General features: G+C 60.7%; 49 protein-coding genes (1 of these 49 running past the window's edge). 26 read left to right on the forward strand and 23 right to left on the reverse strand.

What is annotated here, in order from left to right; translation table 11 throughout:
- Positions 1-482 precede the first annotated feature (482 nt).
- The gene (locus NF685_RS11870) at positions 483-686 is read left to right on the forward strand and encodes a hypothetical protein (RefSeq protein ID WP_252849771.1); all 204 of its coding nucleotides are present in this window, start codon (positions 483-485) and stop codon (positions 684-686) included.
- A 302-nt stretch (positions 687-988) separates the two neighbouring features.
- Here the strand turns inward: NF685_RS11870 and NF685_RS11875 are convergent, their stop codons facing one another.
- From NF685_RS11875 to dapF, 6 genes are all read right to left on the reverse strand, one after another.
- Positions 989-2,728 (reverse strand): ShlB/FhaC/HecB family hemolysin secretion/activation protein, encoded by a 1,740-nt coding sequence (locus tag NF685_RS11875; protein WP_252849772.1) that lies wholly within the window; start codon positions 2,726-2,728, stop codon positions 989-991.
- A complete protein-coding gene (locus NF685_RS11880; RefSeq protein WP_252849773.1) occupies positions 2,725-3,540 on the reverse strand; it encodes a hypothetical protein in 816 nt (271 codons plus the stop codon). The genes NF685_RS11875 and NF685_RS11880 overlap by 4 nt, the downstream gene beginning before the upstream one ends.
- A 223-nt stretch (positions 3,541-3,763) precedes the next feature.
- Complete coding sequence (locus NF685_RS11885) at positions 3,764-6,493, reverse strand: TonB-dependent receptor domain-containing protein (RefSeq protein WP_408868366.1); 2,730 nt, start codon at positions 6,491-6,493, stop codon at positions 3,764-3,766.
- A gap of 519 nt (positions 6,494-7,012) precedes the next feature.
- Positions 7,013-7,960, reverse strand: a complete 948-nt coding sequence (gene ftsY / locus NF685_RS11890) for a signal recognition particle-docking protein FtsY (protein ID WP_222548331.1) — start codon at positions 7,958-7,960, stop codon at positions 7,013-7,015.
- 1 nt (position 7,961) lies between these two features.
- On the reverse strand, positions 7,962-9,206 hold the full coding sequence (gene mtaB, locus NF685_RS11895; RefSeq protein ID WP_252849775.1) for a tRNA (N(6)-L-threonylcarbamoyladenosine(37)-C(2))-methylthiotransferase MtaB: 1,245 nt from the start codon (positions 9,204-9,206) through the stop codon (positions 7,962-7,964).
- Positions 9,203-10,003 (reverse strand): diaminopimelate epimerase, encoded by an 801-nt coding sequence (dapF, locus tag NF685_RS11900; RefSeq protein ID WP_222548333.1) that lies wholly within the window; start codon positions 10,001-10,003, stop codon positions 9,203-9,205. The genes mtaB and dapF overlap by 4 nt, the downstream gene beginning before the upstream one ends.
- 109 nt (positions 10,004-10,112) lie before the next feature.
- On the opposite strand from dapF, the gene NF685_RS11905 reads away from it, so the two are divergent.
- Positions 10,113-10,739: a hypothetical protein gene (locus NF685_RS11905; RefSeq protein WP_252849776.1), complete on the forward strand. Its 627-nt coding sequence runs from the start codon at positions 10,113-10,115 to the stop codon at positions 10,737-10,739.
- Positions 10,740-10,871: 132 nt separating this feature from the next.
- Positions 10,872-11,519: a class I SAM-dependent methyltransferase gene (locus NF685_RS11910; protein WP_222548335.1), complete on the forward strand. Its 648-nt coding sequence runs from the start codon at positions 10,872-10,874 to the stop codon at positions 11,517-11,519.
- Between the two features lie 146 nt (positions 11,520-11,665).
- On the opposite strand, the gene NF685_RS11915 is transcribed toward NF685_RS11910, so the two are convergent.
- Positions 11,666-12,625: a sugar phosphate isomerase/epimerase family protein gene (locus NF685_RS11915; RefSeq protein WP_252849777.1), complete on the reverse strand. Its 960-nt coding sequence runs from the start codon at positions 12,623-12,625 to the stop codon at positions 11,666-11,668.
- Between the two features lie 206 nt (positions 12,626-12,831).
- Complete coding sequence (locus tag NF685_RS11920; RefSeq protein WP_222548337.1) at positions 12,832-14,991, reverse strand: FUSC family protein; 2,160 nt, start codon at positions 14,989-14,991, stop codon at positions 12,832-12,834.
- A gap of 257 nt (positions 14,992-15,248) precedes the next feature.
- On the opposite strand from NF685_RS11920, the gene NF685_RS11925 reads away from it, so the two are divergent.
- Both NF685_RS11925 and bfr read left to right on the forward strand, forming a co-directional pair.
- Positions 15,249-17,078 carry a DEAD/DEAH box helicase gene (locus NF685_RS11925; RefSeq protein ID WP_252849852.1) on the forward strand — a complete coding sequence of 610 codons (1,830 nt, stop codon included), beginning with the start codon at positions 15,249-15,251 and terminating at the stop codon, positions 17,076-17,078.
- 328 nt (positions 17,079-17,406) lie between these two features.
- Positions 17,407-17,898 carry a bacterioferritin gene (gene bfr / locus NF685_RS11930; RefSeq protein WP_252849778.1) on the forward strand — a complete coding sequence of 164 codons (492 nt, stop codon included), beginning with the start codon at positions 17,407-17,409 and terminating at the stop codon, positions 17,896-17,898.
- 221 nt (positions 17,899-18,119) lie between these two features.
- Here bfr and NF685_RS11935 read toward each other — a convergent pair whose 3' ends face one another.
- Together NF685_RS11935 and hrcA are read right to left on the reverse strand one after the other, a co-directional pair.
- Positions 18,120-18,350 (reverse strand): (2Fe-2S)-binding protein, encoded by a 231-nt coding sequence (locus NF685_RS11935; RefSeq protein ID WP_222548339.1) that lies wholly within the window; start codon positions 18,348-18,350, stop codon positions 18,120-18,122.
- A gap of 121 nt (positions 18,351-18,471) precedes the next feature.
- A complete protein-coding gene (gene hrcA / locus NF685_RS11940) occupies positions 18,472-19,518 on the reverse strand; it encodes a heat-inducible transcriptional repressor HrcA (RefSeq protein ID WP_252849779.1) in 1,047 nt (348 codons plus the stop codon).
- Between the two features lie 198 nt (positions 19,519-19,716).
- Here hrcA and NF685_RS11945 point away from each other — a divergent pair, with 198 nt between their 5' ends.
- The 4 genes from NF685_RS11945 to NF685_RS11960 all read left to right on the forward strand — a co-directional run bounded on the left by NF685_RS11945 (position 19,717) and on the right by NF685_RS11960 (position 22,817).
- Positions 19,717-20,505, forward strand: a complete 789-nt coding sequence (locus tag NF685_RS11945) for an MOSC domain-containing protein (protein WP_252849780.1) — start codon at positions 19,717-19,719, stop codon at positions 20,503-20,505.
- Positions 20,506-20,641: 136 nt separating this feature from the next.
- Positions 20,642-21,400, forward strand: a complete 759-nt coding sequence (gene rph / locus NF685_RS11950; protein ID WP_252849781.1) for a ribonuclease PH — start codon at positions 20,642-20,644, stop codon at positions 21,398-21,400.
- Positions 21,397-22,029, forward strand: a complete 633-nt coding sequence (gene rdgB / locus NF685_RS11955) for an RdgB/HAM1 family non-canonical purine NTP pyrophosphatase (protein ID WP_252849782.1) — start codon at positions 21,397-21,399, stop codon at positions 22,027-22,029. Before rph ends, rdgB begins: the two co-directional genes overlap by 4 nt.
- A gap of 41 nt (positions 22,030-22,070) precedes the next feature.
- Positions 22,071-22,817 carry a hypothetical protein gene (locus tag NF685_RS11960; protein ID WP_252849783.1) on the forward strand — a complete coding sequence of 249 codons (747 nt, stop codon included), beginning with the start codon at positions 22,071-22,073 and terminating at the stop codon, positions 22,815-22,817.
- On the opposite strand, the gene NF685_RS11965 is transcribed toward NF685_RS11960, so the two are convergent.
- Together NF685_RS11965 and NF685_RS11970 are read right to left on the reverse strand one after the other, a co-directional pair.
- A complete protein-coding gene (locus NF685_RS11965; protein ID WP_222548344.1) occupies positions 22,800-23,429 on the reverse strand; it encodes a LysE family translocator in 630 nt (209 codons plus the stop codon). The genes NF685_RS11960 and NF685_RS11965 overlap by 18 nt on opposite strands.
- 256 nt (positions 23,430-23,685) lie before the next feature.
- On the reverse strand, positions 23,686-25,500 hold the full coding sequence (locus tag NF685_RS11970; RefSeq protein ID WP_252849784.1) for an ABC transporter ATP-binding protein: 1,815 nt from the start codon (positions 25,498-25,500) through the stop codon (positions 23,686-23,688).
- Positions 25,501-25,615: 115 nt separating this feature from the next.
- Here NF685_RS11970 and nth point away from each other — a divergent pair, with 115 nt between their 5' ends.
- The 3 genes from nth (at position 25,616) to NF685_RS11985 (ending at position 28,213) form a co-directional block, all read left to right on the forward strand.
- On the forward strand, positions 25,616-26,302 hold the full coding sequence (nth, locus tag NF685_RS11975) for an endonuclease III (RefSeq protein ID WP_252849785.1): 687 nt from the start codon (positions 25,616-25,618) through the stop codon (positions 26,300-26,302).
- Positions 26,299-26,586 (forward strand): DUF1330 domain-containing protein, encoded by a 288-nt coding sequence (locus tag NF685_RS11980; RefSeq protein WP_252849786.1) that lies wholly within the window; start codon positions 26,299-26,301, stop codon positions 26,584-26,586. Before nth ends, NF685_RS11980 begins: the two co-directional genes overlap by 4 nt.
- 370 nt (positions 26,587-26,956) lie before the next feature.
- Complete coding sequence (locus tag NF685_RS11985) at positions 26,957-28,213, forward strand: cation:proton antiporter (RefSeq protein ID WP_252849787.1); 1,257 nt, start codon at positions 26,957-26,959, stop codon at positions 28,211-28,213.
- Positions 28,214-28,221: 8 nt separating this feature from the next.
- Here NF685_RS11985 and NF685_RS11990 read toward each other — a convergent pair whose 3' ends face one another.
- Both NF685_RS11990 and NF685_RS11995 read right to left on the reverse strand, forming a co-directional pair.
- Positions 28,222-30,336 (reverse strand): ComEC/Rec2 family competence protein, encoded by a 2,115-nt coding sequence (locus NF685_RS11990; protein WP_252849788.1) that lies wholly within the window; start codon positions 30,334-30,336, stop codon positions 28,222-28,224.
- Between the two features lie 63 nt (positions 30,337-30,399).
- Entirely contained in the window at positions 30,400-31,470 is a 1,071-nt protein-coding gene (locus NF685_RS11995; RefSeq protein WP_252849789.1) for a purine-nucleoside phosphorylase, read from the reverse strand.
- 324 nt (positions 31,471-31,794) lie between these two features.
- Between NF685_RS11995 and gltX the strand changes: the two genes are divergently transcribed.
- From gltX to NF685_RS12040, 9 genes are all read left to right on the forward strand, one after another.
- A complete protein-coding gene (gene gltX / locus NF685_RS12000; RefSeq protein ID WP_252849790.1) occupies positions 31,795-33,201 on the forward strand; it encodes a glutamate--tRNA ligase in 1,407 nt (468 codons plus the stop codon).
- Positions 33,194-34,135: an aspartate carbamoyltransferase catalytic subunit gene (locus tag NF685_RS12005; RefSeq protein WP_252849791.1), complete on the forward strand. Its 942-nt coding sequence runs from the start codon at positions 33,194-33,196 to the stop codon at positions 34,133-34,135. The genes gltX and NF685_RS12005 overlap by 8 nt, the downstream gene beginning before the upstream one ends.
- Positions 34,132-35,424: a dihydroorotase gene (locus NF685_RS12010; protein ID WP_252849792.1), complete on the forward strand. Its 1,293-nt coding sequence runs from the start codon at positions 34,132-34,134 to the stop codon at positions 35,422-35,424. Before NF685_RS12005 ends, NF685_RS12010 begins: the two co-directional genes overlap by 4 nt.
- Positions 35,421-36,071, forward strand: coding sequence for a glycerol-3-phosphate 1-O-acyltransferase PlsY (plsY, locus tag NF685_RS12015; protein WP_222548352.1), 651 nt, complete (start codon positions 35,421-35,423; stop codon positions 36,069-36,071). The genes NF685_RS12010 and plsY overlap by 4 nt, the downstream gene beginning before the upstream one ends.
- A 13-nt stretch (positions 36,072-36,084) precedes the next feature.
- Entirely contained in the window at positions 36,085-37,212 is a 1,128-nt protein-coding gene (dprA, locus tag NF685_RS12020; protein WP_252849793.1) for a DNA-processing protein DprA, read from the forward strand.
- 41 nt (positions 37,213-37,253) lie between these two features.
- The gene (gene topA / locus NF685_RS12025) at positions 37,254-39,995 is read left to right on the forward strand and encodes a type I DNA topoisomerase (RefSeq protein WP_252849794.1); all 2,742 of its coding nucleotides are present in this window, start codon (positions 37,254-37,256) and stop codon (positions 39,993-39,995) included.
- A 179-nt stretch (positions 39,996-40,174) separates the two neighbouring features.
- Entirely contained in the window at positions 40,175-41,725 is a 1,551-nt protein-coding gene (locus NF685_RS12030) for a S41 family peptidase (RefSeq protein ID WP_252849795.1), read from the forward strand.
- A 13-nt stretch (positions 41,726-41,738) separates the two neighbouring features.
- A complete protein-coding gene (locus tag NF685_RS12035; protein WP_252849796.1) occupies positions 41,739-42,071 on the forward strand; it encodes a DUF1491 family protein in 333 nt (110 codons plus the stop codon).
- Positions 42,072-42,391: 320 nt separating this feature from the next.
- Entirely contained in the window at positions 42,392-43,504 is a 1,113-nt protein-coding gene (locus NF685_RS12040; RefSeq protein ID WP_252849853.1) for an OmpA family protein, read from the forward strand.
- An 80-nt stretch (positions 43,505-43,584) separates the two neighbouring features.
- Here NF685_RS12040 and cysK read toward each other — a convergent pair whose 3' ends face one another.
- Positions 43,585-44,586 (reverse strand): cysteine synthase A, encoded by a 1,002-nt coding sequence (gene cysK, locus NF685_RS12045; protein ID WP_289847461.1) that lies wholly within the window; start codon positions 44,584-44,586, stop codon positions 43,585-43,587.
- A gap of 114 nt (positions 44,587-44,700) precedes the next feature.
- On the opposite strand from cysK, the gene NF685_RS12050 reads away from it, so the two are divergent.
- Positions 44,701-45,150 (forward strand): RrF2 family transcriptional regulator, encoded by a 450-nt coding sequence (locus tag NF685_RS12050; protein ID WP_222548357.1) that lies wholly within the window; start codon positions 44,701-44,703, stop codon positions 45,148-45,150.
- A 114-nt stretch (positions 45,151-45,264) separates the two neighbouring features.
- Here NF685_RS12050 and NF685_RS12055 read toward each other — a convergent pair whose 3' ends face one another.
- Positions 45,265-45,801 (reverse strand): hypothetical protein, encoded by a 537-nt coding sequence (locus tag NF685_RS12055; protein ID WP_222548358.1) that lies wholly within the window; start codon positions 45,799-45,801, stop codon positions 45,265-45,267.
- Between the two features lie 348 nt (positions 45,802-46,149).
- Here NF685_RS12055 and NF685_RS12060 point away from each other — a divergent pair, with 348 nt between their 5' ends.
- The 4 genes from NF685_RS12060 (at position 46,150) to NF685_RS12075 (ending at position 50,578) form a co-directional block, all read left to right on the forward strand.
- Positions 46,150-46,707, forward strand: coding sequence for a hypothetical protein (locus NF685_RS12060; protein ID WP_252849797.1), 558 nt, complete (start codon positions 46,150-46,152; stop codon positions 46,705-46,707).
- A 63-nt stretch (positions 46,708-46,770) separates the two neighbouring features.
- Entirely contained in the window at positions 46,771-48,789 is a 2,019-nt protein-coding gene (parE, locus tag NF685_RS12065) for a DNA topoisomerase IV subunit B (RefSeq protein ID WP_252849798.1), read from the forward strand.
- Positions 48,789-49,694, forward strand: coding sequence for an EamA family transporter (locus NF685_RS12070; protein ID WP_252849799.1), 906 nt, complete (start codon positions 48,789-48,791; stop codon positions 49,692-49,694). The genes parE and NF685_RS12070 overlap by 1 nt, the downstream gene beginning before the upstream one ends.
- A gap of 173 nt (positions 49,695-49,867) precedes the next feature.
- Positions 49,868-50,578 carry a YfdX family protein gene (locus NF685_RS12075; protein ID WP_222548362.1) on the forward strand — a complete coding sequence of 237 codons (711 nt, stop codon included), beginning with the start codon at positions 49,868-49,870 and terminating at the stop codon, positions 50,576-50,578.
- 102 nt (positions 50,579-50,680) lie between these two features.
- Here the strand turns inward: NF685_RS12075 and mutL are convergent, their stop codons facing one another.
- The 7 genes from mutL to NF685_RS12110 all read right to left on the reverse strand — a co-directional run.
- Positions 50,681-52,525: a DNA mismatch repair endonuclease MutL gene (gene mutL / locus NF685_RS12080; RefSeq protein WP_252849800.1), complete on the reverse strand. Its 1,845-nt coding sequence runs from the start codon at positions 52,523-52,525 to the stop codon at positions 50,681-50,683.
- A 9-nt stretch (positions 52,526-52,534) separates the two neighbouring features.
- Entirely contained in the window at positions 52,535-53,071 is a 537-nt protein-coding gene (locus tag NF685_RS12085) for a DUF3035 domain-containing protein (protein WP_252849801.1), read from the reverse strand.
- 43 nt (positions 53,072-53,114) lie between these two features.
- On the reverse strand, positions 53,115-53,678 hold the full coding sequence (gene lspA, locus NF685_RS12090) for a signal peptidase II (protein WP_373317782.1): 564 nt from the start codon (positions 53,676-53,678) through the stop codon (positions 53,115-53,117).
- Positions 53,675-56,563: an isoleucine--tRNA ligase gene (gene ileS / locus NF685_RS12095; RefSeq protein WP_252849802.1), complete on the reverse strand. Its 2,889-nt coding sequence runs from the start codon at positions 56,561-56,563 to the stop codon at positions 53,675-53,677. Before ileS ends, lspA begins: the two co-directional genes overlap by 4 nt.
- Positions 56,564-56,765: 202 nt before the next feature.
- The gene (locus NF685_RS12100) at positions 56,766-56,975 is read right to left on the reverse strand and encodes a hypothetical protein (protein ID WP_222548366.1); all 210 of its coding nucleotides are present in this window, start codon (positions 56,973-56,975) and stop codon (positions 56,766-56,768) included.
- 121 nt (positions 56,976-57,096) lie between these two features.
- The gene (locus tag NF685_RS12105; RefSeq protein WP_252849856.1) at positions 57,097-57,510 is read right to left on the reverse strand and encodes a VOC family protein; all 414 of its coding nucleotides are present in this window, start codon (positions 57,508-57,510) and stop codon (positions 57,097-57,099) included.
- 44 nt (positions 57,511-57,554) lie between these two features.
- On the reverse strand, positions 57,555-57,671 hold the 3' end of the coding sequence (locus NF685_RS12110; protein WP_252849803.1) for a bifunctional riboflavin kinase/FAD synthetase. 843 nt of this gene lie beyond the right edge of the window; the window shows 117 of its 960 coding nt (coding positions 844-960); its start codon lies beyond the right edge, outside the window — the gene reads right to left on this strand; its stop codon occupies positions 57,555-57,557.

A 57,671-nucleotide genomic window follows, 5' to 3' on the forward strand; every position in this document is an offset into this window, starting at 1 on the left:
TAGGTCTCCGCGATCCATGGCTGCCCCATAAAAAGCAGCCTTGAATCAGAATGCAGCCCCTCTGGATACCCCTTTTGTCAACACGACCTAGCCTGCCTCACACTTTTCAAACAGATATCCCCCGTTTTATCGACCTATGACGGGTGCCATCGGTATGACCCTCGTGAGGTCGCACAGCTTCCTGCATTCCTTCCCCTATCGGGATTCGGGAACGATGCTACCGGATCCGGGATGAGTGTCCGATTTCCCACTTCGCCAGTTACATGACCGGCATTGACACTCCGTGCCAGCCCCGACTGGCCTGCTCGTGCCTTTCAGACACCGGTGTACGGTGAACGTGCAACAGGTCCCGACAGATCATGTCCGAAATGTATATCGAAAATACGGACAGCACTGCTTATGATGCTGTCAGGACAGGCGTACTGGCCAAATACAGGCACGGACGCATCAGAAAAAATCCAGTAAACGACAGGGAAACAACCGTGAAGCTTACAGCTGAAGAACGCGACGCATTGCCGGACTCTGCCTTCGCACTTCCAGGTCGCCGATATCCTATCCCCGATGCCTCACACGCACGCGCAGCACTCTCACGCGCCGCTGAAATGCATAACAGGGGCGACCTTACCGATGAGGAATTCGGCATAATCCAGCGCAAGGCCCATACTGTTCTGGGTGAGGATATGTGAAGCAAAGGGTATTGTTCCGACACCTCCACGGACGCATCGATCTCCTGCTGCGTCAGGCAGAACAGGTCGAAGGCGTGCGACCATAAAGGCAAGGTTTTCATTCCGCGATTTCAGCCTGCCGATCAGCCTCATACTTGCCCGTTGATCGCGTAGCCCCGGCACGTGATGAAACCGGCACGTCATGAAAAAAGAATACCCTCGCCCGATCGAAGGGCAGAATAATGGCTTTTGTCATACGCAGGTTAGGGATGGGCGCATTCAGTGTCGCCCGCCGCGAACCGAGAGCACTCCTGCCTTCTCGCTCAGAACCCTGCTACAATGTTGAAATCGCAGAAGACGCCCCGGCTGCCCTGACTGGCTGCGCGTCTCAGACGCCAGCCCGCATCGAGTGTCACATTCAGATGGCGGTTGATCTTGCTGTTGAGATCGGCGCCGATGCTTGAAAGCGTCACGACACGCGGACCGATACCGGCGGGATGCACCTGCGAATTATCGCCCCAGTCCCAGAAGGCCCCAAGCGTATTCGTGTCCTCAAGCGCGCTAAGGCCCGTCCATTTACCAAGCGAAAAGCCGGGTGTGTTGATTTCTTCGCTGATATTGACGCCACGGCTGCCAAAAGATGTATTGACGTAATAGCCGCGTACCGTACCCATACCGCCGATCATCAGCTGCTCGCTATAGAGCAGGTTATGCGTTGCACCCTGCCATGTCGCACTGGTATTGGCTTTCAGCCCCCAGAACAGAGACAGGGCCCGTTTGAGAGTCAGACGATCATAGGTATAATTGGGCTTCGCATTGGGGAAGATCGTTTCGTACCAGCCGCGCTTGTTATAGGCGGAAATACCGGGTGGCCCGTAGACGATCTGGTTGTTGATTTCGGTCTTGCCCCAGGGATCCTGCAGCGACCCGATAAAGCCCAGAGAGAACTGGTTCGTTTCTGCATTGGCGAGGATGAGCGGTACGGCCTCACTGAACTGATCAGAAATGGTCGATTTCCAGTCGAACCCGGCCTGTATCGTGCCATCCAGCCCAAAACGTGCACCGAATGCAAAATGGGGCAGCATGTGCAGCCAGCGCAGGGATGCCTGACCGGATATGCCTTTATTGGTCAAAGGCTGATCGGCCACGGGATAGGAAACCGAATAGCTGCCAAAGAGCAGCAGTGCGTCGCGCGAACTGAGCGGTATTTCCCAGCTGGCATTATGCCCCGTGAAGCGCCCGGAAACGCTGCGCTGAAGCTGATAGGTCAGGATATGCCCGAGATTGAACGCATTGCCCCATGAAATGCCAATATCCCAGTTCAACCGCCCCAGCGTCGGATCGAGCTGGTTATTATAGGCGCCATAAACGTAAAGAGGCAGACGATCCGCCACCCTCAGGTCGACATCGGTCAGGCCCGTTGTGGCACCGGGACGATAGACCATATCGACGGTACGGAACGGGTTGGTGTTGATCCAGCGCAGATCGGTCTGCAGTTCGTCAAGCGAGAGCGTCTGCCCTCTGCCGAGCCCGCTCTGTGTCCGTATGGTCCGGTCTGAAAACCAGTGGTTACCCACAACGCGTATCGTGCCGATGCGGTATTCGAGCACATCGAGATGCAGAATACCCTCATGCACCTTTTGCGGCGGCACACTCACCGTCACGAAGGCATGTCCCTTCATGCGGTAATAACCGACCACGTTATCCACGAGCGTTTGCATCTGGCCGAATGTCAGGGGATGGCCGGTAAATGGCAGGACAAGCCGCATGAAATCGGCTGTCTGGAGCAGAGGCAGAGACGTGACCGTCAGAGCAGCATCGCCTGCTTGCGGCGATACGGTCCCCGCAGGCTGGAACACGATGCCCCGCAACAACGGGAGCGCAGGCGCAGAGGACTGCGAGGCAGTCGGCACCGGCGCCTGCCCGCTGACGGCCGGTCCCGTCATCTGTGGGAGACGTGACGCCCCGTGTCCTGCCTCGGAAGAGAAAATGCTCCCCGATCGCGCAGCGCCTGGCATGAAAACGGCCACGGCCAGCAAAAGGATCGACAGATATCGGGTCATCGTGCTGCGTGCCCCGCCTCGTCAGTCTGCTCCTGGGCAGGTGTAAGCCGAGGCTCCGCATGATCGGGACGGTCGGTGGCAAGAACAACGTCGCCATCGGGCTCTAGCGTAGCGCGATTGGCCTGACGCACGCCTGTGCGATTGCCCGCCAGCGCGAAGGCGTTTCCTCCTGCCGAAGCCAGAGAGGCTGCGGCATCCATGATCATGGCGTGTTTATCCGGGCCGGTATTGCGACATGGATTGGGCAGAACATAAACGCCAGACGGGCCGAAAGAGGCATTCATGGTGGCATAAGGCTTCAGAGTACCGGGCCTTGATGCTTTCTGTCCGCTTGCCGCTGTAGCCTGATCGGTCACCCCAATCATGACAGCCTCGTCCTTTTTTCCCCCGGTTCCGACTCCTGCACTCCCCCGCAGGGCCGGCTCTGCCGGTGCACCGCCTGCCACGAACTGACCCGATGCCACAGTGTCGGGGGCCGGACAGCCTCCAGCTACGGCGTGGCCATCAGGCCCGATCAGGGTTCCGGCGGGTGTCACTTTGAAGGTCATGCCACCCAGACCGACTTCCTTGCTTACCGGTGAGGGTCTGTTGCCCACCACGCTGTCGAGCGTGGCATTGGCCGATGCGGAAGCACGTGCGCCCGGCGCAAATCCCCCGGCAGATTGCGCGCTTTCAGCTTTCTGGGCGTAGCAGGGTGGGGCGAGCAGTGCGCCAGACGCAACCAGCCCGGCAAGAGCGAAAAAGCCGCCCCTGCCTTCAGATCGAAGCGATAGACATGGACCTTTTTGAGACAGACGACGCACAGAAAACACGAACCGATCCGGAAAAATGAGACAGGGCAAAACCCTATATCACCATTCCGTGAGTTTTGCGTGTCGTTCCGTTGACCTTGTGCATCGACTGCAAGAAATTGCCCAGTAAGGCGCATGTCCTTATCGTTTTTTATGACAATAACTGCGCAGAATGGGCGCATCGTGCCTGTGCGACAGGCACGAATTACGGGAGGGAGCCTATTCCCCCTCCCGTTATGCAAGATCAGAAGCTGATACCGGCCTGAAGAAATGCGAAGCGACCGACAATCAGACTGCCATATTGCAGGTTGTTCGTATTGGTCGAGGCATCCATGACGAAGGGCGGCTTCTTGTCGAAAAGATTGCTGACACCTGCCTGGAAATTCCAGCGATTGAGGCGGTAACCAAGCGTGATGTCATGCGTGAAGATGCCCGGTGTCTTGTATTGACCGCCCGTCTTGGGGGTGACATCGGTAACACCGTTATTCCACACCATGCCCCCGATATAGCGCATCATATAGGTAAAGCTGAAATCGTCATGCTGCCATGTTGCCTGGGCATAATCGCTCACGCGCGGCTGACCGCTTCCCCCGTTATAGAACAGACGTCCGGTATAGTTGTACCATTGGCCATTGGGCACGTTCTGCTGCAGGAAGATGATCAGCTGCTGCATGTTATTGGTCAGGTTCAGGCTGTCCCGCGACGTCAGGCGCACGTGGTAATCCAGGTCGAAGTCGATACCGCTGGTTCGGATCCCGCCCAGATTCTGATAGAGCGCATTGACCGAGGTAAGCTGCTGCGAGGTGGAACGTGCAGCGATGGCACTGCACTGGCTGGTATCGGCCCCCGTATAGCACTGGTCGAGAATATACTGTGTGCTCAACGTGCTGATCGTGTTGTTCAAGGAATAATGCCAATAGGTCACCGACCCCGAAAGACCCGGGATCCAGCGCGGCGTTACGACCGTACCGATCGTGTAGGTACGCCCTGATTCAGGACGAAGCGCTCCGTTGCCGCCTGAAATGGTCGGCACCTGCCCGGTATTCTGCGGCACGAAGCTGGCGGTATTGATCCCTTCTCCCGCACAGCGTGCCTGAACGGCAGCGGATTGCGCCCCATAGCTGGCAACGCGGCTGCAGGGATCGTAAGCCGAAGGATAGCCCAGATTCTGGCCGCCATAGAGCTCATAGACATTGGGCTGACGATAGGACGTGCCAAGCGTGGCACGAAAGCGTATGTCGCGCACGGGTGCCCAGTTGATCGACACTTTCCAGTTCTTGGTCGATCCGAAAGTATTGTAGTCGGACCAGCGACCCTGCCCGTCGATCGTCAGATCCCTGGCCAGAAACGCATTCTGCAGAAGCGGAATCTGCCCTTCGGCATAAACCTCGTTCACGTTGAAGCCGCCGCCGCTATAGCTTGTGGCATTGCCTGTGGAATCGCCGCTGACGACAATCGGATCGGGCTTGTTGCTGAGCTGCTCGCTGCGATGCTCCATACCGAACGCGATGCCGACATTGCCGCCATGCTGGTAGGGCATCTTGACCACTTCGCTGTTGTTGATGCGCAGATTGAAATCACGCAACTGATATTCGGCATGATCGTGCTGCGTGAATTTGCCATAGGCTGCAGCTTCAGGCGAAAGCGGCGCCAGAGGATTCGAGAGAACACAGCCCGGCTGACTGGTGCAGACAGTCGGGTCGTACACGATTGCACTACTCGGGCTGGTGGGGTCGAGCTGACGCACGCCTGTCATCTGAAGCAGGTGACGGTAATTGCCCATATTCTGGGTATTGGCCGTGTAGCGGCTTTGCCCATAGGTCATGGAGGCATCATATTCCCAGCCGCGCCAGATCTTGCCCTTGGCACCACCGATCACGGTCCAGGTATCGGTGGCATAATCCATTTTACGCGGACCAAGATCGTTCATGCGTCGTGACATGACCGCGTCCTTGCCCCAGATGTTATAGGGACTGCCCGCCGGAATGGTCCAGGAAGAGAGAAGCGGCGAAGGCTTGATGCCCCCCGAAACAGGAGATGCCGCCATCTGACGTGCCGTGGTCGTGTGGCTGTAGCGCACATTGGCATAGGGCTTGAAATGACTGTCGAGGTCATAATGCGCATCGCCTGACAGGGCCGAATTCTGGTTGTAATTCTGCACCATCGTGTCTTTGGCAAAATTATACCGGTCGGCATTGGTGTAACGATGGAATGTGCCGTCGCCGTTCGAGACCAGATTGGCCCCTGTGCGCGGATCCGTCACACGTCCTTCGGGAATAACGGACGACCCGTAAAGTGGTGTGCCGGTGACAGGATTGCTCTGCTGCGGATTGGCTGCCCAGGCACGATCCTGGCTCATGATCCCGCCGGAGGTGTTATATTGACCGAACAGGGTGACGTTGCCGCGCCCATGATCGAAATTGAAGCCCTTCATGGCGGAAAGCAGGCCGGTCTTGGCATCGCCATATTGCGAAATGCCGCCACGCATGGTGATGCTCGCCTTGGTCACATCGTGACGCATCTTGATATTGAGCACACCCGAAACGGCATCGGCTCCGTAAAGCTCGGACCCGCCATCCTTGAGCATTTCCACACTGGCGATCTGCTCGATCGGGATCGTATTCAGATCCACGCAGGCTGACGATGCGTTGATGGCTGTACGCTTGCCGTCGATCAGCACAAGAACGCGCTTCTGCCCGAAATTGCGTATATCGGTGCAACTGACGCCCGAGCCGCCATTTGTGACCTGATTGGTCGTTCCCGAAGACCCGACAGAAGGCAGACGCTGAAGATAATCCCCAAGCGAGATGGCCGATGTCTGCTGGATCTGCTTGGCCGTGACGATCTGAACCGGATTGGCAGAGCTGTTGTTCGAGCTGCGCAGATACGACCCGGTTACCATGATGGTTTCGGATTTGGCAGAAGTCTGGCCGGTTTTGGAAAGAGCTTTCTTTTTCGTGGCTGTTTCGTCCATCGGGACGCTGGCGGCAAAGGCATCGGAAGCAGAGAGTCCCGCGACCGCGGTAAAAGTCAGAAGAAAGGATCTGCGCAGGCTCAACGCCATCGGTCAAACGCTCCATACGTAACGACAATCAATCGAAACGTAACGCTTGCACAACAACTGGCGCGGGAGTGCGACTAAACATTTCTGTTTTGTATCGAAATTTAAAATGGCGTTTAAACGATGCGGTATCGTTATAATATGATTAATTTCCCCTCCGGCTTATTGATTATCGTTGCGATAATGACACGTTGTTGAGCCATCCCTCGCATTACCGGTCGATCGGCACATATATCAGGAGAAGGAATCGCACGCAGTTTTTGCGGAAAAGCAGCCCTGCGACCGCACCGGGTCTTTCGCAGAGGGCCGGTGCGCACCGGAAAAGAGGAGAGGACGCGGAAAACGTATCCGCTGCCGTCATGCAGAGGCGGGAGAGCGCCCAGAGAGGGAGAGAGAGCGAACGGGAATGAACACCCCTCTCCGACGCAGTGTTCAGTCCTGCGATTCGTCGATCAGATGGCTGGTCAGGTCCGCTCCCGTACCGCCCACCAGACCACGGGCATAGTCCTGCGCCGAGAATGGACGCAGATCCTCAACCTGTTCGCCCACGCCAACCAGATGGACAGGCAGTTTGAAGGCATCCGCCAGAGCCACAACAATGCCGCCGCGGGCAGAGCCGTCGAGCTTGGTGACGATCAGTCCCGTCACATTCACCAGCTCACGGAATACGCGCACCTGCTCCATGGCATTCTGCCCGGTCGTGGCATCGAGTACCAGCAGGACAGAGTGGGGGGCCGTCTCGTCGAATTTCTTCATAACGCGGATGATCTTGGCCAGCTCCTCCATGAGTGCGCCCTTGTTATGCAGCCGCCCAGCCGTGTCGATAAACAGGAGATCCGTGCCCGATTCACGGGCCTGTTTGATGCCCTCATAGGCCAGACCTGCCGCATCCCCGCCCGGCTTGCCAGCAATCACCGGCGCGCCCGTACGCTCACCCCAGACCTGAAGCTGCTCGACGGCGGCCGCGCGGAAGGTATCACCCGCCACCATCATGACCGAGCGTCCCTGATCGCGGAACCATTTGGCCATCTTGCCAATGGTCGTGGTCTTTCCAACGCCGTTGACGCCCACGACCAGCACGACATGGGGTTTATGCTCGGCTTTCAGTTCGAAAGGCTGGGCAACGGGTTCGAGTACGCGGGCAATCTCGGTGGCCAGCGCCTCCTGGATTTCCTCGGTCGTGACATTGCGACCGAAACGCGAGGTACGGAATTCCTCGATCACGCGTCCTGCCACGGCAGGACCGAGATCGGCGGCAATCAGCTCGTCCTCGAGTTCCTCCAGCGCCGTCTCGTCGAGATAGCGATGGGTAAGAGCAGCATTCAGCTTCTGCGTCGAGCGCGTCAGCCCCTGTTTCAGACGTGAGAAAAATCCGGCCATGTCAGTTGATCTCGGCTACCAGCCCCGCTTCGTCAAGAGTTTGGGCCACAAGGGTGAGGCGTGACCCTCTTGCAGCCTGCCCCAAAGAGAGTCGCACCGGCACGAAATGAGCCGAGTGCCCTTTTGTCGGCCCCTCCATGAGAACATCCATCGTCTGCCCGATCATGCTGCGCCAATAGGCCTGGCGATTGATTTCGCCTGCTTCGCGCAACGCTGCCGCGCGGGCCTGTCTTTTCGCGTTGGGCACGCTGGGCATGCGTGCGGCTGGCGTGCCGGGCCGCTCGCTATAGGGAAAGACGTGAAGATAGGGCAGCGCGTGCGCCTTGACGAAATCGAGCGTTTCCTGAGCCTGATCATCCGTTTCCGTTGGGAAACCCGCAATCAGATCGGCCCCAACCGCGATACCCGGACGAAGGGCGCGCGCACGCGCGATGAGATCGGCCGCGTCACGCACGGAGTGACGGCGCTTCATGCGCTTGAGCACGAGATCGCTTGCAGCCTGAAGCGAGAGATGCAGATGAGGCAAAAAGCGCGGCTCTTCTGCCAGCAGATACCATAGATCGGAATCGACCGATGCCGGATCGAGCGAAGAGAGGCGCAGTCTTGGCAGTTCCGGCACGGCAGACAATACGGCGCGGCAAAGCGCACCCAGAGCGGGCGTGCCATCGAGATCGCGCCCCCATGACGCGATATCGACCCCGGTCAGCACGATCTCATGATGGCCAGCCTCGACCAGCCTGCGCGCACGGTCGATCACTTCGGACACGGGGACGGAGCGCGAGCGCCCACGCCCGTAAGGAATGATGCAGAAGGTGCAACGATGATCGCATCCCTGCTGAACCTGAAGCAGGGCACGCACATGGCTCCCCGTCTCGACCACGGGGGCTGCGGGCACTGGCACGGCTGCCATGATATCGGCAACGGCACCGGGCTTTGAGAGTGCGGTCTCGGTCCAGCTTTCGGCTTCGAGTTTTTCGGCATTGCCCATGACCTGCGCAACACCGGGGAGCTGCGCCCAGTCCTGCGGTGCGATCTGCGCGGCACAACCCGTAACGACAATGCGCTTGCCTGGGTCGTCGCGATGGGCGCGGCGTATGGCCTGACGGGCCTGACGCTCGGCGCTGGTCGTGACCGCACAGGTATTGACCACCACCACATCGTCCAGATGCCCTGTCAGGGTCTGCATGCGCTCGCTTTCATGCAGGTTGAGACGACAGCCGAAGGTGAGAAGCCTCGCGCCGCTCATCCAGCCTGTCCATCGACGGGATAGAGCCCCTCGAACACATGGGTTGCAGGACCGATCATCAGGACATGATCGTCTTCCTCGCGCCAGTGGATCGTGAGTGCACCCCCATCCATCTCGACACGACAGACACGATCGAGAAGCCCGCGACGCACGCCATTGACTACGGCCGCGCAGGCGCCCGAACCGCAGGCCAGCGTCAGACCGGCACCGCGCTCCCAGACGCGAAGCCTTATGACATCGCGCGATACGATTTCAGCACAGCCGATATTGGCGCGCTCGGGGAAAAGAGGGTCGCGCTCAAGTACGGCGCCGTCACGCCCTGCACGGTCCATACCGTCGAAGAATGTGGCATGGGGGTTGCCCATGGAACACGCTGCGGGACCACCCGGCAGAGGCAGCTCAAGCGTTGCAATATCGTGCGAAAGGGGAACCTGGTGCCATTCGAGCGCAGGACGCCCCATGTCCACGCCGATCTCACCCTGGGGCGTGATGAAACTGGGCAGGAGGCCGGCGCTTGTCTGGAGCACAGGTGCATTGCCTATGAGGGCTGCCACACAGCGTGAGGCATTGCCGCAGGCCCCTGCTTCAGACCCATCAGGATTGAAAAAGCGCACGCGTATGTCCGCGCCGTCACGATCGGGGGCGTCGAGCAGAACAAGCTGGTCGCAGCCTATGCCGAAACGTCTGTCACAGAGGCGAGACATAGTATGTAATGTTGCGTCGAAACGCTCATGGCGCCTGTCGATCATGACGAAGTCATTCCCGAGGCCCTGCATCTTATGGAACCGGATCATCATGGGCGCTGTTATAGAGGGTCCGAGCCTCTCCGGCACGGGAAACCTCCGGTTTCATCACCTTAATTTTCATGCCGATGCACCGCCAGAAGCGATGCAGGAATAAAGACCGATGTTCATTGCCTCCTATGAAACGCCCGCTATCGCACGCCACCTTCGTCTGATCTGGTCGTGTCTCGATATGAGCCGGGAGGCGATTGAGAAATGCCTGTCCTGTCTGCCTTCAGGTTCGACGCTTCTTGTGCAGGACAGCGATATAGACTGGATGCGCAGACACGCCCCCCTGCATAACCTGCTTCGACACAGTGCCACAGGGATCGAGCGCCTGCGACAGGACGGTAGCGTGGCCGAGACCATGGCCCTGTATGAGCACTGCCTGCCTTCGCAGATCGCCGATCATCCGACACGCGCCGTGGTCGCGCTGGATATCGTCCTCAAGGACTCTTCCGAAGAAGCATGGGATACCGCCGAGAGTCTTATCGCGTCGGGACTGCCTTCACAGGTTGCCGCATCGGCCCTGATCGGCACAGCCCAGGAGATCGCGCAACGTCTGAACGACTATCGCAAGCTCGGCCTCTATGACGTCATTCTTACGGCCCCTGCGGAGCGCGCGCCCTATCATGCAGTCAGCGAGACACTCGTACCCCTGCTGCGTCAGCAGAGCACTCCAATGGATCGCGAAGCAAAAATCGCCGGCATTTCCGATGGTCCGTTCGAATGGCACGGCGCAGCACTCTGAAAACCCGGTCCTGCGCCAACTCTCCATAACGTTCGAGCCTCTGAGGCTTTCCAGCGTAAAAGGCGGTCTTGACGGGTTGGGGCCAGGATTGCATCCCTGCCCTCTCTTTCGCACAGACACAGGATCGGTTGAATGACAGAAACCCCGTCGGGGCTGCACCCTGCGGCCTTCACCCGCGCCAATAGCGAACCGGATCGCGATTTCTACGCCAGACGCAGTGAATCGACCCAGATGGATGCCGGGGCACGCACTGCCGTTACCGCGCTCTATCAGACCACGTTGCCTGCTTCAGGAGCGATACTCGACCTCATGGCGGGTGAACTCAGCCATCTGCCCGAGGAATCGAGCCATGAGACGGTGATCGGGCTGGATGTGCATGAAGGGAGTCTTGCCCGAAACACCGCACTGACACAGCGGATCGTGCAGGATATCAACGAAAACGGCACGATCGATCTGCCTGATGCGTCACTGGACGCTGCCTGTCTGTGCGATGGTTTTGCTTATCTGACCGACCCCCTGCACGTTTTTCAGGAGGTAAACCGCGTATTGCGCCCCGGTGCGCCCTTCATCGTGACGTTCTCGGATAATTTCATTCCGCAAAAAGCCGTGGCCCTGTGGCAAGCGCTTGAGCCAGCCGACCGGACACGCCTTGTCTCGCTGATGCTTGATCGCGCAGGGTTCGGTGAACTGGATACGGGCGAGGTCGTCCCGCCGGAAGATCTGACCGCCTGGAACGACACGGTTCACGCCGTTATCGGCCGCAAGAAGCATACGGCCTGACCCACCTCATCCCGGCGCGCGCCCTTTGCCGCGCACTCGAAACGGTGTGCCGGACGGCACAGGCCAAGTGCGATAAGACAAACCACGCACTATTGCTGGGACAAGGCCGGATTGCAGCGCCAAAACCGCAATCCGGCCTTTTGTCATCAGATTTCGTTCTGGACGAAACCGCCGAGCGCGACCGGCATGACCTCACGCAGAAGCGCCACTGATTTCTCGAGCCCCTCAACGGGACTGAGCAGAGGGTCCTCATGCTCGATGGACAGCCATCCATCATAACCGACCATACGCAAACGGTAGCAGAACTGGCGCCACCACAGGGTGTCGTGTCCGTAGCCCAGCGTCAGATACGACCAGGCGCGATCCGAAGGCAGGCCGAGCGGACCGTTCTCAAGAGAGGACGTGACAGCCTGTTTCGGCGCATTGAAGCCGGCATCCTTGGCATGGACATGAGAAATGGCCTCGCCCAGCGCATCGATGGCAGCCAGAGGATCGGCCCCCATCCAGAAAAGATGGGACGGATCGAGATTGGCTCCGATCATGGGTCCGAGCGCCTCACGAAGACACAGGAAATTCGGCACATTATAAGCCCATTGCCCGCCATGCAGTTCGAGCGCGAACCGGGTTACGCCGCATGCGGGGGCCATGCGCAGGATTTTCTCCCAGTAAGGCAGAAGACGCGCCGTCAGTTGCCACGCCTTGGCAACCTGACCTTCCGGCGGCCATGAACTGACAACCCAGTTCGGCAACAAATCGCCTTCCCGCCCCTCGGGGAGACCGGACATGGTACAGATCTTGCCAATCCCCAGATCGCCCGCAAGACGTATGGTTTCCTGAAGGTCCTCGCTCTGTTTGCTGTCGACAGGATGCAAGGGATTGCCGTTGACGTTGAGCGCGATGATCTCAAGCCCGCGACTTTCGAACGCCTGCAGAAAAGCCTTTCGCGCAGCCGGGCTTTGCCTGAGCCGGGCCAGATCGACATGCGGCGCCTGCGACCAGCCGCCTGTATTGACCTCAACCCCCGAGACCCCGAGTGCAACAGCCTGATCCAGCATGGCCTCGAAAGGAAGTGTGCCAAGACTGTCCGATACAAAACCGATTTTCATGATGCGATCACCGTTTCCGTGAATTCTGACCGCATCCCGTAGGCCCTGCGGACGGGAATTATTATTCTCTTCAGAAACGAGAATCGGAACGTTTTTTCGTTATTCGGCGATCATTTCAATGTGATCCTCGCGACGGAACACGTGATATCGGATCTGGTGCCCTTCGCAGAACACGCGCCCCTGCGGGATTATCGATGCATCGGCGTTCAGAAGGGCGTACTGCGCGCTTCCTGCAGGGCCATGCGAAATGCCCCGTCATTCAGCCAGGTCTGGTTGTTCTGCCATTCGTGCTGCACCACGATCAGACTGCCAAGCGCATCGATCATCGTGGATCGCGTCTGCGGCGGACTTGCCGGAATCATATCGCGCGTTGCAGCCATCGCCTCGCTCAGACGCGTATCGAATCCGCTCCGATCGAAGGCAAGGCTACGGAACGGTGAAAACCCCATCCCGTCAAAAAAGCGGGCAAGAACCGTTTTCAGCGCCTGGGGTGTCTCCTGCCGCAACAGCAGGCGACGCAGAAAGAGCAGATTGCGCCCAAGCGTCATGGCTGAGAGCAAACCATGCAGGTTCAGTTCCATGAACGGAGTCAGTCTGGCGCCTGCATAGCGGATCACGCGCTCCATCCCCTGCGTAACCAGACCGACCCAGCGGTTTTCGCCTGGAATCAGATGCGTTGTCCCGCAGATGAAACGCAGGCTGCGAAGCGCACGACGTCTGAGCAGAACGCAGACCTGATGGATATTGAACGGTAGAATGCAGCGGAAAACCAGCACACCCGCTCCTAACCCCAGAAGCAGCGCTAGCGTGGCATTGAACCAGGTCAGTTCATCCATGCGTGTATGATTGCCCAGACCGATCAGCGCAGGCAGGAAAGTATTGTAGGATCCGGCCGCTATGGCCGTTGCAGGGTAACGTGCTGCGAGCCCCCCAATGAACATGAGAGGGGCCAGAGCCACGATCAGCGCCTCGAATCCCGTGCCCTGCGGTATGACGAAAAAAACGGGCAGTATCGATGCGATGGCGGCAAGACAGGCGCCGTAGAAAAACTTGTTGCTGACAAGGACCGTGTTGTCCTGGGTCGCGAATCGTCCCACGACCACGGCAATGAACGAGATGAACGCCGCACCCTGTGGCCATGCCGTAACCTCCCAGACCAGTCCGGCAAGAATGATCGCGATGGTCGATCTCAGGCCATTGTGGAAGGCTGCGTGGAAATGCAGGACACGACGAAGCCGGTAGCGCGAGGGAGACAGCGCCTCATCGGGGCGGGCCTCAAAATAAAGAAGCATCGTCCGGTATTCATCGAGAATCAGGGACAGACCTCGATAGACGATGAAATCATCCGCCGAAATGGCCGATTTTGGCTGCGAAACATCCACCAATGCTTCGTGCACCCTGCCCTCGCAGCAGATCTGCTCAAGATCCTGCCTCAACGCTGCCACCGTCGCTGCATTGTCGAGACGTGTTGGCAAAGCCCTGAAAAAACCGGCGTAATCGCGCAGGGCGGCCTGTGTTTCCGGCGAAAGCGTCAGCTGTGTCGACAGACGCGCCTGCATGCCGAGCCCGCGTGAGACGATTTTCGAGAGAATACCGATCGTGGCATAGGCGCAGGCGATGACGTGATCGCTGCGCCCGACTTCGACCACCGTGAATTCAAGCTGGTCATTCAGCGTCAGCGTACGGCTGAAAACGGCGCGAACGGCTGCTTCGGGCGGCGCTTTGCCCTCCAGCACGTCAGCAATGAGCGTCGATGCCGCGCCGATTGCCTCGACCAGCCAGCCATGCATCGCACGGCGCGCCTTGACCGCAAGAGAGGCGGAAAAAACAAGTCCAGCCACCATCTCGCAGAGCACGCCGAGAAAGATATAGGTGCCGCGCGCCATGGCAATTTCGAAAACATGGTCGGGTGTATTGAGCGATCCGGTTGCGATAATGGCGCAGGTATAGGCAGCAAGCACGAAGGCATAGGCACGGAAGTTCTGGCATAGCGTCGCCAGACCCGTGCATAGCCCAGCCCACAGGGCCAGTGCAGGAATGAACAGCCAGGGCGACTGCGGAAAAGCCGAGACGAGCGTTATGGCACCGACCATGCCGAGCAATGTGCCCACCAGACGCCAGCGCCCTTTCGACAGGCTTTCTCCCCTGGACCCCTGCGCGGTGATCCATACCGTCATGGCCGCCCATTGCGGCTCCCCGAGCTCCATCCAGAAAGCAATACCCAGTGCCACCAGAGAGGCGATTGTGTTGCGCAGCGCGAACTCGAATGCATTGGGCGTAGGAGCCAGAAGCCATTGCAGCGGCCAGCTCCCGCCTCGTTGCTGCAGGAACCGGCTGGCCTGTCGAGCGAGGAAAGCGGTCATCATGCCGGGCGTCTTACCCTAATTTTAGGATCAGCGGTGTCCACAATCTCTTTAAATTTATGACGGAATGCCTATATACAGTGTCAACGGCGAGTCATGCCCCGGGAGAAAAGTGTTTTCGGCACGCGTGCCGTTTATTCCTAGATTTCGGCTCGCATATTCTTTATTGACCGCCTTCCTTACGCCGCGAGCCATGCTCGAACAGCGCAGTTCTGTCACGGCGTTCTCTCTTCGCACGATCCTGATTGAGTCCGAACCGCATGCCCTTTCCCGATACCGTACCGTCTCTAAGTCGCGCCCTTGCGGCACGCGGTTATGAAACACCGACCGCCGTGCAGGAAGCCGTCCTGCAGCCAGGACTTGAGACACGGGATCTCCTCGTTTCAGCACAGACAGGATCGGGCAAGACAGTTGCTTTCGGACTTGCCTTTGCTCCTACCCTCATCCCCGAAGGCAGCGAGCGCCTTCCCCCCGCCAACAGCCCGATGGCGCTGGTTGTTGCGCCGACGCGCGAACTGGCCCTGCAGGTTCAGACCGAGCTTCAGTGGCTCTATGCCGAAACCGGTGCGCGCATTGTCAGCTGCATTGGCGGCACCGATGCCCGTCGTGAAGCACGCAACCTGTCGAACGGTGCCCATATCGTCGTCGGCACGCCGGGTCGCCTGTGCGATCATCTGTCGCGTGGCGCGCTGAACCTGTCCGATCTGCGTGTCGTCGTGCTCGATGAAGCCGATGAAATGCTCGATCTGGGCTTTCGCGACGAGCTGGAGCAGCTTCTGGACGCAGCACCGGTCGAGCGCCGCACACTGCTTTTCTCGGCAACCATCGCCAAGGAAATCGCCAATCTGGCGCGTCGCTTCCAGAAAAATGCCGAGCGCATCAACACGGTTTCGACCAACAAGCAGCACGACGACATCACGTATAAATGCGTGCTGACTGCGCCGAACGATATCGGCCGCGGCATTGTCAACGTGCTGCGTTACTACGAGAGCCCGACAGCCATGCTGTTCTGCAATACCCGCGCCATGGTCGCGCAGGTGCAGGCAGCACTGGTCGAGCGTGGCTTTGCCTCTGTCGCGATCTCGGGCGAGATGGGCCAGAACGAACGCTCGCGCGCCATTGAGGCCCTGCGCTCAGGTGTGGCACGCGTCTGCGTCGCTACCGACGTTGCAGCACGCGGCATCGACATTCCTGCCCTGTCTCTCGTCATTCACGCCAATATGCCAAGCGAAGCGGCGACACTGCTGCATCGTTCGGGTCGTACGGGCCGTGCAGGGCGCAAAGGCACGTGCGTCATCATGGTACCGGTCAGCCAGCGTCGCAAAGCCGAGCGTCTGCTCTCCTTCGCCAAGATCAGCAATGCCGAGTGGGAAAGCGTTCCTTCAGCCGATGCGATCCTGGAGCAGGATGCCAAGCGTCTGATGGACGATGCGACGCTTTTCGCGCCGTCTCAGGCCAACGAAGACGCGCTCGCCTCGCAGCTGGCCGATGCACATGATGCTCACCAGCTCGCAACTGCTCTTGTGCGTCTGTACAAGAGCCGCCTGCCGAGCGTCGAGTCGATCCGTCCCGTCAGCGTCGAGGCCCCGGCACGCGGCATGCGTGACGATCGGGCCTCGCGTGAATTCACGGGCCGCGTTGACCGCATGGGCGGCGAGTGGTTCAGCCTGGCGATCGGACGCACCGAGCGTGCCGATCCGAAATGGCTCGTACCGCTTATCTGCCGTCTGGGCGGCGTGACCAAGAGCGAGATCGGTGCGATCCATATCGATACGGATCACACCCTGTTCGAGATCGCCCCGGACAGTGCAGAGCGTTTCCGCTCCTGCGTGGCCGGTGCCGATGCCGACGAAGCCAAGATCGAGCCCGCTTCGGCGCCGACCGGCCCTTCCGCTCCGCCGCGCGGCCCGCGCCGCCCGCGTGAAGGCGGCTTTGCGCCCCGTGGCAAAGGTGGCTTCCGTGGTGGTGACCGTGGCGGCGATCGCGGTGAGCGCGGTGGTGAAAGAAGCGATCGCGGTGAGCGCCCCTCATTCCGCAAGGGTGGCGCTTCTGCTGGCAATGGCAAGGGTTCATCGCGCAAGCGCTACTGATCTCTCCACCGGTCGCGCATCACATCGATGCGGAGCGCACGATAGCAGGTTACATCCGGAATGCCCCGCCTTTGGCGGGGCATTCTGCGTTTATACGCATCAGTTCTCTCCCATATTGCGAGGAAACTCTGGTGTTGCAATTAAATTGCAACACCATTTACTCAACGAGATATAATAGAGAGAGTCATTCTTAACTCGGATACTTTATATTAGTTGTTGCGTTATTTCTATTGCGCCGCACCCTGTCTCATGCTTGAAGAACAGCATACAGCCTGCAACGGGTCGCCTTGCGCTGCCTTGCAAACAGGAAAGAGAAAAGGAGCATCCCATGCTGAAAGACCCGAAAGTCGTCGAGCATCTCAACGTTCAGCTGACGAACGAACTGACTGCCATCAACCAGTACTTCCTCCATGCACGTACCCTCAATCACTGGGGCGTCACGAAGCTTGGCAAAAAGGAATATGACGAGTCCATCGAAGAGATGCGTCATGCCGACTGGCTGATCGAGCGTATCCTGTATCTGGGCGGCCTGCCGAACGTACAGCGTCTCAACCAGATCCTGATCGGTGAGAGCGTCGAGGAAATCCTCGCCTGCGATCTCAAGCTCGAAGAGAAGGCTCTGGCCGACCTGCGCGAAGGCATTGCATATTGCGAAAGCGTGCGCGATTACGTTTCACGCGATCTGCTGATCCGTATCCTGGCCGATGAAGAAGAGCATGAAGACTTCATCGATCGTCAGTTCGACCTGATCAAGCAGGTTGGCATCCAGCGCTACATCACGCTGAACTCGTCGCCTGCTCCCGAGCAGACAGCCGAGTAAGACGCAGCATCATCGCTGCTGCCGGAAGATCGCGTATTTTTCGGTATAAAGCCCCGCTGCCTTATACAGGCCGGGGCGCGACAGACCCGATTGCGTTCACGCAGTCGGGTTTTGTTTTATCGGCACTGCCGATACGGGCATCCATTTCCACAACGATGGATAGCGCCCCTTATGGAGCGCTTGTCCCGTTAGATCCGCCAGCGGGCAGCATTGCGTCAGGATCAGACGAAAGCCGCGCTGGCGTTACCATGATCGACCGGCTGGAACGCCATCGAGGCCTCCTGCCTTTCACGCAGGAGATTGCGCAGGGTGCACACCACACCGGAAACGCAATTGCCGCACTGCGCCTTGCACCCTTTCGAGGCATAAACCTCACGCGGTCGGGACGCCCCTTTGCTGACAGCATCGGCGATATCATGATTGGTCAGGGCGTTGCACGAACAGACGATCATCAGCCATTCCACTCCAGAACGGCGCGACCCTAACAGCGTTTGAGAATAATTCTCAACGATTAAATTGAGAATTATTCTTAAAAAACATGTCAGCCTGGGGTCCGGGTGGCTTCAGGCGCAACTAACTCAGCAGACGTCCGATCACGCGTGCCGTGTAATCAACCACAGGGACGATCCGGCCATAATTGAGCCTGGTCGGTCCGATCACCCCGATGGCACCGACAATCCGATTCGTTTCATTACGTGCAGGCGCGACCACCATGGACACGCCAGACATTCCGAAAAATCCGCTTTCCGCACCGATATAGATTCGGACACCGTCAGATTCCTGGGCCAGCTGCAACAGGCGCAGCATGGTTTCCTGCGCTTCCAGACGCTCGAACAGCATCTGGATGGTCGTCAGTTTCTCGATTTCGGTAATATCGGTCAGCAGATTGCCCTGCCCGCGCAGATAGAGCGTTCCGTGCTGCTCGTCCCACATTGCAAGGCCGCTTTCGATTACGCTTGTCGCCAGCGCGTCGAGGTCGGATCGGTTCTGCTGGAGGTTTTCCGATACGCGCTGACGCAGGGCCGTCAGGGTGACATCGCCAAGCAGCGAATTGAGGTAATTCCCTGCCTCGACAAGCGCCGAGGGCGGCAGGCCCGGCGGCGTCTCGATCACGCGGTTCTCGACCTGTCCGTCAGCTGCCACCAGTATGACCAGCGCCTTGCCCGGCCCGAGCGCCACGAATTCGATGTGTTTGAGCGCGCCATCGCCTTTGGGAGCAAGAACGAGCCCGGCGGCAGCGGACAGCCCGGACAGCATGGAAGAGGCTTCGGCCAGCGTTTCCTGCATCGAGCGCCCCTTGAGCGCCAGACGACCGGCAATATGGGCCTGCTCCGTTTCATCGAGCGACCCGAACTGGAGCAGACCGTCGACAAAAAGCCTGACTCCTTTTTCGGTCGGCAGACGACCGGCAGAAACATGAGGACTGAACAGCAGACCCGCCTGGGTCAGCTCGGCCATGACATTGCGTATGGTCGCCGGTGAGAGCGAGGGGGTCAGACGCTGCGCCAGCGTCTTGCTGGCCACAGGATCGCCGGTTTCCATGTATTGCTCGACGATTTCACGCAGCACACTGGCCGATCGGACATCCATGCCGCCCGGCAGGTTGGAAAGATCGATCATCTCCTGCCCCTTTCTGTATGGTCCGGTTACGAAATAGCCCCGGAACGCTTCACCTGTATAAAGTCCCCTCTATCGGGACAATCAGATATCAGGGCAATCCGGCCGGACCAACCTGCCCGGATATGACGGCCTGTATCGGCCCGGTCGGATGAGGCATGGTCCGGTCAGTCGATCCGACATTGCAGAGGAGCCACGCCGATGATCCGCCTTGCCGCCTTATACATCCATCCGGTCAAAAGCCTGCACCGGATCGACAGAACGGCGCTCGATCTCGATCCATGGGGGCCGAAGGGCGACAGACGCTGGCTGGTGACCGGGTCGGATGGCCGCTTCATGACGCAGCGACAATACCCTGCCATGGCGCGCATTTTCACTGCACTCGATGGCGCCGTCCTCACGCTCGCAACACAAGAGCACACGCCGCTGCATGTCGAACCGCCCGGTCCGGATGCAGAAACCGTTACCGTCAGCGTATGGAAGGACCATGACATAACGGCACGCGATGCGGGAGACGACGCCGCGCACTGGCTGAGCAACGTGCTCGCGACACCGTGCCGCCTGGTTCACATGGCTGACCCGGCCCATGCCAGACCGACCGGTTTCGGCAGTGTGAGCTTTGCCGACGGCTTCCCCCTGCTGGTGACCAATACGGCTTCACTTGACGATCTGAATGCACGTCTCGACCAGCCCGTGCCCATGGAACGGTTCAGGCCCAATATCGTGGTCGAGACCGACCTTCCCTGGGCTGAAGACACATGGCAGCGTCTGCACATTGGCGATGTCGAACTGGATCTGGTCAAGCCATGCAGCCGCTGTATCGTCACGACCATCGATCAGGAGAGTGGCACCATTCCCGTACCGCGCGAGCCGCTCAGGACCATGACAGGGTTTCGCCACCGTCCGGGTGGGGTCATGTTCGGCCAGAATGCCGTCATAAGACGTGCGGGCACCATCAGGATTGGCGATACCGTGCTGTCCATGCCCTGACGCCCGACACTACAGGGCGCGGCACAACAGGGCCGTCATCTAATGGAACGCCATCGAATGCTGTTTTGTCATTCGGTCCTCGAGGCGCTAAAGCTGCGTGACCATTCTTCTGCGTGCTCGAAACGAGGAAAACACCATGTCCAGCTCAGGGTCCAGCTCACGTCCTTCAGGTCGTCAGGCCGATGAAAACCGTGTCGTCTCCATCGAACCCGGCTTTGCCCGCCATGCCGAAGGCTCGGTGCTGATCCGCGTCGGTGGCACCGAGGTTCTTTGTGCCGCCTCGATCGAGAACCGCGTCCCTCCCTTCCTGCGCGGTCAGGGCCAGGGCTGGATTACGGCCGAGTATGGCATGCTGCCGCGCGCCACCCATACGCGCGGCAATCGCGAAGCCGCCAAGGGCAAGCAATCGGGTCGCACGCAGGAAATCCAGCGCCTGATCGGTCGTGCATTGCGCGCCTGCGTCGATCTGCGCGCCCTGGGTGAGATGACCATCACGCTCGATTGCGACGTGCTCAATGCCGATGGCGGCACGCGTTGCGCCGCAATCACCGGGGCCTGGGTGGCTCTGGCGATTGCGCTGGACAAGCAGATCAAGGCGGGTGTTCTCAAGCGCTCTCCCTTGCGCGCACAGGTAGCGGCCGTTTCCTGCGGGCTGACCGATGCCGGTCCTGTGCTGGATCTGGATTATATCGAAGACAGCTCAGCCCAGGCCGATACGAATTTCGTGCTGACCAGCGAAGGCGGCATCGTCGAGATCCAGGGTACGGCAGAAGATGCGCCCTTCAGCGAGAGCGAATTCAACGCGCTCATGGCGCTGGCCAAGCTGGGCACGGCACGCCTCTTCGACGCGCAGCGCGCCGCACTCGACAGCGCCATTCACGGCAAAGCTGCATGAGCAGCGAAGCTGCCGGCCGGCTTCTGAAACGTGGCGAGCGGGTTGTGCTCGCGAGCCACAACAAGGGAAAACTGGTCGAATTCCGCGCCCTGCTGGCCGATAGCGGTATCGAGATCGTCTCGGCGGCCGAACTCGACCTGCCCGAACCCGAGGAAACAGCCGACAGCTTCGAAGGCAATGCTGCCATCAAGGCACTTGCCGCGGCCAGAGCAACCGGCCTGCCTGCCCTGTCGGACGATTCAGGATTCTGCGTCAGTGCCCTGGACGGTCGCCCCGGGATTTACTCCGCCCGCTGGGCGGGGCCGGGTGGAGACATGCAGGTCGCGATGCAGCGCGTCCATGATGAAATGGGCGACAACCCGGACCGTTCGGCCGCATTCGTCGCCGTGCTGTGCGTTGCGTGGCCCGATGGCACCACACGCTTTGCCGAGGGACGCTGCGAGGGTGAAGTCTGCTGGCCACCACGCGGCGCACAGGGTCACGGTTATGACCCGGTTTTCATTCCCGACGGCGAGCGCCGCAGTTTTGCCGAACTTTCGGCAGAAGAAAAGAATGCGACCAGCCACAGGGGACGCGCGTTGGCCCGGTTTCTGAAAACCTGCGTCGCGCCCGGCGATACTCCCCGGTAACGCCACCCGATCACGCCTGATTGCAAACAGGAGTCCCTGTCATGAGGAAAAGTCCGCTTCTCCTTTCTGCCTGTGCGTTGGCTGCCTTTACGGCGGCGGCTCAGGCAGCCCCCGTTTTCGATCCGACCGGTTTCGATCTGCGCGAAACCAAAGCATTCAGCATTGCTGTTCAGCCCGCCACCACGCTGGGCCAGACACAGATACATACTGAGGCACGCGCGCGGCCACAGGGGTATGCGCCCTATCGTCTCCTGCCCAACGGGCTCTCCCTGACCAGCGATGCACGCAAGCCAACGGCTTATCACGCGCGCCAGCCTCGTACCGAGCTGTCGGAAGCCCATCCATGGCGTGTAAGCGATGCACCCGCCATGCTCGATGTTTCCCTTCAGATCGACCGTTTTCCAAAACGCGGCATGCTCGTTCTGGCCGAACTCACCCCCGATGACGATGCAGCGCCGGTGCTGCGCGTCATGGTCGATGGCGATCGTCTCGTTCTGCGCGGCATGATCGGCAATGCGCCTGAAAACGGGATTGTGCTCGGCACGATAGATGGCACGCACACGGCCCATATTGTGCTGCGCACGCAGCCCGACGGTCATATTGCCACCGAGGTCAATGGCACCTCCGGGCAGTTCCGTCTGGAACCGAAGGCCATGAGCATTCCCGTCACGTTCCGCACCGGTGCCTATGCCGTCGATGACATAGGCACGTTACCCGATCAGGTCACGGTCACGCTTACCGGCTTGAAAGTGGAACATGGCGCGGCCGGCTCAGGCCTTCGCACGTAGGATCACGATCCCGAACGCGATAAAAACGCATGCGGTCAGGCGGTTGAAAGCCCGTCTGACCGGTCGGCGCGCCAGAAAGCGCGACAGCGATCGTCCCCCCAGACCGTAAACGGTCAGCCACAACCCGTCCGAAAACAGATAGGTCACCACCAGTATGCCGAATTGCGGCAATACCGGGCGATGGTGATCGATGAATTGCGGGAAAAAGGCCGCTGCGAAAAGCAGGAGTTTGGGGTTGCTGATACCGACCAGAAAGCCGGTGCGATAAAGCACCCAGGCACTCGTTTTCGGCGTGTTCGTTGCGGGGTCCTCCGGCACTTCCGGCGCATCGCTGGCACGCCAGGCCTTGATACCGAGATAGACCAGATAAGCCGCGCCGGCATAGCGTATGACATCGAACAGATGCGGCATGGCGACAAGAACCGCGCCGATGCCGACGACCGACAGAACGAGCGCCAGAAGCAACGCCGAGATACACCCGGCCATGGCCGCCGTGCTGCGCCGAAATCCAACCTGCACGCTTCGGCTGAGCGCATGCATCATGTTCGGCCCCGGCGTTGCCGAAATGAAAAAGACCGTGACCACGAACAGCCACCAGGTTTGAAGTGTCATCGATACGCTCTCGCAGGACTAGTAAAGGGAAAGCCTCGCAGGAATGGGTCGAACGGGGCGCACTCGTACGACCCATGCCTGCTGGAAAACCACGCAAGCCTGCCACATCTTCCATTCCGCGCAAAGAACGGAAGCAGCAGCCAGCCTCGCGTTCCGGACGGCAGACGGGCACTCTCAGACGAATGCCCCAAGTTGAACAGATCGGATCACACCCAACCGGATTGCATCCGGTCGTGCCGCCGCCAGCCGGGAAATATCAGCCCTCGAGCGACTGAAGCTCGAACAGACGACGATAGATACCGCCCTCGCGTCTGACGAGTTCGGCATGAGAACCGTCTTCCTTGAGTTCGCCCTTGCTGAAAACGAGAATGCGATCCAGCTCCATGACGGTGGAGAGACGATGCGCCACCACAATCACCGTGCGCCCTGCCATAAGACGATGCATGGCATCCTGCACCAGAACTTCTGACTCGGAATCGAGGCTCGATGTTGCTTCATCGAAAATCAGCAACGGCGCATCCGCCAGAAACGCGCGCGCAATCGCGACACGCTGACGTTCACCGCCCGACAGCTTGACGCCACGCTCCCCAACCAGTGTGGCATAGCCTTCGGGCAAACGCTCGATGAACGCGCTGGCATTGGCAAGCTGTGCCGCACGTTCGATCTCTGCCTGCGTGGCCCCCGGTCTGGCATAGGCGATATTTTCTGCCAGAGAACGATGGAACAGCATCGGCTCCTGCGGGACGATGGCGATATGCGCGCGCAGGGAGTCCTGGGTCACATCGCGCACATCCACCCCATCGATCAGCACACGTCCTGCACTGGTGTCGTAAAGACGCTGGATAAGCTTGGTGAAGGTGGTCTTGCCCGAGCCGCTCGGCCCGACCAGTGCAACACGCGATCCCGGTGCGATCGACACATCCAGATCGCGGTAGAGCGGTGTGTCCTGACCGGGATACTGGAATGTCACATCCTCAAAACGCACCTGTCCCTGAGTAAACGCGGCCTTGCCTGCGCCCTTGCGATCCTGCACGCCCGGCGCTTCGTCGAAAATGGCCACGAGCTCTTCCATCTCATTGACGGAACGCTGGACCTGGCTGACCTGCTGACCCAGATCGCGCAGATAGCCCTGCACCAGAAACACCATGGTCAGCACATAGGCCACATCGCCCGGTCCTGCCTTGCCTTCCCACCACTGCCAGACAATCAGCCCGACCAGCAGCATACGCATGACAAGCGAGGCAAAGCCCTGCAGATTTGCGCTGTTCGTTCCCCTGATCCAGGTGCGCGCCGTACGTCCGCTCCAGGCACGCAGGATACGGCCCAGACGGCGCTCTTCGCGATGCTCGGCACCGAAGGCCTTCACCACGGCATTGCAGGTCACCGCATCGGCAATGGCGGCGCCCACTTTCGTATCCCAGCGATTGGCGGCCCGCGCCGAAGGGGCAACATAACGCAGCGTCAGCATGACAGAAAGCCAGGTGAACAGCACGACCGACACGGCCAGCACGGCCCCCATGAAGGGCGAATGCCAGGCGAGAACGAGCGTGGTACCGGTCAGCACCAGCACTTCGGGGGCGATCAGGAGCAGAAGCGTATCGTCGAGCGTATCGATGGCCCACATGCCGCGTGTCAGCTTGCGTACCGTGGAACCTGCAAAATTATTGGCGTGCCAGTCGGTCGAGAAGCGCTGCACGCGCGCAAATCCCTGCGACAGTGCGCGCTGCATGATAGCGAGGCTGAGATGGGTAATGCCGAGATAGGACGACCGGCGCCCCAGCAACCCGACCAGCCCCAGGGCGATAAGACCGCCCACCATGAAAAGCGCGTCGTTTCTCAACACAAGCTGCGAGGCGTCATGGGGTGCGCCACCGGCATGGCTGGAAATATCGGTGACCAGACGCCCGGAGAGAACGGGCGTCGCCACATCGGCAATGGTCGCAAGTGCTATGCCGAGCACGGTGCGCGTCAGGAAGGCCGGATGCTCTAGCCATCGGCGCATGACAAAACGCACGATATCGACGAACGCGATATCGCGTGTCTTGTTTTTGGGCTGGTCGGTGTCGGACACGAAAGAAAGCTCCTCCGCCTGACGATCGACCGGGCGGGCATACTGGAAGTGCGGTGCGGGAAGCGCTTATTGTGGGGTGTCGAACGCCCATATGCAACATGATGAAACGGTTACGATGTCTCTTCCTTCGGCCAGAAAGGCCATGACACGCGCTCAGGCACGCCAGTTCATCACCGCACTGGCCGAGGCCAATCCCGACGCGGAAAGCGAACTGGTCTACAAGGACGCGTTCTCGCTTCTCGTTGCCGTCGTGCTCTCGGCGCAGGCCACGGATAAATCGGTCAACAAGGTGACAGAGGGCCTGTTTCGCGATGCGCCCGATGCGCGCGCCATGGTCGCGCTGGGCGAGGACGGCATTGCGGCACATATTCGCACCATCGGACTGTGGCGCGCCAAGGCGAAAAACGTGCTCAGACTGTCGGAGCAGCTTCTGGAACGGCACGATGGCGAGGTGCCATCGGATCGCGATGCGCTTGAGGCTCTGGCAGGCGTCGGGCGCAAAACTGCCAGCGTGGTGCTGAATGTGATGTTCGGTGAAAGCGCCATGGCGGTGGATACGCATATCTTCCGCCTGGGGAACCGCACCGGCCTTGCCCCGGGCAAGACCACGCGCGCAGTCGAAGACGGACTGATCAAACGCATCCCGCCTGAAATGCTGCGCCCTTCGCATCACTGGCTGATCCTGCATGGACGCTACGTGTGCAAGGCACGCAGCCCCGAATGCTGGCGCTGCGTAGCCTTTACGCCTTGTCTTTTCCCCCTCAAGGGCCAGATCGTGGAGAGTAAAGGAGAACCTGCATGAGCACTTATATCGTCTTCACACGAGAAGAAATCCTGAACCCTGACGAGATGGCTACCTATTCGAGCCTGGTGGGTGAGACATTCAAAGGACATCCGGTCAAAATTCTGGCCGCCTATGGCGCACAGGAAATCCTCGAAGGTGTAGGGCCGGACGGCGTTGTGATCGTGGAGTTCCCCAATCGCGAAGCGGCTCTGGCCTGGTACGACGGTGACGCCTATCGCAAGGTGCGCGAACATCGTTTTCTGGGCGGCAAATATCGTGCCACCCTTGTCGAGGGTGTCTGATCCGGGCTGACAGCACAATCGGGCCGCCTTTTGGCGGCTCGAACACGCCTGGTCTTGTTTTGGAGCAGCGATGGCTCCCATGGCTGCCAGATCCCATCGGATCTGAAACGGTTCTGCCCCCTTGCAGGCACCGATATGAACATGCGGGTTACGCGCAAATCCATTATTGCCGTCGCGTGCCACGACCTCCCCTGCCCCAGGCTCAGGACTGACGCGACAAAACAGCGCAATCCCGGAATGGGATAGATTGCCCGGCGTCGCAAAATCCGGTCGCTCCGATGACATAATGTGAGAATCTGGACGAAGGGCGTGCGTTCACGTTTTCTTGCAGTAAATATGCCCCCTCCAGCACCAGCGACGAAGAGATTTAATGTCCTCACTCAGCCTTTTTGCGATCCTTCTGACGCTTTGCACCATTTGCGGCATTCTCAATTACAAGCTGCTCAAACTGCCGATGACGATCGGCATATTGCTGATCGCCCTTGTTGTGTCGCTGATTGTCAAAGGGCTCGATATCGCTCTGCCGAGTGTGGATCTGCATACGCTTCCCATGACCCTGCTCGCCTCGGCCGACCTGCCGGGCAATCTGCTCGATGGCGCGTTGTCTTTCCTGCTTTTTGCAGGCGCGCTTCAGGTCGACACGAAGGAGCTTATGGAGCGCAAGTTCTCCGTGCTTTTTCTCGCCATTATCGGGACGATTCTTGCGGTCTTCCTTCTTGGTGGCGCCATGTACTGGGTCATGGGGGCGGTGGGGCTGCCCGTTCCTTTTCTCTGGTGCGTGGTGTTGGGGGCGATCCTTGCCCCGACCGATCCCGTGTCGGTGGTTGGCATGCTGCGCAGGCTCGGCCTGCCAGGGCCGATACAGGCCATCTTTGCAGGAGAAAGCCTGTTCAATGACGGCATAAGCATCGTCATTTTCGGCCTTGCCATGACGCTGGTCACCGGTGAAGCGCATCACCTGACATTCATGGACGCGGTCGAGGCTTTCGGGATCGAGGCGATCGGCGGTGCGGGGCTCGGTTTCGTGGCCGGGCTGATCGCGCTGCTCTGCTTTCGGGCGGTACGTGACAGCCATTTGCAGCTTCTGGTTTCACTCAGCCTTGCTGCGGGCACGTTCAGTCTTGCCCATGCGCTGGGCATGTCGGGTCCGATTGCCGTGGTGGTGGCAGGCTTATGCCTTGGCAGCGAACGCGCAAGAAGCAGCATGGACGAGCACGCACGCGAAGAGCTGAACAGCTTCTGGACCCTCGTGGACGAAATCCTGAACGCGCTCTTGTTCCTCATGATCGGCTTTGAGGTTCTGGCTGCCATCCCGAGCCGACATGCTCTCTGGGCGCTGCTTCTGGGTGTTCCGCTCTCCATTGCAGCGCGTGCGCTCAGCGTGTTTCTGGCGATCCTGCCTATCCACCTCTATGGCGAGCATCGCGGGCGCATGCTGGCCGTTCTCACATGGGGCGGACTGCGCGGCGGTATCTCGCTTTCGCTCGCCCTGACCCTGCCAGCCGGACCGATGAAGGATATTCTGGCGCCCATCTGCTACGGGATCGTTGTGTTCACCATTCTGGTTCAGGGCCTGACCATGGAGCGCGTTGCGCTGCATTTCTATCCCAGAAAAGATCAGGCCTGAGGCGAGGCCTATTCTTCCCGGGCCAGAGGCAGATTCGGCATGCCTCTGAAACCGGGACGCGGGACCCAGAGCCGTGCCCCACGCCACGCGCGATCGGACAGGATTTCGAAGCCCGCCGCCCCTTTCCGGTTTCTCCGCCTGCGCACCATGACCGCACCGTCACGCCAGACCGTAAACCGATCGATGAAAAGACCTGTCTTGCATGTATCGGACAGGGGGATAGCGCTCACTATCAGAGAAGCGCTTTCACAGTTTGCCTGTAACAGCGCTGGGGCCACCGGTCGGAATTGCAGCCTCACAGCCTGCTCCCCGACACGGAAACGACATCCTGCTTCGGAACAGGAATCCAATTGTGCCGACGCCGTGACAGGTAACGGCCAGGCCTGCTGCCACGACGTCAGAATTCGGTTTTCGAGCCCGTTATGTGGCCCCGCTATCCACCGGTCGCGATCCTGAAAGGCGATCAGCCCTGCATCGGGAGAGACCAGCACGAGCGGTCTCGTGCCAGACAGAGGCGACAGCACGGCAAGAACCATGCAGGGCAGAAAGACGGCGCGCGCCCTGCCTCGCCAGAGGCATAATCCGCATAGCCCTGCCATATAAAGCACCACTCCCCGGAACGGCATGTGCGGTACGGCAATATGAGCCAGGGGCAGTGCAGCAACACGGGATGCCAGAAACGAGATAAGCCCTATTCCCTGCCCCATGACCCAGAGCGGCGCAGCCGCAGCTCCAAGCGGCATGAGCATCAGGGCGCAAAGCCCTGCTGGCATCACGCAAAACGCGGCGACAGGCACGGCCAGAAGGTTGGCCATCACAAACCAGGGCTGGAAACTGCCGAACCCCGCCATGACAAGGGGCAGAGTCGCGCCTCCTGCCAGAGCACTGGTCAAAACGAGCAGCAGAAGATGATGTTCCACCCCACCCTGACGACCTCTTTCGGCCCGCCGGACGAACCAGGGGCGCAGAGCGTCATACCCCGCAATCAGGGCCATTACGGCCGCAAAAGACATCTGGAAAGACAGATCAAGCACGAGAACCGGCGAGGCGATGAGCAGCACGAACGCCACCACCGCAAGGGAGCGCATGGAGAGAACGCGACGCCCGCTCAGCAGCGCCAGCGTGGCCAGACCGGCCATGCCGAGACTGCGCAAGGCAGGCAGGTGAGCCCCGGTGAGCATGACATAAACCGCCCCCACCCCGAGCGCTGCAAAGGCGGCGATTTCACGACAGGGCAGACGCAGACCGAGCCAGGGCCAGAGAACGAGCATCTGCCTTGTGACGAAAAACACCGTGCCCATCACGAGCCCCAGATGCAGCCCCGCAACGGCCAGAATATGCGCAAGACCCGACGCCGCGTAATCCTGTCTCGTCTGCTGGCTGATCGCCTCGCCATGACCGGCAAGAAGCGTCGAGGCAATGGCTGCACGCTGGCCGTACAGGTGATGGGCAATCACCGAAGCGATCAGCCCTCGCCAGCGCCCCAGCCTGTAGCCTTTGGGGGCTTCGAGAATAACTGGCACGCCCAGAACACGCCCTGTTCCGGCCAGCCCCTCGAACCACGCCTCGCGCTGCCTGTCTCGCGCACCGGGGAAATCGGGCCAGTCCGGTGGGCGAAGCACGGCGCGCAGTCGCAGGGTCATGCCCGGCTCGTAGTCCCGGTCGTCATGCGCAAAAAGCAGCAGGTCGCGTCTGAGCGGAGCCATGCCGATATCCACACCGGTTTCGAACACGGCATGTTCGATGCGCAGACGTTGCAGGACCTGCCCTGCATCGCGCCTTGTCGCAACATCGGCCACCACGCCATGCATCGTCACACCGAGTGAGGGCAAAGCGGGCATGGGGGGCTGTCGCAATGCCTGCCCACGCGCAGCGAGAAAACCCAGACCGGTCATGATCATGACAAGACCGACGCTGCGCGTGCAAAGCCGCTTCCAGCCCGGAACAAGCACGAGCCCTCCCGTCAGAACACAGGCGCTCGCCCACCGCCCTCCCGGCTCATAAAGCGGAAGAAAATAGACAAGGCATCCCGCAGCCCATGCCACGGCCAGCCATGCGGCAAGCCCCCTGCCCTGAGCCAGAAGCACACGCTCGCAGCGTTCGAGACTGCGAAACACGATCACGGGGTTTCACCTTGCCCCTGTTCGCAAGGCGCATTCCTGCCCACACGCCCAGGAAAGCGCCTGTCAGGGGGCGTCGGGCACATGATCGCGGTAACGATCCCAGTGATGGATCAGCTCTGCCACGACCGGCGCACCCACCCGCTCGTTATTGTCGAATGCGATAATCTGCCCCGGCCCCTCATCGCCCATCGACTCGGTCAGGGAGACACCCGGCGGTGGCATGGACGGGTTGGAACCCGAACGCAGGACCATTACGCGCTCAGGATCGACATAGCCCCATTTGGCAAGAAGACGCATCTGCTTCTGGTTTGTCTGGCTTTCCTCATTGGTCATGACGAAAACGCCCTGGTTCTTCGTCCAGAGTTTTACCCAGTCCTGCGCCCAGCCGTTGCGTGCTTCGCCATGCCAGTAGCGCATGGCACCCAGCGTCTCGCCCATCACGATCATGGGGGGCTTGCTGGCTGGAAGGCGCGCAGGCCAGGCTGCCCGCCTGCGTGCAATTTCGGGGTCGTCGGCAAGTGCCACATTCCTGCTCAGACCATAGGCCCAGCGTGCCAGTCCCTGATTGAGCGGATAGGCCTTGGTCAACTGCGCCACATCCGTGACCGAACCATAATGGTTGGGATTTTCAGGCAATGCGTTGGGACGATCTGCACCGATGGCATACAGCCCATAAGGCCAGCCTTTGGGAATGGAGCGATCGTCCAGTTCGCGCAGGGCATCGCCATCGACAACCCAGCGTGCCCAGGCCACGCTCCCGACCGACGCCACATTGGGATTCACACCCGAGATCCCGGTGAAAATCCAGTACGTCTTTTTCAGGTCGAAAGCCGGGTCGAGCGCAAGCGCCATGAGCTCGGACGCGCCGGAACGCAGCACGATTCCATAAACCCCGTCGGCATTGCGCCTGAGGATCGGCTCTTTCACGCCACGCACAGGCACCTGCCGGTCGAGATGCTCACGCTCGACCCAGTCCTGATATTCACCCGGTGCATCGCCAGTATCGGCCCCGTTTTCCCACCCAGCCACAATAATGACCTTGGGCTCCAGCGGCGCTGCAGACGCTGAGACTGCCCCTATGGAGGCAATACAGGCAAGTGAGGAAATCAGGTACGGGACAAGACGGCTTTTCATGTCGGTATCGTTACATCGAATACAGGATTCTGCAAATACCGTATATCAGGGCCGCCATATCAGGATCATCGTCTGGACGGTTTCTCTGATGTCATGGGACTCCTCATGAGGCTCTGCCCTGCTTCCGGGAGAGGAGCCTGTCCCATCGATCCCGGTTTTCCCATCCGGATTTTCAACAAGCGGGTTTCAGGAGAACGACTGTCTTCTGACGGGGCTAAAGGTCATGCGGCCCATGATACCGACCCCGATGACAGGGTGCCCGCACACCGGACAACAAATCGCCATCCTGTAGTGCAGCGCACGCAATCATGCTATGCACCCGCCATGACCGTTCGCACACGCTTTGCCCCTTCTCCCACCGGCTTGCTGCATATCGGCAATGCCCGTGCGGCCCTGTTCAATTTCCTTTTCGCCCGCCATCACGGTGGACAATTCCTACTCAGGATCGAGGACACGGATCGCGAGCGCTCCACGCAGCGCGCGGTCGATGTGATTTTCGACGGACTGGCCTGGATGGGCATCACTGCGGATGAAGAGCCCGTCTTCCAGTCCACGCGTCAGGAGCGTCATACGGAAGTGGCGCATGAACTGCTGGAGAAGGGTCTGGCTTATCGCTGCTATTGCACGGCCGACGAGCTGAAGCAGATGCGCGAAGACGCCATCGCGAACGGCCAGCCGCCCCGCTATAACGGGATGTGGCGCGACCGCGACCCGTCAGAGGCCCCTGAAGGGGCGCCTTTTGCGGTGCGCCTGAAAGCCCCGCGTGAGGGCGAAACCATAATCAACGATCTGGTTCAGGGCGAGGTCCGCGTGGCCAATGCCGAAATGGACGATCTGATCATTCTGCGCTCCGATGGTACGCCCACCTATCTTCACGCGGTGGTATGCGACGATCATGATATGGCGATCACCCATGTCATCCGGGGTGACGACCATCTGACCAACACGTTCCGTCAGGCCATGATCTATCGTGCCATGGGCTGGGATCTGCCGAATTTTGCGCATTTGCCGCTGATCCATGGCCCAGATGGAGCCAAACTGTCCAAGCGCCATGGTGCACAATCCGTGGTGGAGTTCCGCGATGAAGGCTTCCTGCCGGAAGCGCTGTGCAACTACCTGCTGCGTCTGGGCTGGGGTCACGGCGATGCCGAGATCCTGAACCGCGAGGAACAGATCCGCCTGTTCGATCTGGATGGTGTGGGGCGCTCGCCGTCACGCATGGACTACGTCAAGCTCACGCATCTCAATGGCGTCTATATGCGTGAGGCCGACGATGCACGCCTGACCGAAGACGTGCTGGATCGTCTGAAGGAGCGCGAGGACGTAACGGTAGACGATGCCCTGCGCGCGCGCGTGCTGACCCTGATGCCGGGGCTGAAGGAACGCGCCAAGCTGCTGACCGATCTGGCTGACAGTGCGGCTTTCCTCGGGCGGTCGCTGCCCTTTAGCTACGATGCGAAGGCACAGAAGCAGCTTTCGGAAGAGGGCAAGGACGTGCTGCGCGGTGTCGCGCAGGCGCTCGCTCTGGTCGAGCCCTTCGAGGCGCCCGCCATCGATGCGGCTCTGCGCGAATTTGCCGAAACCAAGTCCATCAAGCTGGGTCAGGTCGCCCAGCCCCTGCGTGCAGCCATGACAGGCAGCACGGTATCGCCCGGCATCGATCTGACCCTTCAAGCCCTTGGCCGGGACGAGGTTCTGGCCCGTATAGGAGCCGCGATCGCGCATGGCTGAGACGCTCACCCGACGGCATCACCTGCTCGGCCTTGAGGGCATGAGCGCCGATGAGATCACCCCTTATCTCGATCTCGCGGCCAATTATGCCCTGCTGAGCCGTTCGCGCACCGCCCCGCGCGATGCGCTGCGTGGCCGGACGGTGATCAACATGTTCTTCGAGGACAGCACACGTACGCGCACCAGCTTCGAACTGGCGGGCAAGCGTCTGGGCGCGGATGTCATCAACATGACGGTCGCGACCTCTTCGGTGAACAAGGGCGAAACGCTGCTCGACACGGCAGCCACGCTCAATGCCATGCGCTGCGATCTGCTAGTCGTGCGTCATGCCGCCTCGGGTGCGCCTGCCCTGCTGGCGCAGAAAGTCGAAGCCAGTGTGGTCAATGCCGGTGACGGCATGCACGAGCACCCGACACAGGCCTTGCTGGATGCGCTGACCATCAAGCGTCATCTGGGTACGCTCAGCGGTCTGACCGTCGCGATCTGCGGCGATGTGGGTCATAGCCGTGTGGCACGCTCGAACATTCATCTGCTGACCGCCATGGGGAGCAAGGTGCGTCTGGTGGGGCCGCCCACGCTGGTGCCTGCGGCCATGGCCTCTCTGGGGTCGGTATCCATTCATCACGATATGGAAAGCGGGTTGCGCGACGCCGATGTGGTGATGACGCTGCGTCTCCAGCGCGAACGTATGGGCGCCGGACTCGTGCCGAGCGCACGCGAGTTCTTCCGCTTCTATGGCGTGGATAGCCGTCGTCTTGCACTGGCAAAGCCCGGCGCGCTCGTCATGCATCCCGGCCCGATGAATCGCGGTGTCGAGATTGCCTCTGATGTCGCCGATTCGGCTCAGAGCGTCATTCAGGAACAGGTCGAGATGGGTGTGGCCGTACGCATGGCCGTGCTCGACCGACTTTCACGCATGCGGATTGCGTCATGACCGATCTCGTTTTTGAAAACATCCGGCTGATCGACCCGGTTTCCGGCCAAGATGCGCCCTCGCGTCTGCGCGTCTCGAACGGTCGCATTGCAGGGCGCGACAAGGCCGGCGCCGAAGGTACGCCAGAAGGCGCACAGAGCATCGACGGCAAAGGTGCCGTGCTTTGCCCCGGTCTGGTCGATATGCGCGTCGCGATCGGCGAGCCGGGTTTCGAATATCGCGAAACCATTGCCTCCTGCGCCCGTGCGGCCGTGGCGGGGGGTGTGACCACGCTTGCTGCCCTGCCCAACTCCAAACCCGCCATCGACGAGCCGGCCCTTGTGCGCCTGCTGCGCGGTCGGGGCGAGGAAACGGGCCTTGTGACCATTCTGCCCTACGGCGCCCTGACAAAGGGCTGCAAGGGCGAGGAGATGGCCGAGCTCGGCATGCTGCGTGAGGCCGGTGCCGTGGCTTTTACGGATGGTATTCATGCCATTGCCGACACCAAGCGCATGCGCCAGCTCTTGGCCTATGCCAAGGGCATCGGCGCGCTGGTCGTGCAACATCCCGAAGATCCGTCTCTGGCCAAGGGAGGCGCTGCGACCGCTGGCGCCCTGGCTACGCGCATGGGCCTGCCGCAGATACCGGCCGCCGCAGAAGCCATTCTGATCGCACGCGATATCCGACTGGCGGAAATGACCGGTGCCCCCCTGCATTTCGGCCATGTCTCGACCGGTGAAGGCCTTGAGCTGATCCGTCAGGCGAAAGCGCGCGGGCTGGCCATCACCTGCGATACGGCCCCCCCCTATTTTGCGCTGAATGAAGAAGCGATCGGCGAATTTCGCACCTATGCCAAGCTCTCGCCCCCGCTGCGTGCGGAAGAAGACCGTCTGGCGGTCTGTGCGGCGCTGGCCGATGGGACGATCGACGCCATCGCGTCCGATCATGCTCCGTGGGATGCCGATGACAAACGTCTGCCTTTTGCACAGGCCAGTGCGGGCGGGACAGGGCTGACGACCTTGCTGGGTGTCGGTCTGTCTCTGGTTCATGACAATATCCTGATTCTGCCCCAGCTTGTTGCCCTCATGACGCGCAGGCCTGCGGCAATTCTGGGATGCGATGCCGGTACGCTTGCCGAAGGAGCCAGTGCCGATCTGTGCCTGGTCGATCTCGATGCCGAATGGGTGGTCGAGGCCGGTGAGCAACCCGGACGCGCGCAGAACACGCCGTTCGATGGCAGAAGCCTGAAAGGACGCGTGATCGGCACCTGGAAACAGGGGCAACGCGTTTTCGACGGGCAGGCAGCATGATCAATACCCTGCTCACCCCGCCTTTTCTGCTTTGTGCCGGACTTGCCTATCTGCTGGGCAGCATCCCTTTCGGATTGCTGATCAGCCGGGTCGGCGGAGCGGGCGATATTCGCAAGATCGGCTCAGGGAATATCGGCGCGACCAATGTTCTGCGCACGGGACGCAAGGGGCTGGCGGCCGCCACCCTTCTGCTCGATGCGCTCAAGGGTGCTCTGGCCGTTCTCATGGTCCCGCTTCTGCTCGATGGGCAGATCCAGACCGGCATGGCCATAGCCGCCGTTTTTGTGGTGATCGGTCATTGTTTCCCGGTCTGGCTCGGCTTTCGAGGTGGCAAGGGCGTGGCGACAGGTCTGGGCGCGCTTTTCGCCCTGTGCTGGCCGGTGGGTATTGCCTGCTGCCTGGTCTGGCTGGCAGTTGCCAAACTCTCCCATATCTCTTCGGCAGGGGCCCTGGCCGCATTCGCCGTCGCCCCGTTCATCATGGCCCCTCTGAGCGAACAGCCAGTGCAAAGCCCTCTGCCTGTTGCCACGCTCTTTCTGACGCTGATTATCCTGCTGCGTCATACAAGCAATATCAGACGTCTGCTCACGGGGCGGGAATCGCGGATCAATATCGATCCACCGCCACAGACCAAGCAGGAAATCTGAGGGCATCGGACGCGTGACCGGCATTCCTTCTCCCGCAGAACGGCTTGATCTCATCAGGCTGGCCCGGACGGAAGGAATCGGGCCCGTCAATTTTCGCCGTCTTCTGAACGAACACGGATCGGCGAGCGAAGCGCTCGCTGCCCTGCCCGAACGCGCACGCAGAGCCGGACGACGGGGCGGCGTCACCATTCCCTCACCGGATTCGATTCTCGATGAACAGGACAGACTGGACCGCATGGGCGCGCAGATGCTTGTGCTCGGCGATGCAGCCTATCCACCGCTCCTTGCCCGCATTCCCGATGCCCCTCCCGTTCTGGGCGTATGGGGTCGTGTCGAACGCCTGTCTCAACGGGCAATCGGTGTGGTGGGCGCACGCAATGCCTCTGCGGGTGGGTTACGCCTTGCCGAAAGTCTGAGCGGGGCGCTCGCCCGTCAGGGCTGCGTGATCGTCTCCGGTCTTGCCCGCGGTATCGACTCGGTCGCCCATCGTGCCGCGTTGCATGAGGGCATGACGATCGGCGCGGCTGCGGGTGGGCTCGACTGTTTTTATCCTCCGGAAAACGAAGGGCTGTATCGCGCCATTGCCGAGCAGGGCTGCGTGGTTACCGAGGCCCCTCTCGGAACCATTCCGCAAGCCAGTCACTTCCCCCGTCGCAATCGTCTGATCGCGGGTCTGTCGCTTGGTGTGATTCTTGTCGAGGCTGCCCTGCGCTCCGGCACACTGATTACGGCAAGACTGGCGCTGGAATACGGACGCGACGTATTCGCCGTGCCCGGATCGCCTCTGGACCCGCGTTCGCGCGGCGGCAACGATCTGCTGCGTCAGGGAGCGATTCTGACCGAAACAGCCCAGGACGTTCTCAACCAGATAGAAAGCGGCGTGCAGAGCCGTATCGAGCCGCAGTGGACCGGCCTGCCGGGTTTTTCGGAGCCTGTCATGTCCGGCTTCGTTCCGCCTCCTGCACCCGAAGAAGCACGCAAAAGGATACACGAACTCCTCTCTCCGACGCCTGTGGCAGTTGACGATATTGTAGCGCGCTGCCAGTTCTCGGTTTCCACGGTGCTATCCGCCTTGTCAGAACTCGAACTTGGCGGCGTAGCGACCTTCCTTCCCGGGGGTCAGGTTGTGCTTGCAGCCTGATCCTGCGGTTATGAGCAGGCCGGAGCGGTTCTGGAGTAGAGATGACTGATGTCGTAGTGGTCGAAAGCCCGGCAAAGGCAAAGACCATCAACAAATATCTGGGCGATAACTTTATCGTTCTGGCATCCTTCGGCCATGTCCGCGACCTGCCGCCCAAGGACGGCAGCGTGCGGCCTGACGAGAATTTCGCCATGGACTGGCAGACCGACGAGCGCGGGGCGAAGCAGATCGCCACCATCGCCAAGGCGGTCAAAAGTGCCGGAACGCTCTATCTCGCCACTGACCCGGATCGCGAAGGCGAAGCCATTTCCTGGCATGTCCGCGCCGTGCTGGAAGAAAAAAATCTTCTGCGTGGCAAGAACGTACAGCGCGTCACCTTCAACGAAATTACCAAATCCGCCGTGCAGACGGCCATGGCCAATCCACGTGCGCTCGATCAGCCGCTGATCGATGCCTATATGGCGCGCCGGGCGCTGGATTATCTGGTCGGGTTCACACTCTCACCCGTTCTGTGGCGCAAGCTGCCCGGCAGCCGCAGTGCAGGCCGCGTGCAATCGGTGGCTCTGCGTCTGATCTGCGAGCGCGAAGCCGAGATCGAGGTGTTCAAGAGCCGGGAATACTGGTCGATCACCGGCGCCTTCTCGACGCCGCGCAACGCGAATTTCTCCGCACGTCTGACGCATCTGGAAGGGCGCAAGCTCGACCAGTTCGATCTGGACAATGCCGAAAAAGCCCATGCCGCGCGGGATCTGGTAGCACGCTCGGCCTTTACGGTACGTTCGGTCGAACGCAAGAAAGCCAAACGCAACCCGCCAGCTCCGTTCACCACCTCCACACTGCAACAGGAAGCCTCGCGCAAAATCGGCATGAGTGCGCAATCGACCATGCGCGCTGCCCAGCAGCTTTACGAAGGTGTCGATCTGGGCGGTGAGACCGTCGGTCTGATCACCTATATGCGTACCGATGGCGTGACGATGGCGGCCGAAGCCGTCCATGCCATTCGCGACATGATTACCGGCACCTATGGCGCGCCCTATCTTCCTGAAAAACCGCGAATCTATACGAGCAAGGCCAAGAATGCGCAGGAAGCGCATGAGGCCATACGTCCGACCGATGTGACCCGCACGCCCGAATCGGTGGCACGTCATCTCTCTGGCGAGCAGATGCGTCTTTACGAACTGATCTGGAAACGCGCCGTCGCCTCGCAGATGCAGTCGGCCGAGCTCGATCAGGTTGTTGTCGATCTGACGGATTCAGGCAGAAAGACGATCCTGCGCGCCAATGGCTCGATTATCGCTTTCGACGGTTTTCTCAAGCTCTACAGCGAAGGCCGTGACGATACGAAGTCGGATGACGACGAAGGTCGCGTCCTGCCCGCAATGAATGAGGGCGATGCCCTCACGACGCGCGGCGTCGAGGCCGATCAGCATTTCACGCAGCCACCGCCGCGTTTTTCGGAAGCGAGTCTGGTCAAGCGCATGGAAGAAATCGGCATTGGCCGTCCCTCGACCTATGCGTCCATCCTGACCGTTCTGCGCGACCGCAATTATGTTCGCCTTGAAGCAAGACGTTTTGTGCCCGAGGATCGCGGTCGTCTGGTCACGGCATTCCTGACCTCATTCTTCGAACGCTATGTCGATACGGATTTTACGGCGACGCTCGAAGAACAGCTCGACGATATTTCCGACGGTCGCGCCGACTGGCATGACATCATGGCAGCCTTCTGGCGTGATTTCTCCGCCGCCGTGTCCCAGACCAAGGATCTCAAGATCTCGGATGTCATCGACGCACTCGATGAGGATCTGGGCTCGCATTTCTTCCCCACACGCGAAGACGGGGGCGATCCGCGTCAGTGCACGGCCTGCGGCACAGGGCGTCTTGGGCTGCGTCTTGGCAAGTTCGGCGCCTTCATCGGCTGCTCGAACTATCCGACCTGCCAGTTTACCCGGCGCCTCATCGCCGAGGATGGCGGCGAGGGCGAGACGCTTAAAGAGGGTATGAAGAGTCTCGGACAGGATCCGGAAACCGGTGAGGAAGTGACCGTACGTCGCGGCCCTTACGGTCTTTATATCCAGCGTGGCGAAGCCGACCCGGAAAACAAGAAGATCAAACCCAAGCGCACCACCATCCCCAAGGGGCTGGAGGGCGACAAGCTGACTCTCGACAAGGCGATCGGACTGCTTTCCCTGCCGCGCAAGCTCGGACCGCACCCCGAGACGGGCGAAATGATCGAGGCCGGGCTTGGACGCTTCGGGCCTTATGTCAAAATGGGATCGATTTTCGGCACGCTCGATGCCGATGACGATGTGCTGACCGTCGGGCTCAACCGCGCCATCGACTCGCTGGCCAAGAAACTGGCCTCCATCCGCACGCTTGGCGCCCATCCCAAGGATGGCGAGGCTGTTCTGGTGCGCAAGGGACGATTCGGCCCATATGTGCAGCATGGACAGGTCGTGGCCAATCTGGCCAAGGGTCAGTCGATGGACGATGTGACTTTCGACGAGGCACTGACGCTTCTGGCCGAGAAGGGAAAGCCTCTCAAGACCAAAGGCAAGACGACGCGCAAGACCGCCGCGAAGACGGCCAGTACCGGAGAGACCACCGAGAAGACCAGGAAAGCAGCGCCCAAGAAAAAAGCGACGACCAAGACCGCAGCTGCAAAGAAGCCTGCCGCCAAAAAAGCGACCTCGACCAGAAAAAAGGCCGAATCTGCGACCGAAGAAACAAAACCCGTGCGTAAGTCACGCGCTACCAAGACAACAGATGGTGAGAGCGGCACCTAAATGCGTTTTTGCGGCCACAAACCGTGGCAAAAACGTCGCTCCCCCTGTTAGGCTCTCTTTCGCGGCCCGTTGCGGGTCGCTAAAGCGGCAATCGATGGGGGAAGCCATCGTTCTGATGGTCAAGGTCACCGGCTCTGAAACACGTTCCTTTCCTGACTGGCGCGCCTTGCCGAGGGCTCATGGGCGCAATGGGGCTGATCGTCTCCATTGCTCTGGTCGGGCCTGCCTGCGCTGAGACAGCCGAGACGTCGCCTCTGGATACGGGGATGCTATCCTCTGTCCTGTCGAGCGCCTTTCGGTTTCTGACGCCCAGAACGCTCGACAGTCATTCGAGCCGTACGTTCAGCCTCTGGGGGCTGGACGGTCTGACCGCCATCGATCCGTCGATCACGATGGGGGAGCCGCCTCACGGTCCCAAGGATCCTGCGCTGCTCAGGCTCACCATCGGACAGCAGACCCTTTCCGAGTTCCGCGAGCCGGGTGACAACGAGACGGCCGAATGGGTCCGTATCATCGTTTCCAGTATGGATGCTGCCTGGCATGCCTCTGCTACCCTGCGCAGCGCAGGACGCGATGCCCTGCTGCAGAGCTTTTTCGACGAGCTGTTCAACCATCTCGATCCGTATTCGCGTTATGTTGCCCCCACCCCTGCCGGAAACGACAGGGCGAACCGCACAGGCGATGTCGCCGGCGTCGGCCTGTCCCTCGCCCGTGACGGTAGTGCTCTGATCGTTGCCGCCATCAACGCCAATGGACCTGCCTGGGCGGCCGGGGCCAATATCGGCCAGAAGCTTCTGGCTGTGGACGGTCGCTCGACCCGCAATCAGGACCCCGCCACAGTCGAGAGCTGGATGACGGGGCCTGCAGGCAGCAAGGTCAAGCTGCTCCTGGCCGATCCGGGACGTCACGGGGCCGTCATGCGCCTCGAACGCCAGATCGTGCCCCCGCAGACCGTTTTTGCGAGCATGCATGACCATATTGCGGTCATCCGTATCGCCTCTTTCTCGTCGGATACCGCCGAGGAACTGAGCCAGAATATCGATCAGGCCCTGCAGGACAAGAAACTCACGGGACTGATCATCGATCTGCGTGGCGATCGCGGCGGCGTGCTGCAACAGGCCGTGACGGCAACGGCACTCGTTCTCGACCGGGGCATTGCCGTCGTCACCAAGGGGCGCGACCCGAAATCCAACCATATCTGGGCCGTACAGGGTGGCGATATGACCCATGGCCTGCCGATCGTGGCGCTTGTCGATGGCCGCACGGCCAGCGCAGCCGAAATCATGGCCGCAGCACTTTCCGATCATCGTCGTGCCGTCGTGGTCGGCAGTTCCACGCTGGGCAAGGGGCTGGTTCAGGCTGTCGGCCAGATGCCCGATGGCGGCGAACTTTTCGTGACATGGAGTCGTGTCATCGCGCCTCTCGGCTGGCCGTTGCAGGGTCTGGGCGTCACGCCGCAGGTCTGTACCTCGCGCGGAGCGCAGGCACTCGACCAGCAATTGCAGTCTCTCGTGCAAGGCAAGCTCATGGACGCGGAAACCGTGAAGGCCAGCCGCGAGATACGCTTTCCGGTCAGCGTCTCGAAAATCCTGGATATCAGGCGTCACTGCCCCGCCGCGCTGGGTACGGATGCCGATCTCGATACCGCTGCCCTTCTTCTGCAGCGCCCCGAAAGCTATCGGGCCGCTCTGGCGGCGATACCTGACGATATGGACGACCCTGCACCATGACCGGCGACCGACCATGACAGAAGCCCGGCTCAAAAGCGGTCTGTGGGTGCGCGGGCTGATGCGCCTTGCCCAGAATCAGGGTTACGACGCCATGCGTCTGAGAAAGGGCGATGAGGACGCCGGTGCTGTCCTTCTGGTCCTGCGAGACCGGCAGGACGCTCTTGCCGTTCTGCGCGAGACTGCGGTCGATGCCGGGTGGGAGCGTGTGACATTCGAAGGGCAGGAGGCGCTGGATACCTATCTGGAGCGTCAGATACGCTACGATCCCGATCTCTGGATTCTGGAGATCACACTCGACGATCTGGCCACACCTGTGGAAAAGACCTTTCCGCCGCGCAGCCTGTAAACGTGCATGACGTCTCGCGACGATGCCCGGATGAGTGTTGCAACCATCCCACAGTCACGACAGGAAGAAAGAATGCGGCAACGGGACGAACGCACCCTGAAGGGAAACATGCGTTGCACGGGGATGACAGTTCAGCGAAAAGACGGCATTCAGATCGCTGCGGACGGCCGGACCCATGGCCCTCTCTCAGTCTGCCGCGTGATAAGGATGGAGAAGACGATATGACGCTGGAACACCGAACGCGCGGTGAAACCGTTTGCCGCCCGTTGTCCGATGTCCGGCAGCCGGTCGGATCGTTTTCACGGCTTTTCCGCAGGACCATGCTTGCGCTTACCGCTCTTGCCGGTCTCGACGTTGCAGCCGGGTCCGCTCATGCCCAGGTGGTGAAGGGGCTCTATGTGGCCGGTAGCGGCGGCGCCAGCTTCAATCAGGATCAGACAGTCAGGCTTTCTCCTGTGCTGCCAAGCGGCCGCGACCATTACGACGCAGGTGTGACCGGCCTCGGTTCGGTCGGCTGGGGTCTGGGCAACGGCTTTCGTGTCGAAGTCGAAGGCAATTACCGCAACAATCGTCTGCAGCAGTTCAAGTCGAGCTATTTCCCCTCCTCCACAGGCGGACGTCAGCAGGGCTATGGCGTGATGGCCAACGCCCTGTTCGACATGGATATCGGCGCGAACTGGGTCTATCCCTATTTCGGTGCCGGTGTCGGCTATGGCTGGCAGGCCATGAACGCGTCGGTGCGTGCACCGAATAATTATCTGAACCAGACGATTGGCGGTACGACGGGCAATTTCGCCTATCAGGGCATTTTCGGCCTGTCTTTCCCCGTTCCGTTTGCTGTCGGCCTGTCTTTCACCACCGAATATCGCTTCTACTCCCTGCTGGGTCCGAACGGGCATCGTGCAACGGGATATGGCAGCATCGGCGGGTATGACGTCTCGCGTCCGGCTGGCGCAATGGATGGCAATCGCGTCACCCGCAACGATTTCAACCATTCGCTGCTGCTCGGCCTGCGTTACGAATTCAATCCTGCACCGCCGCCGCCGCCCGTCGTGCCTGTCATGACGGCACCCGCCCCGGCACCTGCACGCAGCTATCTGGTTTTCTTCGACTGGGATCGCGCCGATCTGACCGACCGTGCACGCGCCATCGTCGGCACTGCTGCGCAGAACTCGACGCGCATGCAGCTCACACGTATCGAAGTCAACGGCTATACGGATAACAGCGCAGCCCATCCCGGAGCGCGTGGCGCAAGCTACAACATGAAGCTCTCGCTTCGCCGTGCCGATGCCGTCCGCGCCGAACTGATCCGTGATGGCGTGGCTGGTGGCCTGATTGCCATCAAGGGCTACGGTGAGAGCAACCCGCTCGTTCCGACCGGCCCCAACACGCGCGAACCGCAGAACCGTCGCGTGGAAATCATCCTGCACTGACGCCCCCTGCGCCAAAGGCGCAGAACGGACGATGAAACAGACCCTGACCCGTCATGCGGATCAGGGTTTTTTCATGCCTTTCACACAAGTCCGTTGAAAAGCGAGGTCGACAGATAGCGCTCGGCAAAAGACGGTACGATCGAGACGATCGTCTTGCCTGCATTTTCCTCGCGCTGGGCAAGGGCCAAAGCGGCGTGCAGAGACGCGCCGGATGAAATTCCGATGGGAATGCCCTCGATACGGGCACAACGGCGTGCCGCCGCCATGGCGTCGCGCTCCGACACAGCCAGCACACCGTCGAGCAGCGAAGAATCAAGCGTATTGGGACAAAAGCCCGGCCCAATGCCCTGAATGCCGTGCGGCCCGGGATCGTCGCCGTTGAGAACGGCGCTTTCCGAAGGCTCCACGCCCCAGAACTGCATGGACGGTTTTCTGGGCTTGAGCGTGCGCGCTATGCCGGTCAGGGTTCCCCCCGTGCCAAGACCGGCCACGACGAGATCGATCTCGCCCTGCGTATCCTCCCAAAGCTCCTCGGCTGTCGTCAGGGCATGGATTTCAGGATTGGCCGGATTGTCGAACTGGCTGGGCATCCAGGCATCGGGAAGAGACGCCACGAGCTCCTCTGCGCGCAGAATGGCGCCTGCCATACCCCGGGCTGCCGGTGTGAGCTCCAGCTGTGCATCCATCATGCGCAGCATCTTGCGTCGCTCGATCGATGCACTCTCGGGCATGGTGACGATCAGCCTGTAGCCGAGAGCTGCCGAAGCGAAGGCGAGCGAAATGCCCGTATTGCCCGAGGTCGGCTCGACGAGCACCGTACGGCCCGGCGTGATTTCGCCGCGGGCTTCCGCCTGCTGGATGAGCGCAACGCCGATACGGTCCTTGACCGACCCCAGCGGATTGAAAAATTCGAGCTTGAGCAGCAGACGTGCATGCAGCTTGTCCGCCTGTGTCAGGCGGGGAACCGCGACGAGCGGCGTGCCGCCTACGGTTTCGAGAATGGACTTATAGATGCGGCCCCGTGGCGCTGCATAACGCGATGCCAGCCCACGATCTTCGGACATCTCCTGTCGGGTGGTCATGACTCAATCCTTGATGTGCTGCGATGCGGGATTCTGATTCCCGCGATGCCGGTCTGTGATTTTGCGGCAATAACTGCTACATTACGCGTAATTTGTCATTGAGGAAAAATCCGTATGTATCTCCGCAGGGACAGGGCGATGATTGCTGTGATCATCATGGTCGATGTGGCCTTCCATGCCGGGCGCTCCAGCCTCGTCAGCGGTGGGGATATTGCAGAGCGTGCCGGACTGGCCCGCAGGGGCATCGAGCCCCTGCTTCAGGCGCTCTCGCGCTCGGGCCTGCTCGAAAGCGTGCGTGGGCCGCGCGGGGGATATCGTCTGGGACGACCGCAGCGCGATATCGGTCTCGACGAGATCGTACGCGTCGTGGTGTCCGAAGATAGCGGGGCAGAGGAAACGGCTCAGGGTGCGCTGTTTCGCAGCGTGATCGAACCCTGCTGGCAGGTTCTGGACGAAACCGTGCGTGGTGAGATGGCAGCGCTTACGCTGGAAGAAATGGTTCGCCGTGCCGAGGCCGCGGGACTGCGACGCCCTGTGCACGAGCCGATCTCGTTCTCGATCTGAAAACCGGCGCGTACCACCCGGCATCGCCACGACGATATGTCCGGGGGATGCGCTGGATGATAGCAAGGGTCGGCGCGTCAATCCCGCAAGCGGGGCGCCGACCGACTCGGGTTCTTACTTCTTGCTGGTCTTGCGACGCGTTGTCGTGTGCTTCGCGACGGGCTTCTTGGCAGCAGGTGCCAGAACCGGTGCAGGCGGCGCTGCAACTGTCACGCCTGTCGCATCCACCGTCGCATTGACGGTCAGCTTCGTGCGCGGCGCGTTTCCGCCGGGGATCAGGATAGCCGTGAAGCTGTCCTTGCCGGCATAGGCCGTGCTGGGCGTGTAGGTGATGTAGGTGTGGTCGTCGAAATTATACATGAAGGCCTTGCCATGCGCAGGCGCAGGCGAAACACCGAAGGAGCGGTAATTGGTGTTGCCCGGTTTCTGGATGGACAGGGCGCACAGGCCGTCATCGCTGCGTACCGTCATATCGACGCTCATGCTGCCATCGGCCGCCGTCTTGACCGGGGTCGTGGTGCAGACGGCCGAGACCTTCTGATAGCCGAAAGGATTGGGAGGCACGACGCGCTGGACGACGGGCTTTTGGGCGCAGGCCGCCAGGGTCAGGGCCGAAACGAGAGTAATTGCAGAACCACGCAGTCGCACCATCAACTCCACTGATCACATTTCATCGAAAATCGATTCTGCCTTGTACCAGCAGGCCCGACACCGGAAGTTTCGAAGCACGATCAACGCGCCTGAAAACAGATTCGTCAATGGCCCTAGCGCAAGCTGGCCCCCACCGGAAGGGGGGAGACAGGGCTGAGACAAAAGAAAAGCCCGGGCGGATTTTTTTTTGCAAATTCGACCTTCGCTCTTGCTTGCGAGCATTTTCTCGCCGCAATTGCTGCGACATAGTCATAATACAATTCCGTCTCGCGCGCGCATGATGCAACTATGCCGCCGCACGCCTTTCGAACGACCGTCTCACTCTTTCTGTTCCTGTGGAGTCTCCTGATGTCGCTTTCTGCCCGGCAACGCCTCCTGCGCCCGTTCGCGCGTTTCACCGCCTGCAGCCTGCTTGCCGCCACGTTCGTCACCTCCGGTGCCGCTTTCGCCGCAGGATGCAGCGAGTCCCCGGCGCATGAAGCCTTCAACGTGCAGGGACTGAAGAGCGAGCTGATGGTGACCGCGCTCTCATGCAGCGCACAGGATCGCTACAATGCCTTCGTCACGAAGTTCCGCCCCAAGCTGGCTGCGGAAGAAGAGCGCCTGAACACCTATTTCAAATCCGCCTATGGCCGTAACGCCATGAAGGCGCATGACGACTACATCACCCAGCTGGCGAATGTTCAGTCCGAGGGCGGCCTCAAGGCCGGAACGATCTTCTGCCAGCAGCGCGTGGCGATGTTCGACGAAGTCGATGCGCTCGAAGACGGGGCCGATCTCGCCCATTATGCCGATGCAAAAGACGTGGTTCAGCCCGCTTCGTTCGAGACCTGCTCGGCCCCCGAAGCCACCACGCATGGCCGGGCCACCAGCACGCGTCGCAGCCATCGCAAGACACGCGCCTAAAATCTGATCCCTCCCTGCACGGGGCGCTTGACGGCGCCCCGGCGAGGCCGTCAAGAACGCAATATGAACGACGACCTCTTCAAGAGCGATGAAAAGCCTGCGCGCCGGTCGCGCAAGACGGTGCAGGCTCCGGTTCCGGAAAATTACGGTGCCGACCAGATCGAAGTCCTGGAAGGACTTGAGCCGGTCCGACGCCGTCCCGGCATGTATATCGGCGGCACCGACGATACCGCCTATCATCATCTCGCCTCCGAGATACTCGACAACGCCATGGATGAGGCGGTGGCGGGCCATGCCAGCGTGATCGATGTGGCACTCGAAGGCCCGCATCTGCTCATGGTGCGCGATAACGGACGCGGTATCCCGGTAGACCCGCATCCCAAGTTCCAGGATCGCTCGGCGCTGGAAGTCATTTTCACCACGCTTCATGCAGGTGGGAAATTTTCCGGCAAGGCCTATGACACATCGGGCGGTCTGCACGGGGTGGGGTCGTCTGTCGTCAATGCGCTTTCGGACAGGCTCGAAGTCGAGGTTGCGCGCGAAAAGCTGCTCTGGCGTCAGGATTACGCCCGGGGAAAGCCGATTACTCCGCTGAAGCAGGTCGGCAATGCGCCCAACCGCCGTGGCACCACCATACGTTTTTCCCCCGATCCCGAGATTTTCGGAGCGCTGAGCTTCTCGCCCCAGCGTCTTTATCGCCTCTGCTGTTCCAAGGCGGCGCTTTTCCGCGGCGTGACTATTCGCTGGAGCGTCGATCCTGCCCTTCTCAAGGCGGGAGACGACATTCCTGCTGAAGAGACCATCCATTTTCCCAATGGCCTGGCCGACAGCCTCAACGCCGAACTTGGCACTACTCCGGCTCTTCTGGCGCCGGTCTGGGCGGGCGAGGCCGAGCTTCCGCAGGCTGCGGATGGGCGGACAGGCGGCAAGCTGGAATGGGCGGTCGCCTTTCTGGAGCAGGGGGCATCGAGCATGACCTCCTACTGCAATACCATTCCCACGCCGCAGGGCGGCACGCATGAGGCAGGCTTCCGCGCTGCTCTGGTGAAGGGATTCCGGGCCTGGGGCGATAGCCGCAATACCAAGCGTGCGGCGGCTGTCACGGCAGAGGATATTCTGGGTGCACTGGCTGCCAAGCTTTCAGTGTTCATCCGCGATCCGCATTTTCAGGGCCAGACAAAGGAAAAGCTGACAACGCAGGAGGCCAGCCGTCTGGTCGAAGGGGCGCTACGCGACCGGCTGGATCACTGGCTGGGCGGGAATCCGGCTCAGGCAGACAACCTGCTGGCCTTCATCATCGAGCGCGCTGAAGAGCGCCTGCGCCGCCGTGAGAGCAAGGATACACCGCGCAAGAGCGCGACACGCCGCCTGCGTCTGCCGGGCAAGCTGACCGATTGCACACGCGAGAATGCGGCCGATACCGAATTGTTTCTGGTGGAAGGCGATTCGGCAGGCGGGTCTGCCCGTCAGGCACGCGACCGCGAGACACAGGCTGTTCTCCCCCTGCGCGGCAAGATCCTGAACGTGGCTTCGGCGACTGCTGACAAGCTGAAAGCCAATCAGGAGCTACGCGATCTGGTCGAGGCCCTCGGTTGCGGATCCGGTTCGGGTTTCGACGTCTCGCGCCTGCGCTACGGTCGTGTCATTATCATGACCGATGCAGACGTCGACGGCGCGCATATCGCCTCGCTGCTCATGACGTTCTTCTATCGCGAAATGCCCGATCTGGTGCGCAAGGGTCACCTTTATCTGGCGCAGCCGCCGCTCTATCGCCTGACCCATGGTGCCAAGACGGTCTATGCAATGGATGACGATGATCGCGTGCGTCGCCTCAAGCGCGATTTCAAACAGGGGGCCAAGGTCGAGATCTCGCGATTCAAGGGTCTTGGCGAGATGCCTGTGAAAGATCTCAAGCAGACGACCATGGATCCGGCCAAACGCACCCTGCTGCGGGTCGTCACCCCTCCGGAGGATCGCGCTTTGACCAGCGACCGTGTCGAAAGCCTGATGGGGCGCAAGCCCGAGCTGCGCTTTCGCTTCATTCAGGAGCATGCCCGCTCGGCCGAGCTGCTCGACGTCTGATGGCGGCTTTCGATCACCCCAACTCGACGCCTCTCGACAAGCTTGGCGGTCTCGCCCTTCTGATCGGCGGGATCTCCTCCTTTCAGGTTGGGGCCGCACTGGCCAAAAGCCTGTTTCCGCTTTTCGGTGCCGAAGGCATGGTGGGGCTGCGTGTCTGCCTTGCTGCGGTCATTCTGCTGGTAGTGATGCGCCCCGGCCCATCGGTGCTCCAGCCGGGCATGTGGAAACTGCTCCTGCCCTATGGCGCCTCGATGGCGGTGATGAACTTTGCCTTCTACGTCGCTCTCGTGCGTCTGCCCCTTGGGCTCGTCGTGGCCTTCGAGTTCATGGGACCGCTTTCTCTCGCCCTGATCGGTTCGCGACGCCTGCTCGATCTACTCTGGGCGGGTATGGTTCTCGGCGGGCTCTATCTGCTTCTGCGCCCCGATCATGTGGAGGGCCATCTGGATCCGATCGGCGTGATCGCGGCCCTGACCAGTGCGGTCGGCTGGGTCGTTTATATCCTGACAGGCACGAAAATCGGGCGCGTGATGCCTGCAGCCCAGGCCACGACACTTGGTATGACCACAGCAGGAATCCTGCTTCTGCCCTGGCTGATCCCTGCCCTGACACCCGCCGTCACGCACCCCCATCAGGGTCTTCAGGCGGTCGGGGTCGCCATCCTGTCTTCGGCCGTACCCTATATTCTCGACATGATGGCCATGCGTCGGCTCGGCCCGCGCGATCTTGGCATTCTGCTCAGCCTGGAACCGGTTCTCGGGTCGATTTCAGGCCTCCTGCTTCTGGGCGAGTCCCTGTCGGTTGCGCGATGGATGGGCGTACTCTGTATTGCCGGAGCTTCGGCCGGGAACGTGCTGACCTCGCGCAAGCCCCCGCCGGATAGCGAAACCGTACCCCCGACCTGAAAGGGTTTCCGATATCGCATCCGACAGCCTGTCCGGCGATCTGTTCGTCGCACATTGTCAGGTCGGATGCCGCATGGCGGCGTGTTAACGTCGATGTCATGCAACAGGCGGCCCTGCTTTGTCGTTACGGTTCCCGAAGTCTCATCAAGAGATACGAACCAAGGAGAGCACCAATGCGCCGCCTGATGATTGCCGGGTCCGCCCTTTTGACACTGGCCGGAGCGCCCGCTTTTGCCGCAACACAGCAGGCAGACAACGCGGCCATGATGGCCAAGGATCAGGCTCATGCCGATCGCGATTTCGGTCGACTGTCCAAGGATGGCCAGAAAGCGTTCTCCAATATCCTGCTGGCTCAGCAGGCTCTGGCGAATAACCAGAACGGCCAGGCACAGAGCCTGATCGACGAAGCGGAAGCCCGCCTCGACAAGGCCGCCAAGGATAACAAGGCCTTTGTCCGAGCCGAAGATGCCATGCAGCCCGTCCCAAGCCACGGCGCGCCCAAGCGCCTTGCCGTGAGCGGCGCACCGCTGCACTGGCTGCCGGTAGGGGGCGAATACGCCGTGACCGATGCGCTGGCCCCCGCACAGCAGACCGCCCTGGCCAATGCCAATCAGCATATGAAGACTGGCGACACCAAGCTTGTCGATCAGGACCTGCAGGTGGTCGGAACGCAGGTGCAATATGTTGTTGCACTGGCACCGCTCGAAATGATCTCGGGTGACGTGCATCGCGCCTCTGTTTTCATGGATGGCGGCGACGCGAAAGCAGCAGCCGAGGCCCTGCAGAATGCCGTCGACTCGATCCTGTTCGTTTCGGGCGATGTGATCTCGGTTACGCAGCCTGCCACGGTCAAAAGACACAAGATGGCGCATAGCCCTTCCTGATCGTCTTTGTCCCGAAAAAGGCCCTGCGCTGCGCAGGGCCTTTTTTGTATCCACCGTCATCCCTGAATGCCCGGGAGCAGCAATTATCGCTCTTCCGCGCCTTTAGCGTATACGACCGAAAAGCTTTTCCAGCTCGTCGCGTCCGAGACGCAGCCAGGTAGGCCTCCCATGGGAGCATGTTCCGGCACGCGGCGTCTGTTCCATCTGGCGCAACAGGGCAGACATTTCATCCTGCTGGAGACGCCTGCCCGCGCGAATACTGCCATGACACGCCATACGTGCGATCACCGCATCGATCCGGCGTTCGAGGGCAGCACTGTCGCCCGGTTGTAGATCCGGATCGGCTGCCAGTTCCTCCGACAGATCGCGTAACAGGGAAACGCCATCGCCGCCCTGCAAGAGCACGGGCATGGTTCTCAGCAGCACGCTCCCCCCACCAAACGACTCGACTTCCAGGCCGAGTTTTTCGAGAGCGTCTTTCCACTCCATCAGGCGTCCTGCCTGACCGGGGGGAAGGTCGATCACTTCAGGCAACAGCAGGCGCTGTGCCTTGATCGTCCCGGTGCCGTACTGGGCGAGCAGTTTTTCATGGGTCAGGCGCTCGTGGGCTGCATGCTGATCGACCAGAATCAGATCGCCGTCCCCACCGACAGCCAGAATATAGGTATCGAAAATCTGGGCGACCGGCGCACCGAGCGGAAAGCCTCCGCTTTGCACCGGATCGGGCTGCACCACCGGTCGGGCCGCCGGAGCGAAGGACCCCAGTCCTTCTGAGAAGCCACCAACTCCTTGCGGAGCTTCGCTGTGGGTCGGCGCGCCGATACCACGCAGGGTGTCGTGCGCTGCCACGAATCCGGGAGTAAGGCGCACAGGATCTGGCGGAGGATACTGAATGGCCTGCCTGGCCGGGGCCGCAAAGCGCATGCGTATACCCCCCTCGCCCGCACCATGACCCAGCGCACGCTGCATCGCCCCGATCATGAGACCACGCACGTCGGCTTCATCAGCAAAACGCAGCTCGGTTTTGGAGGGGTGTACATTCACGTCCACCCGGTCATGAGGCAGGGTCAGATGCAACGCCAGAATAGGATGGCGGCCCGGTTCGATCACAGGACGATAGGCCACGCGTATGGCGGTTTTCATCAGGGGATCGGCAACGGGGCGATTGTTAACGACAAGAAACTGCGCCGCAGCCGTGGCCCGCGTCGCTGCGGGGCCACAGATGAAACCGGTGAGATGCAGGCCGTTGCGTTCCTCATCGAGCATGATGAGCGAATCGCTTTCACCGAGCACGGCCTGAACACGCGCGCGTGTATCCTGCGCCGGGAAGTCGAAAACCTGCCGGTCATCCAGCGAGAAACGCATGGCGCAATGCGGTGCGGACAAAGCCAGACGTCGCATGACCGATTCGGCGTGGCTCCCCTCTACACGCGCGCTCTTGAGAAATTTACGGCGTGCCGGTGTGGCAAAAAACAGATCCTCAACCACGACACGCGTGCCTGGTGCACCCGGCGCGGGCGCGGGTGGGGTCAGAATGCCGCCATCCAGACGCAGCATCCACGCAGTGTCCGAGTCGGGCTGGCGCGATGTCAGGGAAAGGCGCGCAGTCGCGCCAATCGAGGGCAGGGCCTCCCCACGAAACCCAAGCGTGACGATGCGGGTCAAGGTCTCGTCGCTCAGCTTGGAGGTACAATGCCGCTCAACCGCCATCAGGAGATCGTCAGGTGACATGCCACAGCCGTTATCGATCACCTCGATACGGTCGCATCCACCATTCGCAAGGGAGACATCGAGCCGTGTCGCCCCGGCGTCCAGGGCGTTTTCAACCAACTCCTTGAGTGCGGCAGCTGGCCGCTCGACCACTTCTCCTGCCGCGATCAGGTCGATGACATGACTGGAAAGGCGACGGAGCTGCGGCCGGAGACGAATAGGCTCAGACAATGACATGAATCGGCATCAGAAGACGCCGAGGAAAGCGCTCTTCGATTTCTTGGTGGGGGTTGCACCGATCGAGGGATTCTGACCGAGGGCAGAAGCGCGCTGGATACGACGGTTTTCAGCCTCGCTATCGACCACACTGCCCGCATTGCCGCCGCGCCAGAACATCAGCTCGTCGGTCAGACCGGCACCAGCTGCCCCGAGTTCGGCATTGTTGGGGGCCTTGGAAGCCTGATCGACCTGACCCATCAGGGCCTGCTGACCGGCACTGTCACTGCCCGTCGAAGGATGCAGCGCGGCATTGGGCGAGAGCGTTTCGAGCGCCTGTGTGCGCGGATTTTCATCCACGCTGTGCTCACCCTGACCCGGCAGGCTCAGCTGCTCGGAAGGCGGCATGGAGAGCGGCGCACGCGTCGTGACCGTATACTCGTCCGGCATCGAGCGTTCGAGACCGAACGCGCGCGAGACATCTGAGCCGGAACAGGCCGGAAGGAGCGCGGTCAGGCCGAGAACCGGCAGGACGCGGAGGACGGACGGGAGGGAGAGCTGAGCCATATCGGTCTCGATCCTAATGGAGCGTTTCGACGTCGACAAGAGATCAATGCCCGCGTGACGCGGGAGAGGAAGGCGTGCCGGACTGGTTGGCCGACCGCGCTTGACGACGCTCGGACCAGATCGAGTCGATTACCCAGGCAATTACGCCACAAACGATGGCGGAGTCGGCCACATTGAAGACGTACCAGCTCCAGCCGAAGGCATGTGCATGAATGAAATCGACCACAGCGCCATAACGCATCCGGTCGATCACATTCCCGACCGCACCGCCTGCAATTGCCGCCGAAGCAATGGCCACCACCATGCGCGTCGTTCTGATCATCTGCCAGAGCAGCGCCAGTACGGCGAGAAGGGCGACGGTACAGAACAGAAGCGGCCCCCAGGACCCGACCCCGCCCAGCATGCCGAACGTCACCGCATGGTTCCACACCATGGTGAAGTTGAGCCCAGGCATGATCGCGACGCTGCCTTTGGCGGGAAGATCGAAAACGTCGAGAATCCACCATTTGCTGACCTGATCGGCGCAGAGCACCGTCACGAAAGCGACGATACCGGCAACAAGTGTGGCCGGCCGACCGACAGAAACGGTGATCTTCGCCCCCTTCACATCGTCACCACATCGCTGCAGCGCAGGCACAGACCGGGATGCTCGGTCTGGCTGCCCACTTCAGGAAGCACACGCCAGCAACGCAGGCATTTGCTGCCCTCTGCCTCGCCCACGCTGGGGCCGGGATGCGCCTCGATCACGCCTTCATGCTCTGCCCTGTCCGTATCCTCGATATAGAGCGAGGGCGCGTTGGTCAGAAGCTGGATATCCGCCTGGGACACGATCGCAAGCTCTGCCCAGTCGACATCGCCGAACACGGCCTGTTCCTGCTCCGTGAGCGGCAGGCTGAGGCGGGCTTCGAGAGACGAACCGATAACGCCGCCGCGACGTGCCCCTTCGAGCTCCGTGGTTATGACGCGACGCAGGGCACGTATCTGGTTCCAGCGATCGCCAAGAGTCACATCGTGCCAGTTGGGATCTGGCTCGAGGAAGCTCTGGAGGTGGACCGAGCTTTCCTCGCCGAAGCGGGATGTCCATGCCTCTTCGGCCGTAAACACCAGCACAGGTGCAAGCCATGTCGAGAGCGCGCGATGCAGGATATCGAGCACGGTACGGGCAGCGCGACGACGCAGCGAGGAAGGCGCATCGCAATAAAGCGCGTCCTTGCGCACGTCGAAATAGAACGCCGACAGATCGGTCGTGCAGAAACCGTGCAGCATGGGATAGACGCCAACCCATTGATGGGTCTGGACGGCCTGCTTGATCATGCCCCCGAGATCGCTCAGGCGATGAAGGATATAACGCTCAAGCTCGGGTAGCTGCTCGAATGGGAGGGCCTCTTCGGGCGTGTAGCCGTCAAGCGCGCCAAGAAGCCAGCGCAGCGTGTTGCGCAGACGACGATAGAGCTCACCCTGCTGCTTGAGGATCTCGTTACCGATACGGAGATCTTCATTGCTGTCGGAGTTCACGACCCAAAGACGCAGGATATCGGCGCCCAGCTTGTCGGTTACCTCCTTGGGCGCAATTACATTGCCCAGGGATTTGGACATCTTGCGGCCCTGCTCGTCGAGCACGAAGCCGTTGGTGACGATGGCCTTCATGGGTGCCACGCCAAGCGTGCCGACGCTTTCGAGCAGTGAGGACTGGAACCAGCCGCGATGCTGATCCGACCCTTCCAGATAAAGATCGGCGGGGAAGTTCAGTCCGTCCCGACCCAGCACGAAACTGTGGGTCGATCCGCTTTCGAACCAGACATCGACGATATCGAAAACCTGCTCGTATTCTGCGGGATCGCGTCCCTCGCCCAGGAAGACAGCCGGATCGGCACTATACCAGATATCGGCGCCATGCTTGGCCATCGCATCGACGATACGCTGCATGACCTCAGGGTCGCGCAGCACCTCGCCCGTGCTCTTTTCCACGAAAACGGCAATCGGCACGCCCCAGGCGCGCTGGCGGCTGATGCACCAGTCGGGACGCTGCTCGATCATGGAGGTCAGACGATTGCGCGAGGCTTCCGGCACGAAGGTGACACCGGCCAGCGCATCCAGCGACTTGCGACGCAGGGCCAGATCACCATCCATGCGGATGAACCATTGCGGGGTGGCGCGGAAGATGATCGGCTTACGCGAGCGCCAGGAATGCGGATAGGAATGCACGATGCTCGACCGTGCCACGAGACCGGCTGCGGCATCGCCATTCGCGGCCCAGCGCTGTGCCGCTTCGGTAAGCGCCGCACAGACCGGGTCGGCAGCCTTGAACACATGGATACCGGCGAAATGCGGTACCCATGGCGCATAGGTGCCGTCATCCTGCACCAGCTCGGGTACTTCGATGCCGTATTGACGCGTGAGCAGAAAATCGTCCTGGCCATGGGCAGGCGCCATATGCACAAGGCCCGTACCGGCATCGGTCGTCACGAAATCGCCGGGCAGCATGGGCACGTCGAATTCATAACCGCACCCACGCAGCGGATGCGCGCAGATCGTCCCCTCAAGCGCTTCGCCCGGCAGGGTGTAGAGGATGTGATGGTCCTGGATACCGGCCTGCTGGCAGAAATCGCTTACACGCTCTTCGGCCACCAGAAAGCGCGAACCGGGGGTGACGAGGCTGTTTTCGTCCATGATATCGGCGCGCAGCACGACATAGGCGATCTCCGGCCCATAGGCGATGGCGCGATTGGCCGGAATGGTCCAGGGCGTGGTCGTCCAGATGACAGCTGATGCTCCCTGAAGCGCCTGACCGGGGGTCGGGTCTGCCTCGATGGGAAAGGCTACATGGATCGTGGTGGAGGTGATGTCGTGGTATTCGATCTCGGCCTCGGCAAGGGCGGTCTTCTCGACCGGGCTCCACATGACCGGACGCAGGCCACGATACAGGCCACCATTGAGCAGGAACTTGCCGATTTCTGCCACGATGGCGGATTCGGATGAGAAATCCATCGTGGCGTAGCGGTTTTTCCACTCGGCCTGCACGCCCAGACGCTTGAACTCCTCGGCCTGGATATCGAGCCAGCGACGCGCATAGTCACGACATTCGGCACGGAACTGCAGAACGGGCACATCGTCCTTGTTCTTGCCAGCCTTGCGGTATTCTTCCTCGACACGCCATTCGATCGGCAGGCCGTGACAGTCCCAGCCCGGGATGAAGCGCACACGGGCACCATTCATGCGCTGGGCACGATTGATGACATCCTTGTTGATCTTGTTCAGCGCGTGGCCGATATGCAGATTGCCGTTCGCATAGGGCGGCCCGTCATGCAATGTGAAGACCGGCTTGCCCTTGCCTGCCTCGAAAATGCTCTCATCCAGTCCGATCGCGTCCCAGCGTGCAAGCGTCTGCGGCTCGCGCGTGGGCAGATTGCCGCGCATCGGGAAGCTTGTGCGAGGCAGGAAGACCGTGTCGCGATAACGGTCCTGAGGATCGGGGCTTTTTGAATCAGGCATCTTCGATCAATCGACGGAGTCAGGGAACCCCGAGTTATGCGAAGATGCAGGCTTCTGGGTCAAGAGCAGCGGTCAAATCCCGGCTCACAATTGGCAGAGCCATATTCTGGGTCGTAATCCCAGTAGCTCCTGATAGAGGCAGTACGCGGATACCGGACGACAACAAAACAGCACCGGAATCCGACTGCCCTGACTGCCGGTTTCAGGGCAGACGCGTCTGCGATTTCAAGCCGGAAGGCGCACAGACACTTTCCAGTGTCTCATCGATCTGCTGACCCAGCGTGTTAAGGTCCTGCCTCAGAAAAGCCTTCAGCCTGACAAGGCGTGAAACGCTTTCTTTTCTGCGGGAGTCTTTCTGGGCGATGTGCTGTTCCATCGCCTGCATCTGATACATCTGCATCGCGCCAAACATAGCATCCCCCTTCGTTCGATTAACGTTAGGTAATCTATAACGCGAAGTGATGTGATATAAACCACAAAAATCATCACAAAAGGGACAGGTGCATGTCTGGCCCTTACGGCTCTGGCCCGGTTCAGGTGATTTCGAGATCCTCCAGACCGGCCGGTGGTGCAACGCGCCAATGCGCAAGTCGTGTTTCGAGCGACCCCACATGCAATTCCAGCTTATGGCCGTCAGGATCGAGACAATAGAGCGATGCGCCTTCGCTTCTGTTTGCCTTCCACAGCTTCACATGGCCTTCGAGCTTTGCAGTCAGAAGCGCGAAGCCTTTTTCATCGAGCGAGAAAGCCAGATGGGTGTCGTCATCGCGGGGCTGGATCGGCGCGTTTTTGCTGAGTTCCAGACAAAGCCAGAGTGATCCGGCCTCCAGATAGGCCCCCTTCCCCCAGCGCGCCCTGAGGCGACATCCCAGAAGACCGCAATAAAACCCAAGTGACCGGGTCAGATCGCTCGTGCAGAGCGTGACATGATTTATACCGCGCAACAGTCCATCGAGCGGATCGGATGACACAGAAGCGGGAAGCCGGGCACTCAGGGGATACGGGTCGCAGGAGGCGGGAGAAAAGTGAGGGAGGCAAGAGCGGCGCGGGCAGCTTGCGCATCGTCCGCAATCTGCGCCTTGAGCTCATCGAGCCCGGCAAAACGTTT

Origin of the sequence: Asaia lannensis NBRC 102526 (assembly GCF_024054035.1) — a bacterium.
Taxonomy (GTDB): domain Bacteria; phylum Pseudomonadota; class Alphaproteobacteria; order Acetobacterales; family Acetobacteraceae; genus Asaia; species Asaia lannensis.

Bases quoted from the DNA above. Each gene is read 5' to 3' on its own strand.
- NF685_RS11875 (WP_252849772.1), bottom strand. From the start codon at position 2,728: ATGACCCGATATCTGTCGATCCTTTTGCTGGCCGTGGCCGTTTTCATG.
- NF685_RS11885 (WP_408868366.1), bottom strand. From the start codon at position 6,493: ATGGACGAAACAGCCACGAAAAAGAAAGCTCTTTCCAAAACCGGCCAG.
- ftsY (WP_222548331.1), bottom strand. From the start codon at position 7,960: ATGGCCGGATTTTTCTCACGTCTGAAACAGGGGCTGACGCGCTCGACG.
- mtaB (WP_252849775.1), bottom strand. From the start codon at position 9,206: ATGAGCGGCGCGAGGCTTCTCACCTTCGGCTGTCGTCTCAACCTGCAT.
- dapF (WP_222548333.1), bottom strand. From the start codon at position 10,003: ATGATGATCCGGTTCCATAAGATGCAGGGCCTCGGGAATGACTTCGTC.
- NF685_RS11905 (WP_252849776.1), top strand. From the start codon at position 10,113: ATGTTCATTGCCTCCTATGAAACGCCCGCTATCGCACGCCACCTTCGT.
- NF685_RS11910 (WP_222548335.1), top strand. From the start codon at position 10,872: ATGACAGAAACCCCGTCGGGGCTGCACCCTGCGGCCTTCACCCGCGCC.
- NF685_RS11915 (WP_252849777.1), bottom strand. From the start codon at position 12,625: ATGAAAATCGGTTTTGTATCGGACAGTCTTGGCACACTTCCTTTCGAG.
- NF685_RS11920 (WP_222548337.1), bottom strand. From the start codon at position 14,991: ATGATGACCGCTTTCCTCGCTCGACAGGCCAGCCGGTTCCTGCAGCAA.
- NF685_RS11925 (WP_252849852.1), top strand. From the start codon at position 15,249: ATGCCCTTTCCCGATACCGTACCGTCTCTAAGTCGCGCCCTTGCGGCA.
- bfr (WP_252849778.1), top strand. From the start codon at position 17,407: ATGCTGAAAGACCCGAAAGTCGTCGAGCATCTCAACGTTCAGCTGACG.
- NF685_RS11935 (WP_222548339.1), bottom strand. From the start codon at position 18,350: ATGATCGTCTGTTCGTGCAACGCCCTGACCAATCATGATATCGCCGAT.
- hrcA (WP_252849779.1), bottom strand. From the start codon at position 19,518: ATGATCGATCTTTCCAACCTGCCGGGCGGCATGGATGTCCGATCGGCC.
- NF685_RS11945 (WP_252849780.1), top strand. From the start codon at position 19,717: ATGATCCGCCTTGCCGCCTTATACATCCATCCGGTCAAAAGCCTGCAC.
- rph (WP_252849781.1), top strand. From the start codon at position 20,642: ATGTCCAGCTCAGGGTCCAGCTCACGTCCTTCAGGTCGTCAGGCCGAT.
- rdgB (WP_252849782.1), top strand. From the start codon at position 21,397: ATGAGCAGCGAAGCTGCCGGCCGGCTTCTGAAACGTGGCGAGCGGGTT.
- NF685_RS11960 (WP_252849783.1), top strand. From the start codon at position 22,071: ATGAGGAAAAGTCCGCTTCTCCTTTCTGCCTGTGCGTTGGCTGCCTTT.
- NF685_RS11965 (WP_222548344.1), bottom strand. From the start codon at position 23,429: ATGACACTTCAAACCTGGTGGCTGTTCGTGGTCACGGTCTTTTTCATT.
- nth (WP_252849785.1), top strand. From the start codon at position 25,616: ATGTCTCTTCCTTCGGCCAGAAAGGCCATGACACGCGCTCAGGCACGC.
- NF685_RS11980 (WP_252849786.1), top strand. From the start codon at position 26,299: ATGAGCACTTATATCGTCTTCACACGAGAAGAAATCCTGAACCCTGAC.
- NF685_RS11985 (WP_252849787.1), top strand. From the start codon at position 26,957: ATGTCCTCACTCAGCCTTTTTGCGATCCTTCTGACGCTTTGCACCATT.
- NF685_RS11995 (WP_252849789.1), bottom strand. From the start codon at position 31,470: ATGAAAAGCCGTCTTGTCCCGTACCTGATTTCCTCACTTGCCTGTATT.
- gltX (WP_252849790.1), top strand. From the start codon at position 31,795: ATGACCGTTCGCACACGCTTTGCCCCTTCTCCCACCGGCTTGCTGCAT.
- NF685_RS12005 (WP_252849791.1), top strand. From the start codon at position 33,194: ATGGCTGAGACGCTCACCCGACGGCATCACCTGCTCGGCCTTGAGGGC.
- NF685_RS12010 (WP_252849792.1), top strand. From the start codon at position 34,132: ATGACCGATCTCGTTTTTGAAAACATCCGGCTGATCGACCCGGTTTCC.
- plsY (WP_222548352.1), top strand. From the start codon at position 35,421: ATGATCAATACCCTGCTCACCCCGCCTTTTCTGCTTTGTGCCGGACTT.
- topA (WP_252849794.1), top strand. From the start codon at position 37,254: ATGACTGATGTCGTAGTGGTCGAAAGCCCGGCAAAGGCAAAGACCATC.
- NF685_RS12030 (WP_252849795.1), top strand. From the start codon at position 40,175: ATGGGCGCAATGGGGCTGATCGTCTCCATTGCTCTGGTCGGGCCTGCC.
- NF685_RS12035 (WP_252849796.1), top strand. From the start codon at position 41,739: ATGACAGAAGCCCGGCTCAAAAGCGGTCTGTGGGTGCGCGGGCTGATG.
- NF685_RS12040 (WP_252849853.1), top strand. From the start codon at position 42,392: ATGCTTGCGCTTACCGCTCTTGCCGGTCTCGACGTTGCAGCCGGGTCC.
- cysK (WP_289847461.1), bottom strand. From the start codon at position 44,586: ATGACCACCCGACAGGAGATGTCCGAAGATCGTGGGCTGGCATCGCGT.
- NF685_RS12050 (WP_222548357.1), top strand. From the start codon at position 44,701: ATGTATCTCCGCAGGGACAGGGCGATGATTGCTGTGATCATCATGGTC.
- NF685_RS12055 (WP_222548358.1), bottom strand. From the start codon at position 45,801: ATGGTGCGACTGCGTGGTTCTGCAATTACTCTCGTTTCGGCCCTGACC.
- NF685_RS12060 (WP_252849797.1), top strand. From the start codon at position 46,150: ATGTCGCTTTCTGCCCGGCAACGCCTCCTGCGCCCGTTCGCGCGTTTC.
- parE (WP_252849798.1), top strand. From the start codon at position 46,771: ATGAACGACGACCTCTTCAAGAGCGATGAAAAGCCTGCGCGCCGGTCG.
- NF685_RS12070 (WP_252849799.1), top strand. From the start codon at position 48,789: ATGGCGGCTTTCGATCACCCCAACTCGACGCCTCTCGACAAGCTTGGC.
- NF685_RS12075 (WP_222548362.1), top strand. From the start codon at position 49,868: ATGCGCCGCCTGATGATTGCCGGGTCCGCCCTTTTGACACTGGCCGGA.
- mutL (WP_252849800.1), bottom strand. From the start codon at position 52,525: ATGTCATTGTCTGAGCCTATTCGTCTCCGGCCGCAGCTCCGTCGCCTT.
- NF685_RS12085 (WP_252849801.1), bottom strand. From the start codon at position 53,071: ATGGCTCAGCTCTCCCTCCCGTCCGTCCTCCGCGTCCTGCCGGTTCTC.
- ileS (WP_252849802.1), bottom strand. From the start codon at position 56,563: ATGCCTGATTCAAAAAGCCCCGATCCTCAGGACCGTTATCGCGACACG.
- NF685_RS12100 (WP_222548366.1), bottom strand. From the start codon at position 56,975: ATGTTTGGCGCGATGCAGATGTATCAGATGCAGGCGATGGAACAGCAC.